Origin of the sequence: Hoeflea sp. BAL378, from assembly GCF_000759435.1 — a bacterium.
GTDB lineage: Bacteria > Pseudomonadota > Alphaproteobacteria > Rhizobiales > Rhizobiaceae > Hoeflea.
In genome coordinates, this window is the sequence record NZ_JRJG01000001.1 from 55,317 (window position 1) to 111,333 (window position 56,017).

The 56,017-nt window shown below is 64.1% G+C and carries 52 protein-coding genes, 2 tRNA genes and 1 pseudogene (1 of these 55 running past the window's edge); 44 read left to right on the forward strand and 11 right to left on the reverse strand.

Features of this window, described 5'->3' with window-relative positions:
- Positions 1 to 95: 95 nt before the first annotated feature.
- The 7 genes from LL06_RS00280 to LL06_RS00310 all read left to right on the forward strand — a co-directional run bounded on the left by LL06_RS00280 (position 96) and on the right by LL06_RS00310 (position 8,048).
- A complete protein-coding gene (locus LL06_RS00280) occupies positions 96 to 620 on the forward strand; it encodes a thiamine pyrophosphate-binding protein (protein WP_035520916.1) in 525 nt (174 codons plus the stop codon).
- 13 nt (positions 621 to 633) lie between these two features.
- Entirely contained in the window at positions 634 to 1,257 is a 624-nt protein-coding gene (locus LL06_RS00285; protein ID WP_052161047.1) for a thiamine pyrophosphate-dependent enzyme, read from the forward strand.
- On the forward strand, positions 1,257 to 2,669 hold the full coding sequence (locus LL06_RS00290; protein ID WP_035520917.1) for an aldehyde dehydrogenase family protein: 1,413 nt from the start codon (positions 1,257 to 1,259) through the stop codon (positions 2,667 to 2,669). The genes LL06_RS00285 and LL06_RS00290 overlap by 1 nt, the downstream gene beginning before the upstream one ends.
- Positions 2,670 to 2,712: 43 nt before the next feature.
- On the forward strand, positions 2,713 to 4,812 hold the full coding sequence (locus tag LL06_RS00295; protein ID WP_035520919.1) for a hydantoinase/oxoprolinase family protein: 2,100 nt from the start codon (positions 2,713 to 2,715) through the stop codon (positions 4,810 to 4,812).
- 1 nt (position 4,813) lies between these two features.
- Positions 4,814 to 6,406: a hydantoinase B/oxoprolinase family protein gene (locus LL06_RS00300; protein ID WP_035520920.1), complete on the forward strand. Its 1,593-nt coding sequence runs from the start codon at positions 4,814 to 4,816 to the stop codon at positions 6,404 to 6,406.
- Between the two features lie 30 nt (positions 6,407 to 6,436).
- Complete coding sequence (locus LL06_RS00305) at positions 6,437 to 6,793, forward strand: RidA family protein (RefSeq protein WP_035520921.1); 357 nt, start codon at positions 6,437 to 6,439, stop codon at positions 6,791 to 6,793.
- Between the two features lie 319 nt (positions 6,794 to 7,112).
- Positions 7,113 to 8,048 carry a LysR family transcriptional regulator gene (locus tag LL06_RS00310; protein WP_035520922.1) on the forward strand — a complete coding sequence of 312 codons (936 nt, stop codon included), beginning with the start codon at positions 7,113 to 7,115 and terminating at the stop codon, positions 8,046 to 8,048.
- Between the two features lie 64 nt (positions 8,049 to 8,112).
- On the opposite strand, the gene LL06_RS00315 is transcribed toward LL06_RS00310, so the two are convergent.
- Genes LL06_RS00315 through LL06_RS00335 form a run of 5 tightly spaced genes read right to left on the reverse strand, consistent with a single transcriptional unit; the run spans position 8,113 to position 13,481 of the window.
- Positions 8,113 to 8,709 (reverse strand): SRPBCC family protein, encoded by a 597-nt coding sequence (locus tag LL06_RS00315; RefSeq protein ID WP_052161050.1) that lies wholly within the window; start codon positions 8,707 to 8,709, stop codon positions 8,113 to 8,115.
- 27 nt (positions 8,710 to 8,736) lie between these two features.
- Positions 8,737 to 9,720: an ABC transporter substrate-binding protein gene (locus tag LL06_RS00320; protein ID WP_035520923.1), complete on the reverse strand. Its 984-nt coding sequence runs from the start codon at positions 9,718 to 9,720 to the stop codon at positions 8,737 to 8,739.
- A 10-nt stretch (positions 9,721 to 9,730) separates the two neighbouring features.
- Positions 9,731 to 12,118 (reverse strand): xanthine dehydrogenase family protein molybdopterin-binding subunit, encoded by a 2,388-nt coding sequence (locus LL06_RS00325; RefSeq protein ID WP_052161051.1) that lies wholly within the window; start codon positions 12,116 to 12,118, stop codon positions 9,731 to 9,733.
- Positions 12,118 to 12,603 carry a (2Fe-2S)-binding protein gene (locus tag LL06_RS00330; RefSeq protein ID WP_035520924.1) on the reverse strand — a complete coding sequence of 162 codons (486 nt, stop codon included), beginning with the start codon at positions 12,601 to 12,603 and terminating at the stop codon, positions 12,118 to 12,120. Before LL06_RS00330 ends, LL06_RS00325 begins: the two co-directional genes overlap by 1 nt.
- A complete protein-coding gene (locus LL06_RS00335) occupies positions 12,603 to 13,481 on the reverse strand; it encodes an FAD binding domain-containing protein (RefSeq protein WP_035520925.1) in 879 nt (292 codons plus the stop codon). Before LL06_RS00335 ends, LL06_RS00330 begins: the two co-directional genes overlap by 1 nt.
- A gap of 368 nt (positions 13,482 to 13,849) precedes the next feature.
- Here LL06_RS00335 and LL06_RS00340 point away from each other — a divergent pair, with 368 nt between their 5' ends.
- From LL06_RS00340 to LL06_RS00355, 4 genes are all read left to right on the forward strand, one after another.
- Complete coding sequence (locus LL06_RS00340) at positions 13,850 to 14,833, forward strand: zinc-binding dehydrogenase (protein ID WP_035520926.1); 984 nt, start codon at positions 13,850 to 13,852, stop codon at positions 14,831 to 14,833.
- Entirely contained in the window at positions 14,830 to 16,365 is a 1,536-nt protein-coding gene (locus LL06_RS00345; RefSeq protein WP_035520927.1) for a class I adenylate-forming enzyme family protein, read from the forward strand. Before LL06_RS00340 ends, LL06_RS00345 begins: the two co-directional genes overlap by 4 nt.
- Complete coding sequence (locus LL06_RS00350) at positions 16,362 to 16,790, forward strand: PaaI family thioesterase (RefSeq protein ID WP_035520928.1); 429 nt, start codon at positions 16,362 to 16,364, stop codon at positions 16,788 to 16,790. The genes LL06_RS00345 and LL06_RS00350 overlap by 4 nt, the downstream gene beginning before the upstream one ends.
- A gap of 117 nt (positions 16,791 to 16,907) precedes the next feature.
- The gene (locus tag LL06_RS00355; RefSeq protein WP_052161053.1) at positions 16,908 to 18,005 is read left to right on the forward strand and encodes an AbrB family transcriptional regulator; all 1,098 of its coding nucleotides are present in this window, start codon (positions 16,908 to 16,910) and stop codon (positions 18,003 to 18,005) included.
- Positions 18,006 to 18,189: 184 nt separating this feature from the next.
- Here the strand turns inward: LL06_RS00355 and tcuB are convergent, their stop codons facing one another.
- Together tcuB and tcuA are read right to left on the reverse strand one after the other, a co-directional pair.
- On the reverse strand, positions 18,190 to 19,305 hold the full coding sequence (gene tcuB / locus LL06_RS00360; RefSeq protein WP_035520930.1) for a tricarballylate utilization 4Fe-4S protein TcuB: 1,116 nt from the start codon (positions 19,303 to 19,305) through the stop codon (positions 18,190 to 18,192).
- Positions 19,292 to 20,689, reverse strand: a complete 1,398-nt coding sequence (tcuA, locus tag LL06_RS00365; RefSeq protein ID WP_035520931.1) for an FAD-dependent tricarballylate dehydrogenase TcuA — start codon at positions 20,687 to 20,689, stop codon at positions 19,292 to 19,294. The genes tcuB and tcuA overlap by 14 nt, the downstream gene beginning before the upstream one ends.
- Positions 20,690 to 20,839: 150 nt before the next feature.
- Between tcuA and LL06_RS00370 the strand changes: the two genes are divergently transcribed.
- Complete coding sequence (locus LL06_RS00370; RefSeq protein ID WP_035520932.1) at positions 20,840 to 21,520, forward strand: GntR family transcriptional regulator; 681 nt, start codon at positions 20,840 to 20,842, stop codon at positions 21,518 to 21,520.
- 307 nt (positions 21,521 to 21,827) lie between these two features.
- Here the strand turns inward: LL06_RS00370 and LL06_RS00375 are convergent.
- Positions 21,828 to 21,903 (reverse strand) — tRNA-Val (locus LL06_RS00375).
- A 247-nt stretch (positions 21,904 to 22,150) separates the two neighbouring features.
- Here LL06_RS00375 and LL06_RS00380 point away from each other — a divergent pair.
- The 24 genes from LL06_RS00380 (at position 22,151) to LL06_RS00495 (ending at position 46,399) form a co-directional block, all read left to right on the forward strand.
- A tRNA-Asp gene (locus LL06_RS00380) sits at positions 22,151 to 22,227 on the forward strand.
- A 529-nt stretch (positions 22,228 to 22,756) separates the two neighbouring features.
- Positions 22,757 to 23,122 carry an NADH-quinone oxidoreductase subunit A gene (locus LL06_RS00385; RefSeq protein WP_035520933.1) on the forward strand — a complete coding sequence of 122 codons (366 nt, stop codon included), beginning with the start codon at positions 22,757 to 22,759 and terminating at the stop codon, positions 23,120 to 23,122.
- Positions 23,113 to 23,688, forward strand: coding sequence for an NADH-quinone oxidoreductase subunit B (locus tag LL06_RS00390; protein WP_035520934.1), 576 nt, complete (start codon positions 23,113 to 23,115; stop codon positions 23,686 to 23,688). The genes LL06_RS00385 and LL06_RS00390 overlap by 10 nt, the downstream gene beginning before the upstream one ends.
- Positions 23,689 to 23,699: 11 nt before the next feature.
- Positions 23,700 to 24,302: an NADH-quinone oxidoreductase subunit C gene (locus tag LL06_RS00395; protein WP_035521020.1), complete on the forward strand. Its 603-nt coding sequence runs from the start codon at positions 23,700 to 23,702 to the stop codon at positions 24,300 to 24,302.
- A gap of 11 nt (positions 24,303 to 24,313) precedes the next feature.
- Positions 24,314 to 25,504: an NADH-quinone oxidoreductase subunit D gene (locus LL06_RS00400; RefSeq protein WP_035520935.1), complete on the forward strand. Its 1,191-nt coding sequence runs from the start codon at positions 24,314 to 24,316 to the stop codon at positions 25,502 to 25,504.
- Between the two features lie 107 nt (positions 25,505 to 25,611).
- The gene (locus LL06_RS00405) at positions 25,612 to 26,841 is read left to right on the forward strand and encodes an NADH-quinone oxidoreductase subunit E (protein ID WP_035520936.1); all 1,230 of its coding nucleotides are present in this window, start codon (positions 25,612 to 25,614) and stop codon (positions 26,839 to 26,841) included.
- Between the two features lie 9 nt (positions 26,842 to 26,850).
- On the forward strand, positions 26,851 to 28,158 hold the full coding sequence (nuoF, locus tag LL06_RS00410) for an NADH-quinone oxidoreductase subunit NuoF (RefSeq protein WP_035521022.1): 1,308 nt from the start codon (positions 26,851 to 26,853) through the stop codon (positions 28,156 to 28,158).
- Between the two features lie 132 nt (positions 28,159 to 28,290).
- Positions 28,291 to 29,085: a hypothetical protein gene (locus tag LL06_RS28030; RefSeq protein ID WP_035521024.1), complete on the forward strand. Its 795-nt coding sequence runs from the start codon at positions 28,291 to 28,293 to the stop codon at positions 29,083 to 29,085.
- 108 nt (positions 29,086 to 29,193) lie between these two features.
- A complete protein-coding gene (gene nuoG / locus LL06_RS00420) occupies positions 29,194 to 31,275 on the forward strand; it encodes an NADH-quinone oxidoreductase subunit NuoG (RefSeq protein ID WP_035520937.1) in 2,082 nt (693 codons plus the stop codon).
- 13 nt (positions 31,276 to 31,288) lie between these two features.
- Positions 31,289 to 32,335: an NADH-quinone oxidoreductase subunit NuoH gene (gene nuoH, locus LL06_RS00425; RefSeq protein WP_035520938.1), complete on the forward strand. Its 1,047-nt coding sequence runs from the start codon at positions 31,289 to 31,291 to the stop codon at positions 32,333 to 32,335.
- A gap of 61 nt (positions 32,336 to 32,396) precedes the next feature.
- Positions 32,397 to 32,885 (forward strand): NADH-quinone oxidoreductase subunit NuoI, encoded by a 489-nt coding sequence (gene nuoI / locus LL06_RS00430; RefSeq protein ID WP_035520939.1) that lies wholly within the window; start codon positions 32,397 to 32,399, stop codon positions 32,883 to 32,885.
- Between the two features lie 142 nt (positions 32,886 to 33,027).
- The gene (locus LL06_RS00435) at positions 33,028 to 33,642 is read left to right on the forward strand and encodes an NADH-quinone oxidoreductase subunit J (protein WP_035520940.1); all 615 of its coding nucleotides are present in this window, start codon (positions 33,028 to 33,030) and stop codon (positions 33,640 to 33,642) included.
- Between the two features lie 25 nt (positions 33,643 to 33,667).
- Positions 33,668 to 33,976: an NADH-quinone oxidoreductase subunit NuoK gene (nuoK, locus tag LL06_RS00440; protein ID WP_035520941.1), complete on the forward strand. Its 309-nt coding sequence runs from the start codon at positions 33,668 to 33,670 to the stop codon at positions 33,974 to 33,976.
- Positions 33,977 to 33,983: 7 nt separating this feature from the next.
- Positions 33,984 to 35,969: an NADH-quinone oxidoreductase subunit L gene (gene nuoL / locus LL06_RS00445; RefSeq protein WP_035520942.1), complete on the forward strand. Its 1,986-nt coding sequence runs from the start codon at positions 33,984 to 33,986 to the stop codon at positions 35,967 to 35,969.
- A complete protein-coding gene (locus LL06_RS00450) occupies positions 35,969 to 37,480 on the forward strand; it encodes an NADH-quinone oxidoreductase subunit M (protein ID WP_035520943.1) in 1,512 nt (503 codons plus the stop codon). The genes nuoL and LL06_RS00450 overlap by 1 nt, the downstream gene beginning before the upstream one ends.
- A gap of 20 nt (positions 37,481 to 37,500) precedes the next feature.
- Positions 37,501 to 38,943: an NADH-quinone oxidoreductase subunit NuoN gene (gene nuoN / locus LL06_RS00455; protein ID WP_035520944.1), complete on the forward strand. Its 1,443-nt coding sequence runs from the start codon at positions 37,501 to 37,503 to the stop codon at positions 38,941 to 38,943.
- Between the two features lie 18 nt (positions 38,944 to 38,961).
- The gene (locus LL06_RS00460) at positions 38,962 to 39,702 is read left to right on the forward strand and encodes a biotin--[acetyl-CoA-carboxylase] ligase (RefSeq protein ID WP_035520945.1); all 741 of its coding nucleotides are present in this window, start codon (positions 38,962 to 38,964) and stop codon (positions 39,700 to 39,702) included.
- Positions 39,703 to 39,833: 131 nt separating this feature from the next.
- Entirely contained in the window at positions 39,834 to 41,501 is a 1,668-nt protein-coding gene (locus LL06_RS00465) for a ribonuclease J (RefSeq protein WP_035520946.1), read from the forward strand.
- A 10-nt stretch (positions 41,502 to 41,511) separates the two neighbouring features.
- Positions 41,512 to 41,916: a methylmalonyl-CoA epimerase gene (mce, locus tag LL06_RS00470; protein WP_035520947.1), complete on the forward strand. Its 405-nt coding sequence runs from the start codon at positions 41,512 to 41,514 to the stop codon at positions 41,914 to 41,916.
- Between the two features lie 10 nt (positions 41,917 to 41,926).
- On the forward strand, positions 41,927 to 42,208 hold the full coding sequence (locus LL06_RS00475; RefSeq protein ID WP_035520948.1) for a DUF1467 family protein: 282 nt from the start codon (positions 41,927 to 41,929) through the stop codon (positions 42,206 to 42,208).
- Between the two features lie 99 nt (positions 42,209 to 42,307).
- Positions 42,308 to 42,541 (forward strand): hypothetical protein, encoded by a 234-nt coding sequence (locus LL06_RS00480; protein ID WP_035520949.1) that lies wholly within the window; start codon positions 42,308 to 42,310, stop codon positions 42,539 to 42,541.
- Between the two features lie 467 nt (positions 42,542 to 43,008).
- Positions 43,009 to 44,352, forward strand: a complete 1,344-nt coding sequence (proS, locus tag LL06_RS00485; protein WP_035520950.1) for a proline--tRNA ligase — start codon at positions 43,009 to 43,011, stop codon at positions 44,350 to 44,352.
- A 30-nt stretch (positions 44,353 to 44,382) separates the two neighbouring features.
- A complete protein-coding gene (locus LL06_RS00490) occupies positions 44,383 to 45,702 on the forward strand; it encodes a lipoprotein-releasing ABC transporter permease subunit (RefSeq protein WP_035520952.1) in 1,320 nt (439 codons plus the stop codon).
- Positions 45,695 to 46,399: an ABC transporter ATP-binding protein gene (locus tag LL06_RS00495; protein WP_035520954.1), complete on the forward strand. Its 705-nt coding sequence runs from the start codon at positions 45,695 to 45,697 to the stop codon at positions 46,397 to 46,399. Before LL06_RS00490 ends, LL06_RS00495 begins: the two co-directional genes overlap by 8 nt.
- An 84-nt stretch (positions 46,400 to 46,483) precedes the next feature.
- Here LL06_RS00495 and LL06_RS00500 read toward each other — a convergent pair whose 3' ends face one another.
- Positions 46,484 to 47,467 carry an aldo/keto reductase gene (locus tag LL06_RS00500; protein ID WP_035520956.1) on the reverse strand — a complete coding sequence of 328 codons (984 nt, stop codon included), beginning with the start codon at positions 47,465 to 47,467 and terminating at the stop codon, positions 46,484 to 46,486.
- Positions 47,468 to 47,536: 69 nt separating this feature from the next.
- Here LL06_RS00500 and LL06_RS00505 point away from each other — a divergent pair, with 69 nt between their 5' ends.
- Together LL06_RS00505 and LL06_RS00510 are read left to right on the forward strand one after the other, a co-directional pair.
- Entirely contained in the window at positions 47,537 to 47,932 is a 396-nt protein-coding gene (locus LL06_RS00505) for a MerR family transcriptional regulator (protein ID WP_035520958.1), read from the forward strand.
- Between the two features lie 92 nt (positions 47,933 to 48,024).
- Positions 48,025 to 48,268, forward strand: a pseudogene (locus LL06_RS00510) (ABC transporter); the annotation flags it as partial.
- Between the two features lie 69 nt (positions 48,269 to 48,337).
- Here the strand turns inward: LL06_RS00510 and LL06_RS00515 are convergent.
- Together LL06_RS00515 and LL06_RS00520 are read right to left on the reverse strand one after the other, a co-directional pair.
- Positions 48,338 to 50,533, reverse strand: coding sequence for a P-loop NTPase fold protein (locus LL06_RS00515; RefSeq protein ID WP_161784905.1), 2,196 nt, complete (start codon positions 50,531 to 50,533; stop codon positions 48,338 to 48,340).
- Positions 50,534 to 50,691: 158 nt separating this feature from the next.
- Positions 50,692 to 51,369: an alpha/beta hydrolase gene (locus LL06_RS00520; RefSeq protein WP_035520962.1), complete on the reverse strand. Its 678-nt coding sequence runs from the start codon at positions 51,367 to 51,369 to the stop codon at positions 50,692 to 50,694.
- A 249-nt stretch (positions 51,370 to 51,618) separates the two neighbouring features.
- Here LL06_RS00520 and LL06_RS00525 point away from each other — a divergent pair, with 249 nt between their 5' ends.
- The 6 genes from LL06_RS00525 to sufC all read left to right on the forward strand — a co-directional run.
- Positions 51,619 to 52,791, forward strand: coding sequence for a cysteine desulfurase family protein (locus LL06_RS00525; protein WP_035521026.1), 1,173 nt, complete (start codon positions 51,619 to 51,621; stop codon positions 52,789 to 52,791).
- 157 nt (positions 52,792 to 52,948) lie between these two features.
- Complete coding sequence (sufB, locus tag LL06_RS00530) at positions 52,949 to 54,418, forward strand: Fe-S cluster assembly protein SufB (protein ID WP_035520964.1); 1,470 nt, start codon at positions 52,949 to 52,951, stop codon at positions 54,416 to 54,418.
- Positions 54,419 to 54,683: 265 nt separating this feature from the next.
- Positions 54,684 to 55,025, forward strand: coding sequence for a GIY-YIG nuclease family protein (locus LL06_RS00535; RefSeq protein ID WP_035520966.1), 342 nt, complete (start codon positions 54,684 to 54,686; stop codon positions 55,023 to 55,025).
- Positions 55,026 to 55,279: 254 nt separating this feature from the next.
- The gene (locus tag LL06_RS00540) at positions 55,280 to 55,486 is read left to right on the forward strand and encodes a hypothetical protein (protein WP_035520967.1); all 207 of its coding nucleotides are present in this window, start codon (positions 55,280 to 55,282) and stop codon (positions 55,484 to 55,486) included.
- The gene (locus LL06_RS26205) at positions 55,479 to 55,940 is read left to right on the forward strand and encodes a DoxX family protein (protein ID WP_052161055.1); all 462 of its coding nucleotides are present in this window, start codon (positions 55,479 to 55,481) and stop codon (positions 55,938 to 55,940) included. The genes LL06_RS00540 and LL06_RS26205 overlap by 8 nt, the downstream gene beginning before the upstream one ends.
- Positions 55,933 to 56,017, forward strand: partial view of a Fe-S cluster assembly ATPase SufC gene (gene sufC, locus LL06_RS00550; RefSeq protein WP_035520969.1) — the beginning only. The gene runs 671 nt beyond the window's last position; only the first 85 of its 756 coding nucleotides appear in the window; the start codon lies at positions 55,933 to 55,935; the stop codon falls past the right edge of the window. The genes LL06_RS26205 and sufC overlap by 8 nt, the downstream gene beginning before the upstream one ends.

The window sequence follows — 56,017 nt, forward strand, 5'->3', positions numbered from 1 at the left end:
TTTGTGGACGGAAATCGAGGTGATTAAAACTGCACTGGAAACAACGATTTGATGTCTCATTCTCGACGCCAAATGGAACAAGGATCAGGAAGACCATGACGAGCAAAGATTATGATGAGCCATGGCATGAAACGGTGGTTCGGGTACTCAGGGCTAACGGCGTCGATCTCGTCACCTATATTCCCGACAACGTCCTGCGCGACCTGATCCAGGCCCTTCACGATGACCCTTACTTCACCGTCATCTGCCCGGCGCGCGAGGAAGAGGCCGTCGCCATCGTGGCGGGCGCCTACATGGCCGGCCGGCGCGGCGTCGTGCTGATGCAGACCAGCGGTTTCGCGACCCTGCCCAATGCGCTTGCCTCGATGATCGTGCCGTTCCAGATCCCGCTCGTCATGGTGATCTCCGAGCGCGGGGTGCTGGGTGAATTCCAGCTTGGGCAGGCCATCGTCTGCCGCACCATGCGCCCGGTGCTGGAGACGCTCGGCATCGAGCATCGCGCGATCGAGGAACGCAGTCATGTTGAATTCGTCGTCAACGGAATGATCCAGCAGGCGTTCGCGACCCAGAGCCCGGCCGCGATCATTCTGTCGCCGTTGTTGACCAAGCGGCAGCACTAGGAGGAGTGGCGACATGAGCACCATCAGCAATTTCAGCCGCGACGAAGCGCGGATCATGAACCGAAGCGACCTCACCCGCAGGCTTGTGGCCAAGCTCAAGTCGGAAGAGGCCGTCGTCGGCGGCATCGGCCACACCAACTGGGACCTGTGGGCGAGCGGCCAGCGGCCGCAGAATTTCTACATGCTGGGAAGCATGGGCCTGGCCGCGCCGATCGCGCTCGGCGTCGCCGTTGCCCAGCCCCACCGCAAGGTGTTCGCGCTGGAAGGCGACGGCTCCATTCTCATGCAGTTGGGAGCGTTTGGGACGATCGCCACGGTCGCGCCGAAGAACCTCTGCGTCGTCATCTGGGACAATGGCGCCTACCATATCACAGGCGCGCAGCAGACGCTGACGGCGACCACGGTCGACCTGGTGGCGATCGCGCGCGCCAGCGGCCTCAAGGCCAGCGAGTGGGCGGCCGACGAAGATCATTTCGAAGCCCTGGTGGACGCCGCGCTGAGCGAGGACGGACCGCAACTGATCGCCGCACGCGTCGATCACCACAAGCCCGCCGGCACGACCGACAGGGATCCGGGGAAGATCCGGTTGAACTTCATGCGCGGCCTCTCGGGCGCCGACGGGAAGGAGCGGACCTGATGTCCAAGCTTCTGATCAAAGGCGATTGGGTCGAGGGCGAAACCGTCGATGTGCTAGCCGACAAATATGCCGGCAAACCTTTCGGGGAAATGGCGGTGGCCACCGCCGCCCAGGTCGACCAGGCGGTTGCCGGCGCGGTCGAGGGACAGCGCCTCGACAAGCTGTCGCCCTATGAGCGCTACCAGATCCTGATGCGCGCCTCCGAGATCGTGCGCACCAGAAGCGCCGAGCTGATCGAGCTGATGCGCAACGAGGCGGGGTTCACAAACGCCGACGGCGAGAACGAGGTGCGCCGGTGCGCGCAGACGCTCGAACTCTCCGCCGAGCAGGCCAAGATGCTCCATGGCGAACTGGTGCCGATGCTCTCGGCCGAGGGCGCGCGCGACCGGATGGGCTACACGATCCGGGCGCCAAGGGGCGTCGTCTGCGCCATCACGCCGTTCAATTCGCCCCTCAACACGCTCGCCCACAAGGTGGGTCCGGCCCTGGCCGGCGGAAATTCCGTCGTCATCAAGCCCTCCAACTTCACGCCGCTTTCTGCCGTGGCCCTGTGCGAGGTCTTGCTCGAGGCGGGACTGCCGCCGAAGCTGATCGCGCTGGTGCATGGCCGCGGCCGGACGATCGGCCGGCAACTGCTCGAGGACCAGCGCATCGCTTATTACGCCTTCACCGGCAGCACCGAAGTGGGGCGCGAGATCCAGCAGGCCGCCGGCTTGCGCGGCGTTCAGCTCGAGCTCGGCAGCATCGCCAGCACCATCGTCTGCCATGACGCCGATATCGATCGCGCGATCCCGAAGATCCTCAACGCCGGCTTTCGCAAGGCGGGCCAGGTGTGCACCTCGGTGCAACGCCTGCATGTCGACAACCGCATCCTCGATGTGTTTCGCGAGAAGCTTGTCGAGGCGATCGGCAAGATCAAGGCGGGCGATCCCGCAGACCCCGAGACCCTGATCGGGCCGATGATCAGCCGCCATCACGCCGAGCGCGCCGAAAGCTGGATCGCCGAGGCGGTGGCGGCCGGGGCCCGCATTGTGACGGGCGGCAGCCGCGAGGGCAGCGTCATCCAGCCGACGGTTCTCGAGAACGTTTCGGACCAGATGAAGGTCGTGTGCGAGGAGATCTTCGCGCCCGTCGTCAGCCTCATGGGGTTCGATGATGTGGAGCAGGCGGTGGAGCGCGCCAATGCCTCGCCCTTCGGGCTGGCGGCGGGGCTGTTCACGTCGAACCTGCACACCGCGCTTCGTATTGCACCGCGCCTGCGCTTCGGCGGCGTTCACGTCAACGAGGCCTCCAGCGCCCGGATCGACGCGATGCCGTTCGGCGGGGTCAAGGCCAGCGGGTTCGGGCGGGAAGGTCCTGCCTATGCGGTGCGGGAAATGACCGAAGAACGTCTGATTACCATCGCCTACTGATCGGGACCCGGATCTTCAACAGAAAAGCAAGATTGGATGTATCGTGATTGACACTGAGCTGCGTGTCGCTGTTGACATTGGCGGAACATTTACCGACGGGGTCGCGACCCTGTCGCCGGAAGGCCGGATCTGGGTTGCCAAGTCGCCCACCACGCCGGATGACCCCGGCCAGGCTGTCTCCACGGTGATCATGGACCTGCTTTCGCAGGCAAGCCTGTCCCTGGGCGTCGCCCAGGTTCCGATGCGCGAGGTGGTGCACGGGACGACGTTGATCACCAACACGCTGATCGAGCGCAAGGGCGTCGAGACGGCGCTGGTGACGACCAAGGGCATGCGCGATGCGCTCGATATCGGACGCGAGTGGCGCTACGACATCTACGACCTCGACATTGAACTGCCCAAGCCGCTGATTTCGCCGGACCACAGGGTGGAACTCGACGAGCGTCTGAATGCGCGCGGCGAAGTGCTGACCGAGATCACCGACGAGAAGCTCGATGCGGTGGTGGAGGCCATCAGGGACCTGAAGGTCAGGTCCGTGGCAGTGTCGCTGCTGCATTCCTATGTCAATCCGGCGCACGAGCAGCGGGTCAAGGAGCATCTCGAGCGCGAGCTGCCGGGTGTGGCGATCTCGCTGTCTTCCGATCTCGCCCGCGAGATCAAGGAATACGAGCGCACCTCGACGGTGGCCGCCAACGCCTATGTGAAGCCAATCGTGGCCGAGTATCTCCAGGAACTTGACGCGCGCATCCTGAGCATCCAGGCGCATGTGCCGCTGCGGGTGATGGTGTCGAGCGGCGGCTTCAGTTCGGCGGAATCGGGCGCGCATTCGCCCATCCTGCTTCTGGAATCCGGTCCTGCGGCCGGCGTGCTGTCGGCGCTCAATACGGCGCGCCAGCATGGGATCGACCAGGTGCTGGCCTTCGACATGGGCGGCACCACCGCCAAGGCCTGCGTGGCGGTGGGCGGCGAGCCGCCGATCGCGCATCATTTCGAATGCGCGCGGGTCGAACGCTTCAAGCGCGGGTCGGGCCTGCCCATTCTCATTCCGAGCATCGAGCTGATCGAGATCGGCGCGGGCGGCGGTTCGATCGCCCATCGCAACCGGATCGGGCTTCTCAATATCGGGCCGGAATCGTCCGGATCCATGCCGGGGCCGGCCTGCTACGGGCGGGGCGGCAAGGATCCGACCGTGACCGACGCCGACCTGCTGCTGGGCTATCTCAATGCCGACCGGTTCCTGGGCGGCGAAATGCGGCTTGCCGTCGACGACGCGACCGCGGCGATGCAGCGGCTCGCCGATGAACTGGAAGTGTCGCTGGTCGACGCGGCCTTCGGCATCTGCAACATCGTCAACGAGAACATGGCGAGCGCCGCCCGCATCCACATCGCCGAGAACGGCTATGATCCGCGCGATTTCTCGATGGTGGCGACCGGCGGCGCCGGACCCGTGCACGCCGTCGAGGTGGCCCGCAAGCTGCGCATTCCGCGCGTGTTCGTCCCGATTGCCGCCGGCGCCGGATCCTGCCTGGGCATGCTGTCGGCGCCCGCGCGCATCGACCGCTCCTGGTCCAATCCCCAATTGATCGACGAAGTGAAGTGGGACGAGGTCGCCAGTAACCTGGCGTCGCTGCGCACCGAGGCGGAAGCCGAACTCAAGGCCGCCGGCGCGACCGACGTGGAATGGACCATCGGCGCGGAGATGCGCTATTACGGGCAGGGTGCCGAGCTTTCGATCCACATTCCCTACGAGACGATCTCTTCCTCGACGCGCGAGCGCCTGCTCGCCGAGTTCGAGCGGCAGTACAAGCTGCTCTACGGCCGGCTCGTGCCCGAGGCGGCGCCGCAGGTCATCACCTGGCGGCTGGTCGGACGCGCGCCAACAAAGGTGCACCACTTCCAGTGGGGCGACGATCGCGTCAAATCCTCGGTCACGCCGACGGAACGCCGCAGCATCTACCTGCCGCTGCGCAAGGCCTATGGCGAGGTCGATGTCTATGACCGCTATTCCCTGCCGGCCGGCACGGTGCTGAGCGGCCCTCTCATCCTGGAAGAGCGCGAATCCACCATCGTGGTCGGCGTTGCATCCGAAGTCTCCATCCTTCCAGACCTCACGGTTTCCATTACCATCAGGGAATTTGATTGATATGGGGCATACAGTTACCACGTCGCCGGATCGCGCGACCGACCGACCCAATGACACGGCTTCCCGGTTCGATCCCATCGAACTCGAGATCCTGTGGAAGCGCCTGATCAGCGTCGTGGACGAGGCGTCCGCCGCTTTCGTGCGCACCTGTTTTTCGACCCTTGTGCGCGACGGCAATGATTTCGCCATCGTCCTCACGGACGCCCAGGGCCGGTCCCTGGCGCAGTCGACCATGAGCCTGCCAGGATTCATCGGCTGTCTGCCGGCGACCGTGCGGCACTTCCTCGCCGCCTATCCGATCGAGACCATCAAGCCCGGCGACGTGTTCATCACCAACGATCCCTGGAAGGGCTCGGGGCATGTGCACGACGTGACGACGGCCACGCCGATCTTCTTCAAGGGCGAGCTCGTTGCGTTCGCCGCCGTTGTCTCGCACCTGCCGGATATCGGCGGCAAGCTGCGCAGCAATTCGAGCCGGGAGATCTACGAGGAAGGCCTGCAGATTCCGCTCATGAAGCTTCTCAACGCGGGCGAGCCGAACGAGGTGCTGATCGACATCATCAGGCAGAACATCCGCGTGCCGGAGCAGGGGCTGGGCGATATCTGGGCGCAGGTCTCGGGGTGCCGCACCATGGGTGAGCGGCTGCAGGGACTGCTCGAGGTCACCGATCTCGAACTGCTGGGCGCGGAAGTGCGGCGTCGGTCGGAGAACGCCATGCGCGAGGCGATCCGGCGGATTCCGGACGGCGTCTACCGGTCGACCGTTCAGCACGATGGCTTCGACGAGCCGATCCTGATCCAGTGCGAACTGACGGTCCGCGACGACACGATCTCGATCGACTACAAGGGCACGAGCAGCCAGTTGCCTTATGCGCTCAACGTCGTCCCGGTCTATGTCTTCGCCTACACCGTGTACGGGCTGAAGGCGCTCTTGTGTCCCGACATTCCCAACAATGAGGGCAGCTTCCTGCCGATCACCACCAGCGCTCCCGAGGGCTCGCTGCTCAATCCCACCTATCCTGCGGCGTCGGGCGGGCGAAGCGCCATCGGCCACCTGCTGCCCCTGGCCGTGTTCAAGGCGCTGGCCGACGTCCTTCCCGACAAGGTCTGGGCGGCGGGTTCGCCCAACTCCTCGATCACCATGTCCGGCGAACACAACGGCAGCCGCTTCGCGGTCGTCAACTTCCTCAACGCCGGGCAGGGCGCGACATCGCGACGGGATGGCTATTCCGCGCTCAGCTTCCCGGCAAACCTCGGAAACACGCCGGTGGAAATGATGGAAACCCTGGCGCCGATCAAGGTGCTGCGGCGTGAATTGCGCCGGGGCAGCGGCGGCCAAGGCCAGCACAGCGGCGGCCAGGGGATCTGCTTCGAATTCGAGGTCGCGCCCGGCGCCGGCGACGTGATGGCGTCCTTCCTCATGACCCAGATGAAATCGCCCACGGGCGGCCTGATGGGGGGTGGCGAAGGGCGGCCCGGGCGGCTCCTGCTCAATGGCGAGCCGAGCGACCCGACCATGCCGCGGGTGCTCAAGGCGGGCGACATCGTCTGCATGGAAACCGCCGGCGGCGGCGGCTACGGCAAGCCGAACTAGCCCGACATCACATCCAAAGGACACGACATCATGACCGACACCGACATCACCCGTATCGACCAGAACCACCGGCGCAGCCGCGCCGTCGTCCATGGCGGGCTGGTCTATACCGCCGGGCAGGTGCCCGCCGATTATTCGCTCGACATCACCGGTCAGGGCGGGCAGGTGCTGGCCAGGATCGACGAACTCCTCGAGGAAGCCGGGACCGACAAGAGCCGGGTCCTGTCGGCGCAGGTCTGGCTCAAGACGCGCGACGATCTGGCGGCCTTCAATGCCCTGTGGGACGCCTGGGTCGTGCCGGGGCACACGCCTGCGCGCATCTGCGGCTATGTCGCGATGAACAATCCGGACTGCCGGGTCGAAATCCAGGTGATTGCGGCTGTCTGATCGGCCGGCCCTCTCACGCCCGAGCCGGCGACCGGCTTGGGCGCTGCTTGACCCGCGGCGACGGTCCTCGCGCGTGATGCGCCTGCTGCCCTCCGGACGTGGCGGCGGTCCCGAAGTGATTGTTGCCTCTGCGCAAATTCTGTGCGAGCTTTCAGCACGGCCCACATCCCAGGTTCGGACCGGCGGCTCCGAGGACGCGGCCGTGCCTGTATGTGCCGGCAGCCAGTAAGCATACGGGATAGAGCGACGACGGTCCCGGGAACGAGACTTTGACACGGTTCGATCCTATTCTGCAGGCTGATTGACTACGAGGTCCCGAATGGGTGCACAAATATCGCTTCGACATCTGCGCTGCTTCGCGGCGGTCGCCGAGACACGGTCCTTCACCCTGGCTGCAAACCGGTTGTTCCAGACCCAGTCCTCGCTGACGGCGACGATCAAGCAGCTCGAGGATCTCGCCGGGCTCAGGCTCTTCGACCGCACCACCCGCCGCGTGGAGCTCACGCAGGATGCGATCTGGTTCAAGGGCGTGGCGGACAAGGTGCTGCGCGATTTCGACAATGCGATCGTCGACCTGCAGGCCGCGGCGCGAAGCCTGCGCGGGCATGTGCGCATCTCCGCCGCCTCGTCGATGATCACCCATGTGCTGACGCCGACGCTGCTCGCGTTCAGGGCCGCCTATCCCGACATCGCGATATCGGTCTACGACGAGGGGTCGGACAAGATCGAGCGCGCCGTGCTCGAAGGCAAGCGTGACTTCGGCCTGTCGAGCAGCCTGAACGCGTTCCCCGACCTCGATTACACCCCTGTGCTGGCCGATACGTTCGGCGTCGTTGTCCCCAAGGACCACCCTCTCGCCAAGTGCAGCGGCAAGCTCACCTGGAGCCAATTGTCGAAGTTCGAGTATATCGGACTGACCAGCGACACCGGGATCGGGGCAACGCTGGCGGCCCAGCGCGAACTCGGGCTTGCCCAGATCGCGGAGGAGGATTTCGACCATGCCTCCAGCACCAACTCGCTCTATGCGCTGTTGAAGTTGGGAGGCAAGTTCTCGGTGCTGCCGTCGCTCGCGGCGCATACCGATCCGCTGAGCGAGTTCGAATTCCGTGAGTTGAGCGAACCCAAGGTCGAGCGCGAGATCTGCCTGATCACGCGCCAGCTCCGGTCGCATTCGCCCACCACCATGCGCATGCTCGAAACCCTGATTTCCACGATCAAGAACGGGCTGCAGGTGAAAGGCGTCAGGATCATCTAGCCTGGCGGGCCGTGCCTTTGTCCTGTCGGGTGTATCTCCGGAAGCGTTTCCTGGGATCAGAGGGTCAGGACGAGCGCGAGAACAGGCCGCGGATCGCCGCCCAGAGAAGCGCGAAGCCGCTGATCGGCTTGGTGGCGGGGGCGGGAGCCGGCCGCGGCGCAGCGGCCGGCTGGGTGTCGGCGACCCCGGCCGTGGCCGGACCGGCCTTGCCGGCTTCGATCATGGCGCGCAGGTTCTCGGCGAACTGATTGGCGATCTGGGTGGCCACGGACTGGATCAGCCCGGTGCCTCGTCCATATTGCGCCACCAGTCCGGTCAGCGTCACATCGGTGACAATATCGGCGCGCGACCCGGTCTCCGTGGGCGATACGTTGAAGGAAATGTCGGCGCTGGCCGTGCCGCGGCCCTTGACGTCCTGGCCGCCGGCCGTGAGCTGCGCATGGCGCGCGGCATCGTCCTGGTGCACGATCTTCGCGGTGCCGCCGAATGACAGGGCGACCGGGCCAAGGCGCACCGACACCTTGCCCTCATAGCCGCCGTCGGCCGTCTGGCCGGTCAACTCGGCTCCGGGAACGCACGGGGCAATGCGCGGAAAATCCATCAGGATGCGCCAGGCTTCATCTGCGGGCAGCGGGACGTCGAAGCTGTTCTTGATCTGCATGGTCAGTCTCCATTTGGTCAGAGGATGCTAGGTGCGGAAGGTTCCGCGCTTGCGCCCTTGCGACACCGGCAAGAACAGCTCCTCAACCGGGATGTTGCGGCTGATCAGGCCTTGCTGATGCGAATAGCCGATCAGGGTTTCGAGGTTGTTGCGGTTGGACTCGCTCAAACCATATTCCCAGGGATCCTGACCCAGCAGTTTCTCCTGCTCTTCCCACGCCTCCTGGTACCACGCAAGCGGGACCAGACGCGGGTTGCGCATCTTCTTCATGGCGAAGTTCTTGGCCTCGTCGAAGGCCTGGTACAGGTTGGGCACGATCCAGGGATGCCGGTCGACCAGCTCCTGCTTGATGCCCAGCACATGCATGATCGGGAAGATGCCGTATTTGTCGTAGTAGGATTTTTCCTCGGTCTTGTAATCGGGAAAAAGCCGGCCGACGCGGGGATCCTTGTTGAGGATCGGCTCGATGATGTCCGGATGCAGCAGCGCATCCAGTTCGCCTTCGGCCAGCATCTTCTCGGCCGACTTGTTGTCCGGCAGGCGGTGCAGGGTCAGTCCCTCGGGCGGGGTGAAGGCGATGTCCTCATCGAGTTCGGCGAACCACTCGATCGACTTGTGCGGCACGCCGTAGACATTCTCGAGAATGCCGCGCAGCCAGAGCGTGGCGGTGGCGAGGTAGAACTTGACGCCCACGCGCTTTCCGATCAGGTCAGACGGCTTGGTGATGTTGGCGGCGGTGTTGGTGAAAATGAAGCCGTGGCGGAAGCGCCTGTGCGGATACACCGGCAGGGCGTTGAACGGCATGCCGCGGTCACGCGCCACGATGTAGGAGGAGCCGGAGCATTCTGCCATGTCGTACTGGCCGCGCAGGAAGCGCCAGTGGCGGGTGGCGGAGTCGGCGCCGGTCAGAATGTTCAACTCGATCCCGTCGGGCTTGACGATGCCGTCCTTGAGGGGGCGGATGATCTCGTAGTCTCCGCAGGCGAGGGTGAGTTGAAGCTTTGAGGTCATGCCGTGTTTCCTAGGATTGACTGTCAGGATTCTGCCGGGCCGCGTCGCGCGCGGATTTGATCAGTTTGAAGAGGATCTCCGGCGATACCGGGGTTTGCGAGATGCGCAGGCCGAACGGCGACAGGGCGTTCTCGACAGCCGAGATGATCGCCGCCGCCGCCGGAATGGTGCCGGTCTCGCCCACGCCCTTGGCGCCAATCGGATTGCCGGGCGCGAGTGTCTCTCGGTAGATGGTCTCGAGGTTCGGCACTTCCGTCGCCGTCACCATCAGATATTCCTGGAAGGTGGTGGTCAGCGGCTGGGCCTCGTCGTCATAGCCCATGAATTCGTAGAGCGCGTTGCCGATGCCGTGGACGATGCCGCCCTGGACCTGGCCCTCGACGATCATCGGATTGATCATCCGGCCGGAATCGTTGAGCGCCACATAGCGCGTGATCGTGACCTGGCCGAGGTCGGGATCGACCTCGACTTCCGCCACATGGCAGGCATTGGCGTAGGAGAGGGCATCGGTGCGCCAGCGGATGGTCGCTTCCAGCCCGGGCTCCAAGCCGTCGGGGAACGCATATCCGGGTGCGCCGCGCAGCACGCGCGCCAGTTCGCCCAGGCTGATGCTCTGGTTCCCGGTCTTTTCCCGCACATAGCCGTCGTCGAGTTCCAGGTCGCCTTCGGGAACCGACAGGATCTTGCTCGCCGCCTTGATCGCCTTCGCGGCGACCGCTTTCGCCGCGAGCTTCACGGACGAGCCCGCGGTCACCATCTGGCGGCTGGCAAATCCGCCCAGGCCGATTTCCGTGCGCGCCGTGTCGCCGGCGGTGACGCTGATGCTGTCCGGTCCGATCGCCAGCTCGTCGGCGCAGATCTGCGCCAGCGCGGTGGCGATGCCCTGGCCCATGGCGGTGGCGCCCGTGAAGATGCTGACCTTGCCGTCCTGGCTGATGCGCACCGCGCCGCTTTCAAACGGGCCCCTGCCTGTGCCCTTGACGGCATTGGCGAGGCCGATGCCGATATAGCGGCCCTGGTCCAGCGCCTTCTTCTGGCGTTCGGCGAAGTCGCTCCATCCCGCCGCGGCGAGCACCTGCGCCTGGGCTGCCGGATAGTCGCCGCTGTCATAGACCAGCGATGCGCCCGACCGCGCCTGCAGCTTCTTGGTATAGGGCATCTTGTCGGCCGGGATGAGGTTGCGGCGGCGGATTTCCGCCCGGTCGATGCCGAGCCTGACGGCCACCAGGTCGAGCATGCGCTCCATGGTGAAGGCGGCCTGCGGATAGCCCGCGCCGCGCACCGAGGACACCGGCACCTTGTTGGTGTGCACCACGTCCACGTCCATGCGGTAGGCGGGCAGGATGTAGGGCCCGGTGACCGCCGTCACCGCATTGTAGGGCAGGTTGACGGGCTTGGGGGCATAGGCGCCCTGGTCGTGGATCATCCGGCCGCGCAGGCCGAGCAGCAGGCCCTCGCTGTCGACGGCGACCTGCATCGACCAGTACTGGTCGCGTTCCTGGATCGAGGAGATGAAGGTCTCGCGGCGGTCCTCGACCCATTTGAGATTGCGGCGCAACAGGAGTGCGGCCGCGGGCAGGGCCGCCTCCTCCGGGTAGAAGCAGTATTTCGGCCCGAATCCGCCGCCGACGTCGGGGGTCACGACACGCAGCTTTTCCTGCTCGACCCTGAGCATACCGGCCAGCATGTAATAGACGTCATGCGGCATCTGCGTCGAGGACCAGACGCACAGCTCGCCGCCCGGGCGGACCTCGGCCACGACGCCGCGTCCCTCCATCGAGTGGCCGCATCCGCGATGCTGCCAGAGCTCGTCCTCGAAGACATGCGCGGCATTGGCGAAGGCCTCGTCGACGTCGCCATAGCCGACATGGAAATTGCTCATCCGGTTGCTGTCGAGCTCGGTGCGGCAGACGGGTGCGCCGTCGGCCAGCGCCTTGCGGGCGTCGCTGACCACGGGAAGCGAGGAAAAGGCGATGTTGACCAGGGCCGCGGCGTCCTCGGCGATATAGCGGGACTCCGCCACCACCAGCACCATCGGCTCGCCGACATAGGCGACTTCCTTGTCCGACAGCACGAAGGGCGTGCTCTTGTTCTGGCCGCCGACCGGGCTTGCGCCGAGCGGCATGCGGCCCGAGCGCAATTGCGGCATCAGGTCGTCGAGCGTGAGCACCGCATGCACGCCGGGCAGGGCGCGCGCCGCCTCGACGTCGATCGCATCGACCCTGGCATGGGCGAGCGGGCTGCGCACGAAGGCGCAATGCAGCAGATCGGGCAGGACGATATCGTCGAGAAATTCGCCGTGGCCGGTGAGAAGCGGCCCATCCTCGATCCGCGTGATGCGCTGGCCGACGGAGGGCGCGTGGGTGCGGCCGGAAGTCATGGCGTCGGTCCCGGCCATCAGAGGTCTCCCGCCGCGCCGACAGGCCGGCCGGTGACGCTCAGGACCGCCCGGACGATGCTCTGGTAGCCGGTGCAGCGGCACAGATTGCCGGAAATGGCCTCGCGCACCTCCGTTTCCGTGGGGGAGGGGTTTTCGCGCAGCAATTCGATCAGGGTCATCAGCATGCCGGGCGTGCAGAAGCCGCACTGAAGACCGTGCTCCTTGCTGAAGGCCTCCTGAAGTCGGTGCAGCGTGCCATCGTCGGCCGCCAGGCCCTCCACCGTCTCGACGATGGCGCCTTCGGCCTGGACCGCCAGCATCAGGCAGCCGCGGACGCTTGCGCCGTCGACAAGCACCGTGCAAGCGCCGCAGACGCCGTGCTCGCAGCCCAGATGGGTTCCCTTGAGGCCCAGGCTGTGCCTGAGGAAATCGGCCAGCGTGGTTCTGGCCTCGACGGTGCCGCTGTAGGGACGGTTGTTGACGAGCAGGGTGATCTCTTGCATCAGGCTGCAGCCTTGCCGGAACGGGTTTCATCGAGCGCGTCTGCCAGGCTTCGCCGCAGCATGGTGCGCGCCACGCTCAGGCGATAGTCCTCTCCGCCATGGAAGTCCGCGACATAGTCGAGCTGGCTGCATCGGTCGAGCGCCAGCGCAACCGCTGCTTCGTCGCCCTTGGTGCCCGTAAGCGCCTCTTCGCCGGCGACATGGCGCTGCGGGACCGAACCCACTCCGCCCACGCAGATGGCGACACGCTCAATGGTGCGGTCGGCGGCGCGTTCGACGAGGACGGCGGCGGAGGCGATGGCAAAATCTCCGTGCCGGCGGGCGAATTCGTGAAATCCGTAGCCGTGGCCCGGCGCCCAGGGCGCGAACTCGACGGCGGTGACGATTTCATCCGCGGCGATGCCGGGCGTCATGTAGCCGGTGATGAAGTCCGCCACCGCGATCCGGCGCGGGCCGTTCGGCCCGGTGGCTTCGATGGTGCAATCGTGCAGCAGCGCAAGCGTGGGCAATTCCGCCGCCGGGTCGAGGTGACAGAGGCTGCCGCCGATGGTGCCGCGATTGCGCGTCTGGCGATGCCCGACCAGATGCACGGCGGCTTGAAAGATCGGTGCGACGCCGGCCAGCGCCGGGCTTGTTTCAATGGCGCGCTGGCGCGTCATCGCGCCGATCCTGACCAGTTGCGGTGACGCCGAAATTCCGGCGAGCTCATGCAACTCGTTGATGTCGACCAGAATGCTCGGGAATATGTATCTCAGGTTCATCATTGCCATGAGCGACTGTCCGCCTGCCAGGATGCGCGCATCCTCGTTGTGCGAGAGGGTCGCGATCGCCTCCCCGAGGGTTGAGGCGCGGACATACTCAAAGGGCGGCGGCTTCATGAACGCTCCGGGGTCATAGTTGGCGTATGCCCATTAAATACCAAGACGAAACAAAGAGGTATCGGGTATCCATGTTGCAAGCCACCACCTTTGCGCCCGTCTGACCAGGGGAGTTCGCGGGCCAAGACCGCACGCGAAATTTGTCCGGAAGTTTTACCAGTGCCGGTCCATCGCTTCAAATAACAAATTCTGCATTATTGTTCGCTTGCAGCGATATATATCCGGCGGTCCGCAAGGGTCGGATATATCATTACAATCAATTAATAGGGTCAAATTAACTGTTTGTGTCGCAATCGATTTTTGTCCTAACTGGTCACCACTTGCGTTTTCACGATGGAGTTCAGCTTGATATGACAGGTAGTCCAAAAATGCGCGTGGTCGCGTTGAGGGCCCATGGCGGTCTTGAACAGCTCAAGCTCGAGGAGTGGCCGCGGCCGGAGCCGCAGGAAGGCCATGCGCTCCTGGAAATCAAGGCCTGCGGCATCAATTACATGGACGTTTTCGTCATGCAGGGCATGCCCGGCGTGCCGACGGAAATGCCGCGCATTCCCGGCGGCGATATCGCCGGGATCGTCCGCAGCGTCGGCGCCGGCGTACCGGAAGACTGGATCGGCAAGCGCGTGGTCCTGTTCCCGCGGTTTCCCACCGGCGGCGTGCTGGGCGAAAACGGCAATGGCGGCCTGTGCGAATACATCTCCGCCGATCAGCGCCAGCTCATCGAGATCCCGGACGGCGTGAGTTTCGAGGATGCGGCGGCGCTGCCCATCGCCTACGGCACATCGCACCGCATGCTGTTCACGCGCGGCCAGATCAAGGCCGGCGAGAAGATCCTGATTCTCGGCGCCAGCGGCGGCGTTGGCGTGTCGTGCATCCAGTTCGCCAAGATGGTCGGCTGCGAGGTCTTCGCCTGCACGTCCAGCGCCGAAAAGGGCGCGAAGCTCAAGGCGCTCGGCGCCGATCACATCATCAATTATGTCGAGACGCCCGAGTTTTCCCGGGCGGTCTGGACCGCGACCGGCAAGACCGGCGTGGATGTCGCGGTCAATTTCACCGGCGGCGACACCTGGATCCAGACCCAGCGGAGCATGGCCACCGGCGGCCGCATCCTGACCTGCGGATCCACCGCCGGGCACATGTGCGAGATCGACGTGCGGTTTCTCTGGCATCGCGAGACGGAAATCATCGGCAGCCGGGCCTATGTTCCCGACGACATCAAGGCCTGCCTGGATTTCGTCGCCTCCGGCAAGCTGTCTCCGGTGATCGAGACGCAGCTTCCGCTCGACCGGGCCGCGGAGGGCATCGGCCTGCTCGAGGACCGCAATGTGTTCGGCAAGGTGATCGTGACCCCATGAGCGCGGCTGTTCCCAATCTTGGGTGCCTCGGAAGCCGGTACACCGAGCCGGGGCACATCGCCGTCATCGACCTGTTCGATCCCGACAGTCCCCGCGAGATCGATTACCCGAGCTACAACGGCGCCTGCGACGCGGTGGCGCGCGGGCTTGTGGCGCGCGGCTTCAAGCCGGGCGACAAGGTTGGCGTCTACTGCTCCAACCGCCTGGAATTCCTCGAGGTGTTCTTCGGCTCCATGCGCGCGGGCGTCATCCCGGTGATGATGGGCATCCTGCAGCCGGCGGAGACCATTGCCTGGATCATCGACAATTCGGAGGTGAAACTGGTCTATTGCGAAAGCGACCTCAGGCCGAACCTGCCTGCGGACATGCCGGTGGTGGTGATCGACGGCGACGGCGAGGACGGCCTCTCCCGGTTCAAGGATTTCGGCCCGTTCGAGCCCTTCGTGCCGGACCACGATTCGATCGCCTTTCATGCCTACACGTCCGGATCGACCGGTCGGCCCAAGGCGGCGCAGCTTTCCCACCGCGCCCATAGCTGGGTGGCGAAGACCATCTCCGAGGACCGCGACTTCTCGACCGCCGACCGGATGATGGTGGCGGCGCCGCTCTATCACAAGCACGCCATGAACTCGATCAAATGCGTGCTCCACGGCGGCTCGGCGGTGGTGCTGCTGCGCAAGTTCGACGCGCGCCGCTATGTCGAGGCGGTGAACCGCTACCAAACGACGGTGGTGGCCGGCGTGCCGACCATTTTCGCGCTCATCCTGCAGCAGCGCGACCTGCTCCAGGGCAGGGACTATTCCTTCGTCCGGCTGGCGACGCTCGGCGGCGCGCCGGCGTCCGACGAGCTCATCGACCAGGTGGCGGACCTGTTTCCCAAGGCCGCCATCAATCTGGTCTTCGGCATCACCGAGACCAGCGCGGCGTTGTTCGGGCGCCATCCTGAGGGCAAGCCCCGCCCGCGTCATTCGATCGGCTTCCCGATCGAGGGCAACGAGTTCCGGCTCGTCGGCGGCGACAATCCCGATTTCGGCACGTTGCATGTGCGCGGTCCGGGCATGATGAACGGCTATGTCAAGAACCCGGGCGAGATGGCCCGGCGCTTCGATGCCGATGGCTGGTTCGATACGGGCGACATCCTGCGGCGCGATGGGGAGGGCTGGTACTTCTTTGTCGGCCGGTCCGACGACATGTTCACCTCGAGCGGGCACAATATCTATCCCGCCGAAGTCGAGCTCGTAATCGAGCGGCTCGAGGATGTCGACCAGGCCGTCGTCGTGCCTGCGCCGGACGAGATCAAGCACACCGTCCCCTATGCCTTCGTGGTCAAGCGGCCGGGCGCCGAGCTCAGCGAGCACGACATCCAGCAGCATGTTCTCAAGCATGCGCCGCCCTATCAGTATCCGCGCAAGGTGATCTTTCTCTCCCAGGTGCCGATGACCACTGTCGGCAAGATCGATCGCCGCAGCCTCGAGGCCGAGGCCAGGCGCCTGCGCAGCGAACAGGTCGAACAGAAGAAGGCACAGGCATGAGCGACACGGTCCCAGGCAAAACAGTCGCCGATGTCCAGGCGATCGTCGACAGAAGCGCCTATCTGACATGGCTCGGTCTGCGCATCGAGCGCGTCGAACCCGGCATCATCGATCTGACGGCGACCTGGCGTCCCGAATGGGTGGCCAATCCCGATATCGGCCAGACACAGGGCGGCATCCTGGCGTCCGTTCTTGATTTTGCGGCAAATTTCTCGTTGATCGATCATGCCGGCGGTCCGGTGCCGACCGTCGACCTGCGCATCGATTATCACCGCCTGGCCAAGCAGGGAGACCTGGTCGTCCAAGGCCGGGCGATGAAGACCGGCCGGCAGATCTCCTGGGCCGAGGCAGTGGTTTATGACCGGCAGGGCAATCTGCTGGCGAGCGGCCGCGGCACGTTCATGACGGTTCAGAAGCCAAAGTGATGGATCTTCTGCCGCGCTGCGGCTAGAGGGGCCTGCGGCCTGCAGATTGGCCGGACCTCGCAGGGCACTGGCGCCGAGGGTCGGGTTTCGGCGTGTCAACCGGAGGCGTGAGCGCAGATGCAGCAGACTGGCCAATCGATACCGCCTCAACCGTTGCCGCTGCCGCGATACCAGCAGTGGGTCCTGCTCATTCTCCTGTCGCTGGCGCTGGCCGGAGTGCTGGCCGTGCTCGATTTTCCCGCGTCCTGGCTGATCGGGCCGATGATCGCGGGCATCGTGGTCTCGGGCCTTGGCGGCACGCTGCGGATCACCAACGGCTGGGCGCTCGTCGGGCAGGGGATCCTCGGCTGCGTGATCGCCGACGCCATGCCGCTCGAGGTCTCAAGCTCGCTTCTCGCCGACTGGCCCCTGTTCATGGGCGTGGTGCTGATCCTGCTCGTCATCACCGCGGCGATCGGCTGGGCGCTGATGCTGGCCAGGATCCTGCCGGGAACGACGGTGGTCTGGGGCATCAGCCCGGGGGCGGCGACGATGATGACCTTCATGGCGGAAAACGCCGGCGCCGACGGGCAACTGGTGGCCTTCATGCAATTCTCCCGCATCGTGCTGATCGCCGCCATCGCATCGCTGGTCGCCAGGCTTTTCGGTCTCGACAGTTCCGGGGCCGCCGATGGGCCGGACTGGCTTGCGCCGGTCGACTGGGTGTCGATGCTGGAGACGCTGGCGCTCGGCCTGTCCGGGCCCATCCTGGCCCGGATCACCGGCATCAAGGCGGCGGCCCTGCTCGTGCCGCTCGCGGCCGGCATCTTCCTGGTGCATTATGGCTGGCTCGACATCCATCTGCCGATCTGGCTTCTGGTCCTCGTCTATGCGCTCCTGGGCTGGCGCATCGGCCTGCGCTTCACGCGCCCCTTGATCCGGCATGCCCTGAAGGCCTTGCCCGCGGTCATGATCAGTTCGATGGCGCTGATCGGCGGCTGTGCCGGAATTGCCTGGCTGCTGGTGGTCTTCGCCGACATCGATCCGCTGACGGCCTATCTCGCGACCAGCCCCGGCGGCGCCGACACGATCGCCGTGCTGGCGACCTCGAGCTCCGCGGACACCGCCTTCGTGATGACCATGCAGATCCTGCGGTTCCTGGTCGTGCTGGCTGTCGGGCCGCTTGTGGCGAAGCTGGTGGCCGGGCGCCTTGCCAAGAAGTCCGGCGGCGTCTGAGGCCACGGTCCGGCCACCCTCCTGAGAGGGGATGAATAGGGTCGCCAACCGTCATGAAGGATGGAAGGCAGGGGGAAACGCTTCAGGCGTTTCGGGTCTGTCGGGATCGCATCTCATCGAAACCGGGAGAGCGCCGCTGCCGCAAGCCGGCAGGGGCGTTGATCGACGGCGCCGCCAACTGCCGTCAGGATTTCCCGGCAGTGGTGGCGGGGCGTTCGGCCTTGCGTTCGGCGGCATAGAGCGCCAGCGCGCCGAAGCGGTAGAACCCATGCATGAACTTGCCGTAGGGCATCGTCGCGAAAAGCGCGAAGACGACGCCGAGATGGATGGCGAGCGTGACGCCCATGGCCGGCGTCTCGCGGACGACCATCAGGGCCAGGCCAGTCAATCCGGTCATGAACATCATCGCGAGGAAGGCAGTGTCCATGCCGAACCGGGCGGGATCGAGCATGTCCTTGTGCCGCTTCAGCTTCGCGTGCATCAGTCCCGCCGGTCCGACCACCAGCCCGATGCCGCCCGGGATACCGAACAGCTTGGGCAATTCCGTCCAGCCGTAAGGGGCGGGCCAGTCAAGGAAGTAGTGGTAGATCGTGCCGGTCGTGGTCGCGGCGAAGCACAGCATGAACCCGTAGAAGGTCAGGTGATGGAAAAGCCGCCGGTTGTCCGTCGGTTTCTCGTCCTCATTGTAGCAGCCGACGCCGCCGCCATCGAGATAGCGCAGGCCTGCCGCGTCCTTGGTCGCCTGCCAGAGGGTCAGGCCGGAGCCGGCCGAGACGCTTCCCGCCCCGATGTCCTTCCAGAACGCCCGGAACCCCATCACGATCGCCAGCAAGGCGTAAAGCGAGATGGCGCCGAAGAGGCCGGCCATCGCGTTGTGCGGCATCAGACGGTAGAACTGTCCGGAGTCCGAGGTCAGCACCGCCGGATCATGCCAGAGCGCAAAGCCGAGAATGAACGCCGCGACGCTTACGGCCGTGACCACGGCGATCGCCGTGCCGTTGCGGTCGAACATCGGCTGGAAAGCCTTCGGCCAGGCATAGGTCCGGTAGGAGTCGGCGCGCACCTTAGCGAGCGTCTGCGGCACATTGACATTGAATTCATGCGGCGGCGAGAACTGGCAGTCTGCGTAGCAGGCGCCGCAGCCGTGGCACAGATTGGCGAGATAGTTGAGGTCGGCGTCGGCGAAGTCGCGCCGCAGTTCCATGGCCGGGAAGACCGCGCACAATCCCTCGCAATAGCGGCAGGAATTGCAGACCGTCATCAGCCGCTCGGCTTCCTTGAGATTGTCAATCATGTGCATTCTGGGCCGCTCTTTCTCCGGCGATGCGTCCGAAGACGCTGCCGATCGTCATTCCGATACCGGCCGCATAGCCACGGCCGAGCACATTGCCCGCCATGATCTCTCCGGCTGCGAACATGTTTGCGGCCTTGCCGCCATCGGCCATCTGCATCCGTGCATCGCGGTCGACGCGGGTGCCGAGATAGGTGAAGGTGATCCCCGGCCGCACCGGATAGGCATAGAAGGGGGCCTGGTCGATGCGCCGCGCCCAATGGCTCTTCTGCAGGGCGAGACCTTCGGTGCGGCAATCATCGAGTTCGGTGTGGTCGAACGTCCCCGGTCGGACCGCGTCGTTGAACTCGGTCAGTGTCTTCACGAAGGGGTCGACCGGCAGGTCGAGCTTCGCGGCGAGTTCCTCCAGGCTGTTCGCCTCAACCGGCGGGAACAACGACGGCATGAACATCCTGAGCGATTTGGCGTCGAAGACGATATAGGCGATCTGGTCGGGCTGGGCCGCGACCAGCCGGCCCCAGATGGCGTAGCGCTTGGGCCAGAAATCCTCGCCCTCGTCGTAGAAGCGTTCGGCATTGCGGTTGACGACGATGCCGAAGACGACGCAGTCCAGGCGGGTGATGATGCCGCCGTCGAATTTGGGCGCGCGCGCGTCGATGGCGACGGCGTGGCACTGGGTCGGGTCGCCGATCGGCAGCACTCCGTTGTCGAGCAGCATCTTCAGCACGTCGCCGCGATTGTAGGGGGTGCCGCGGATCAGGAAATTGTCGGCGGGCTCGCCCCAACCCTGCTTCAGCCACTCGATATTGGCCTCGAACCCTCCGGCGGCGGCCACCAGCGATTTGGCGCGAATGACATGGTCGGCGCCGTCGATGCGGACAGTCGCGGAGCGGAACGCGTCCTTGACGATATCGAGATGGACGGCGGGCGCATCGTAGATCACCTGCACCCCGAGTTTCTCCGCCGTGAGGTAGAGGGCATTGAGCATGGCCCGCCCGCCGCCCAGGAAGAAGGAATTGGTTCGCCCGAGGCTGAGCGTGCCGCCCAGCGACGGCTGGAAACGCACGCCCTGCTCGGCGATCCATGGCAGGATGTCCTTGGATTGGGCGATCATGTAGCGCGCCAGATCCTCGTCCGTGTGGCCTTCGGTCACCCGGTACAGGTCCTCCCAGAACTCGTCTTCGCCATAGGGCCCGGTCAGATGGTCGGTGGCGGCGTCGTGGGCGCAGCGCATGTTGCGGGTGTGGCGGGTGTTGCCGCCCCGGTAGAATTTCGGCGCCGCCTCGACGACCAGCACTGAGGCGCCCAGCCGTCGTGCCGCGATCGCCGCGCACAGGGCCGCGTTTCCGCCGCCTAGTACCAGAACATCCACCTGTTTCGGCGGGATCTGCATGGGTGTCTCCCCGGATGCGTTGGGTTGGAACATTGATAATTGTATACAAGTGTACGCAGACGTATACAAGATCGTTCCAAGTGTCATTGCCGGAAAAATTTGGTAGGGCTTCGATCGAGGGGCCGGGTGTCGCCAGGAAGGAAGCGGATTATGGGTGATCAGCAGCAGACGCGCGGCAGCGGCGGCGGCTCGCGCGGCAGCAAGGTCTACCGCGCCCTGGCCGACAGGATCCGGTCCGGCGAGCTCGAGTCCGGCGTGCGCGTGCGCGAGCAGGACATTGCCGCCTCCCTGGGGGTCAGCCGCACGCCCGTGCGCGAGGCCTTTGCGCGGCTGCAGGAGAGGGGGCTGCTGGAGACCACAAGCGAAGGCCTGGCGGTGGCCAAGCTCAGTCGTACGCAAGTCATGGAGCTCTACGCCCTGAGGGCCAAACTTGAAGGCGCGGCGGCCGCGTTTGCCGCCGAGAACGCGTCTCCGAGCGACGTTGCCAGCATCCGCCACGCCGCACTCGCCTTCGCGGCCCAGAGCAGGGCCCCGGACATCGCGCGCGCCAACACCCTGTTTCACGAAGCCATCTACGAGGCCGCGCACAATCGCTATCTGATGCGCATGCTCGAGGATCTCAACGACTCTCTCGCGCTTCTGCCCGACACCACGTTTTCTGTTCCGGGCCGCGCCGACGCGGCGAAAACGGAGCACGAGGCCATCATTTCCGCCATAGAGAACCGCGACCCTGTCGGGGCCGAGCAGGCCGCCTGCCTGCACATCCAGCATGCCCTCGAAGGCCGTCTCACGCTCTTGTACTCCGTCAAGACCTCCGGCCAGGGGAGATAGCCAGGATCTTTGTGGGGGAGGCCTGTGCGGCTTCGCTCAAGGACGACCTGCCGATCCTCCGCGGCGTCAGGGAGGGGCGCACGGCGCTATCGACCCTCTTTATGTTCCAGCGATCGTTGGAGCCGGTCGACACTTCCGCAAACTGGGCCATCATGGTGAACGAGGTCGGCCGCGCCCGGGAAAAGGATCTCGGCGCCGCGTGCGACGTTGCCCGGCGCCCGATCCAAGACCTGGCCAACCGCCCGGCGCCGGATCGATCCGATCGCTTTGCCAGTGTATGGGTCTCAATGATTTCAAGGGGAAGCGATGGTGGGCGATGAGAGACTCGAACTCCCGACATCCTCGGTGTAAACGAGGCGCTCTACCAACTGAGCTAATCGCCCTCAGATCGGTGGCGCCTGCTTTAGGGGGTTCGCGGCGGATCCGCAAGACAAAAACCGCCTTGTCCGCGATCAAAACGCGGCCGGGCGCCGCCGCGCCGAGTCCGCCGGGCGGCGGGCGAGGGCGGGTTTGCGCCGAAGTTGGAACATTGTCGTTTTTCCTTCGCAAACTTGCTTGACACCCACCGGCGAACGCCGTAATCAGCCGCTCACGGAACGGCGGTCACACACTGTTCCGTCTGAAAAATGCGCGGGTGTAGCTCAGTTGGTTAGAGTGCCGGCCTGTCACGCCGGAGGTCGCGGGTTCGAGCCCCGTCACTCGCGCCATTTTTCAACTTCCCGGCTCCCGGGCCAGCCCTTCCGGGCCGTGGCCGATAGGGAACCGGCTTTCCAACCTCTCCAATAGTTTTCACGCACGAATGATCGCGTCGACGCCTGGCCGTTGCGTCCGGGCGATCCAAGCTGCGTGCCCGAAACCCCGATCGCGGCGATGCTGCGGCAGCGGCGGACTCACCGGTTCCCGGCGCGCGCGCCACCCGTCGGATCCGGTGCCCGCGCGTCCCCGCCGGGCGGCCCGGATCGCAGGTCGAAGTGATTCCCGCAATTTTGCGCCGGAGTCGCGGCACAAAATCGCAAGTGGTTGAAAAAGCTCGCACCATATTTCGCGCGCGGCGCGACACGGCGCGCCGAAAGCTGGTACTAATGTCTCAAATCCTTCGCGCGCTCTTGCGCAGGGTGGCAGGCTGCGCTAACCACGCCGCGTTGCAACAAGATTAACCGCGCAAGGTGAGGGACCGGCTCCAGATCTTGGACCAAGGCTGGGGCTTCGATTGCAGCGGGTACAGGAACGGACGCCATGACGGAACTTCTGGGCGCATATGTACCGATCGCGATCTTTATCGGACTGGCATTGGTCATCGGACTTGCTCTGCTGATCGCGCCCTTCGCGATCGCCTACAAGAATCCCGATCCGGAAAAACTCTCCGCCTATGAATGCGGCTTCAACGCATTCGACGACGCGCGCATGAAGTTCGACGTGCGGTTCTACCTGGTGTCGATCCTGTTCATCATCTTTGACCTCGAAGTGGCTTTCCTGTTTCCCTGGGCGGTGTCGTTCGGCGACATCGGCTGGATGGGGTTCTGGTCGATGATGGCGTTTCTGGGCGTGCTGACGATCGGTTTTGTCTATGAATGGAAAAAGGGAGCTCTCGAATGGGAGTGAACAACGCACCGATGGTGGCGCCTCAGCCCAAGGGGATCATTGACCCCAACACCGGCAAGCCGGTGGGCAGCAACGACCCGTTTTTCGGCGAGATCAACAACGAGCTTGCGGACAAGGGGTTCCTGGTCACCTCGACGGACGAACTGATCAACTGGTCGCGCACCGGCTCGCTGATGTGGATGACCTTCGGTCTCGCCTGCTGCGCGGTCGAGATGATGCAGATGTCAATGCCGCGCTATGACGCCGAGCGCTTCGGCTTCGCGCCGCGGGCCTCACCGCGCCAGTCCGACGTGATGATCGTCGCGGGCACGCTCACCAACAAGATGGCGCCGGCGCTCCGCAAGGTCTACGACCAGATGCCCGAGCCGCGCTACGTCATCTCGATGGGCTCCTGCGCCAATGGCGGCGGCTACTACCATTATTCCTACTCCGTGGTGCGCGGCTGCGACCGGATCGTGCCGGTGGACATCTATGTTCCCGGGTGTCCGCCGACGGCCGAGGCGCTGCTCTACGGCGTGCTGCTTCTGCAGAAGAAGATGCGCCGCACCGGCACGATCGAGCGCTAGGAGAGACGATGATGAGCCAGGCCCTCAAGGAACTTTCGGACTATCTGCGCGAGGCCAAGGGACGGCTGTTCGACGGCGTGGAGATCGCCCATGGCGAGCTCACGCTGCTGACGCAGCCGGCCAAGCTGATCGAGCTGATGACCTTCCTGCGCGACGACGCGCAATGCCAGTTCGTGAGCTTCATCGACTGCTGCGGCGTCGACTGGCCGGGCCGGCCCGAGCGCTTCGACGTGGTCTATCACCTGTTGTCGCCGCGCCAGAATCTCAGGATCCGGGTCAAGGTGATGACCGCCGAGGACGCGCCGGTCCCGTCGCTGACCGGGGTCTATCCGGGCGCCGACTGGTTCGAGCGCGAGGCCTACGATCTCTACGGCATCCTGTTCACCGGCCATCCGGACCTGCGCCGCATCCTGACCGACTACGGCTTCGAGGGGCATCCGCTGCGCAAGGATTTCCCGCTCACCGGCTTTGTCGAGGTGCGCTACGACGACGAGGTCAAGCGGGTGGTCTACGAGCCGGTGGTGCTGAGGCAGGAATTCCGCGATTTCGACTTTCTCTCCCCCTGGGAAGGCACCGACTACGTGCTGCCGGGCGATGAAAAAGCGAAGGCGTGAGGACCGGAACCATGAACGAACACAACGTCCGCAACTTCAACATCAATTTCGGTCCCCAGCACCCGGCGGCGCATGGCGTGCTGCGCCTGGTGCTCGAACTCGACGGCGAGATCGTCGAGCGCGTCGACCCGCATATCGGGCTGCTGCACCGCGGCACCGAGAAGCTGATCGAAGCCAAGACCTATCTGCAGGCCGTGCCCTATTTCGACCGGCTCGACTATGTCGCGCCGATGAACCAGGAACATGCCTTCGCACTGGCGGTGGAAAAGCTCGCCGGCGTCAGCGTCCCCAAGCGCGGGCAATTGATCCGGGTGCTCTATTCGGAAATCGGCCGCATCCTGTCGCATCTCTTGAACGTCACCACGCAGGCGCTCGACGTCGGCGCGCTGACCCCGCCGCTGTGGGGCTTCGAGGAACGCGAAAAGCTGATGGTGTTTTACGAGCGCGCCTCGGGCTCGCGCATGCATGCGGCCTATTTCCGGCCCGGCGGCGTTCACCAGGACCTGCCGCACGACCTGGTCGAGGACATCGGCAAGTGGTGCGATCCGTTCCTCAAGACCTGCGACGACATCGAGGGCCTGCTCACCGACAACCGCATCTTCAAGCAGCGCAATGTCGACATCGCCATCGTCAAGCTCGACGACGCCTGGGCCTGGGGCTTTTCGGGCGTGATGGTGCGCGGCTCGGGCGCTGCCTGGGACCTGCGCCGCTCGCAGCCCTATGAATGCTATTCCGAGCTCGATTTCGACATTCCGATCGGCAAGAACGGCGATTGCTACGACCGCTACCTGATCCGCATGCAGGAAATGCGCGAATCGGTGAAGATCATGAAGCAGTGCGTGAACATGCTGCTGGGCGCGGAGAAGACCGGGCCGGTTTCGTCCACCGACGGCAAGATCGTGCCGCCCAAGCGCGGCGAGATGAAGCGGTCGATGGAAGCGCTGATCCACCATTTCAAGCTCTACACCGAAGGCTACCGGGTGCCCGAAGGCGCGGTCTACGCCGCGGTCGAGGCGCCCAAGGGCGAGTTCGGCGTCTATCTCGTGTCGGACGGCTCCAACAAGCCCTACCGCTGCAAGATCCGCGCGCCCGGCTACGCGCATCTCCAGGCGATGGATTTCATCTGCCGCGGCCACCAGCTCGCCGACGTCTCGGCGGCGCTGGGCTCGCTCGACATCGTGTTCGGGGAGGTCGACCGGTGAGCCATCGGACCGATTTCATGACCGCGAACCGCCATCGCATCGACCCCACGACCGGGTCGCCCCGCGGCGACACCAAATAGGCCGGAAGAAAGACAAAAGAGCACACCATGTCCGTTCGTCGACTTGCCGAAGATACCGTCCAGCCCGCGCAATTCGCCTTCAACCGCGAATTCGCCGCCCAGGCGAAGGTATGGATCAAGAAATATCCCAAGGGCCGCGAACAGTCGGCGGTGATTCCGCTGTTGATGCTGGCGCAGGAACAGGACGGCTGGGTCACCAAGCGGGCGATCGAAACGATCGCCGACATGCTCGGCATGCCCTATATCCGCGCGCTGGAAGTGGCGACCTTCTACACCCAGTTCCAATTGAAGCCGGTGGGCACCCGCGCCCATGTGCAGGTCTGCGGCACCACGCCGTGCATGCTGCGCGGCTCGGAGGCGCTGATGGAGGTGTGCCGCACCAAGATCCATCCCGAGCCGTTCCATCTCAACGAGGACGGAACCCTGTCGTGGGAGGAAGTCGAGTGCCAGGGCGCCTGCGTCAACGCGCCGATGGTGATGATCTTCAAGGATTCCTACGAGGACCTGACGCCCGAGCGGCTGGCCTACATCATCGACCGTTTCGAGGCCGGACGCCCCGAGGACATCACGCCCGGACCGCAGATCGCCCGGATCCATTCGGCGCCGGCGAGCGGGCTGACCAGCCTCAAGACCGAGATCAAGCCCGGCGGCAAGACCGGCGCGAAACCCGCGTCGGGCGACGCAAGATCGCCTTCGGCGACGAAAGCCGGCCGGCCGGACCGGCCGTCCACCGAGACCGAGACCGACTCGCCCGCAAAGGCCAAGGAAAATGTCGACGCGCGGACGAAGACAGCCGCGACTTCCTCGGACGCACCGGAGCTGAAGGAATCGCGCGCGGAATCAGCCAGCTCCCGCGACCGGTCGACGCCGGCGCCGCAGGCCACGGCAAAGCCTGTCTCGCGCCTGGCTGATCCGGGACCGGCCGAGGCGGCGAGGGGCGGCGCCAAGGCGAAGGCCGCGGAAGCGCCGTCGCTCGACGACAAGGCCCGCCCGGCGGGAATCGACAGGCCCGCAAACCCCGACGACCTCAAGCTGATTTCGGGCGTCGGTCCGAAGATCGAGGGCATCCTGCATTCGCTCGGGATCTATACCTATGCCCAGGTCTCGTCCTGGAAGAAGGCCGAGCGCGACTGGGTCGACGGGTATCTCAAATTCAAGGGCCGGATCGAGCGCGAAGACTGGGTCAAGCAGGCCAAGGCGCTGGCCAAGGGCGGCGAGGCCGAGTACATCAGGGTCTTCGGCAAGAAGCCGCGATAGAGGTGAATGATGCTAGCTGACAAAGACCGGATTTTCACCAATATCTACGGCACCTACGACAAGTCGCTGAAGGGTGCGATGGCGCGCGGCCATTGGGACGGGACCAAGGAGATCCTGGAAAAGGGCCGCGACTGGATCATCAACGAGATGAAGGCCTCGGGCTTGCGCGGCCGCGGCGGGGCAGGATTCCCGACCGGGCTCAAATGGTCGTTCATGCCCAAGGAAAGCGACGGTCGCCCGCATTACCTGGTGATCAACGCCGACGAGTCGGAGCCGGGCACCTGCAAGGACCGCGACATCATGCGCCACGATCCGCATACGCTGATCGAAGGCTGCGTCATCGCCGGCTTCTCGATGGGCGCGCATGCGACCTATATCTATGTTCGCGGCGAATACATGCGCGAGCGCGAGGCGCTGCAGGCGGCGATCGACGAGTGCTACGATGCGGGCCTGCTGGGCCGGAATTCCAAGCTCGGCTACGACATGGACATCTATGTGCACCATGGCGCCGGCGCTTATATCTGCGGCGAGGAGACGGCTCTGCTCGAAAGTCTCGAGGGCAAGAAGGGCCAGCCGCGGCTGAAGCCACCGTTCCCGGCGAACATGGGCCTCTACGGCTGCCCGACGACCGTCAACAACGTCGAATCGATCGCGGTCGCGCCGACCATCCTCAGGCGCGGCGGGGCCTGGTTCTCGGCCATCGGCCGGCCCAACAACACCGGCACCAAGCTGTTCTGCGTGTCGGGCCACGTGAAGACGCCGTGCACGGTGGAAGAGGCGATGTCGATCCCGTTCCGCGAGCTGATCGAACGCCATTGCGGCGGCATTCGCGGCGGCTGGGACAATCTGCTGGCCGTCATTCCGGGCGGATCCTCGGTGCCGATGGTGCCGGGCGCCGACATCATCGACACGCCGATGGATTTCGACAGCCTGCGCGACCTGCGCTCGGGCCTGGGCACCGCCGCGGTCATCGTCATGGACAAGTCGACCGACGTGGTCAAAGCCATCTGGCGGCTGGCGGCCTTCTACAAGCACGAGAGCTGCGGCCAGTGCACGCCGTGCCGCGAGGGCACCGGCTGGATGATGCGGGTGATGGAGCGCATGGTCAAAGGCAACGCGCAGAAGCGCGAGATCGACATGCTGTTCGACGTCACCAAGCAGATCGAAGGCCACACCATCTGTGCGCTCGGCGACGCCGCGGCCTGGCCGATCCAGGGCCTGATCCGTCATTTCCGTCCCGAGATGGAAGCGCGGATCGATCAGTACACACGCAATGCCGTGCAAAGCCGCAACGAGCGGCTGGAAGCGGCCGAATAAGAGGCCCGCAACGCCGGGCCCGGCAAGACAGGAAACGTCACGAGGGACGAGAGCCAACAGACGACTAAGGAGAGACTGATGTCGATGTTTTCTTTTCCCGCAGACTTGACTACGAACGAGATGATGAAATCGATGACCGCCATAACCGACTGGACCAAAACGGCAGACTTCCCCGTCTCGCCGCTGATGGTCTATCCGATGGGTGCGGCTGCCGCGGCCACCGCGATCGGTTTCGGCATGGCCGGCCAGATGACCGGACTGATGATCGGCGCCATGCAGGGCGCCATGCAAAGCCAGGCGCAGCTTTTGGGCCGGCATCCCGATCTGAGCTGGATCGTGCCGACTCTTGCCGAGGACCTGGCTCCCGACGAAGCCGAGGCCCAGGTATTGGCCCCGGTGGCGGCCGCGGCCACAGCTTCGGCGGATGTCGTGGCGTTCAAGCCCGTGGACGAGGCAAAGCCGGCCGAACCGGTGAAGGCCAGGGCCAAGCCGGCCCCGGCAAAGGCCGCGCCCGCCACGGCACGGAAGGCCGAAGCGCCCGCCGCGCCGGAAAAGAATGCGGCCGTGCTCGAGAAACTGAAGTCGGACGCGGAAGTGGCCGCGGCCGGGGCGAGCGAACCGGCGCCGGCGGCCCGGAAGGCCAAGGTGCGGTCCGGCACGGCGCTGGAGCCCGAGGATTATCGCCGCCCGGCGGAGATGGAGAAGCCGGAAAGCCCGGATGATCTCAAGCTGATCTCGGGCATCGGGCCGAAGCTCGAACAGGTGCTCAACGGGCTCGGCGTCTTCACCTTCGCGCAGATCGCCGCCTGGCAGCCGGAGGAAGTGGCCTGGGTTGATGATTACCTGCAGTTCAGCGGCAGGATCGACCGGGACGACTGGATTTCCCAGGCCGGCGCGCTGGCAAAGGGCGCACCGGACGCCGGTTAGTACGAACAAGGCCGGGCGGCTTCGCCGCCGCCCGCCGCATCACACTCAGGTCCCGTTCAGGGATGGTACGCGGTCGTTACGACCGTTCGCAAAGGTAGGACTGCTTGCATGGCCAGGATCAAGGTTGATGGAAACGAGATCGATGTGCCGGATCACTACACGCTGTTGCAGGCGTGCGAGGAGGCCGGCGCGGAAGTGCCGCGGTTCTGTTTTCACGAGCGGCTGTCGATCGCCGGCAACTGCCGGATGTGCCTGGTCGAGGTGAAGGGCGGACCGCCCAAGCCGGCCGCGTCCTGCGCCATGGGCGTGCGCGACATGCGGCCCGGCCCCAATGGCGAGCCGCCGGAAGTGTTCACCAACACACCGATGGTCAAGAAGGCGCGCGAAGGGGTGATGGAGTTCCTGCTCATCAACCACCCGCTCGATTGCCCGATCTGCGACCAGGGCGGCGAATGCGACCTGCAGGACCAGGCCATGGCCTTCGGCATGGACAATTCGCGCTACCAGGAAAACAAGCGCGCGGTCGAAGACAAATATATCGGCCCGCTGGTCAAGACGATCATGAACCGCTGCATCCACTGCACGCGGTGCGTCCGCTTCACCACCGAAGTGGCGGGCATTTCCGAGCTCGGCCTGATCGGCCGCGGCGAGGATGCCGAGATCACCACCTATCTCGAGCACGCCATGAGTTCCGAGCTGCAGGGCAACGTGATCGACCTCTGCCCGGTGGGCGCGCTCACCTCGCGGCCCTACGCCTTCCAGGCGCGGCCCTGGGAACTCGGCAAGACCGAATCGATCGACGTGATGGACGCCTGCGGCTCTGCGATCCGGGTCGACACCCGCGGACGCGAGGTGATGCGAGTGATGCCGCGCGTCAACGAGGCGATCAACGAGGAATGGATTTCCGACAAGACCCGCTTCATCTGGGATGGCCTGCGCACCCAGCGGCTCGACCGGCCCTATGTCCGCCGCAACGGACGGCTGGAAGCGGCCTCGTGGAGCGACGCCTTCGCGGCCATCGCCAAGGCTGTCTCCGCGACCAAGCCGGAACGCATCGGCGCGATCGCCGGCGACCTGGCAGCGGTCGAGGAAATGTTCGCGCTCAAGGCGCTGATGGCGGCGCTCGGCTCGGCCAATATCGATTGCCGCCAGGATGGCGCAGCACTCGATCCGGCGCTCGGACGCGCCAGCTACATCTTCAATCCGACCATCGACGGCATCGAAGACGCCGACGCGATCCTGATCATCGGCTCCAATCCGCGCCGCGAGGCCGCGATCCTGAACGCCCGCATCCGCAAGCGCTGGCGGATGGGCGAACTGCCGATCGGCGTGATCGGCGAGCAGGCCGACCTGCGCTATGCCCACGAATATCTGGGCGCAGGCCCCGAGACGCTGATGGAGTTGATCGGCGGGACGGCCAAGTTCGCGGCCAAGCTCAAGCGGGCCAAGAAGCCGATGATCATCATCGGCCAGGGCGCGCTGGCGCGGGCCGACGGCGCCAGCGTTCTCGCCAATGCCGCCAAGCTCGCCGCAGCCGTGGGCGCGGTCACCAGCGACTGGAACGGGTTCGCGGTGCTGCACACGGCGGCCGCGCGTGTCGGCGGCCTCGATCTCGGCCTGGTGCCGGGCGAGGGCGGGATGACCGCGGCCGAGATGCTCACGGGCACGGACGTGCTGTTCCTGCTCGGCGCGGACGAGCTCGATTTCAAGAAGAAGACCGCGGGCTTCACCGTCTATATCGGCACCCACGGCGACAACGGCGCCCACCACGCCGACGTGATCCTGCCGGCGGCCACCTACACCGAAAAGTCCGGCACCTATGTCAACACCGAGGGCCGGGTGCAGATGGCCAGCCGCGCCGCCTTCGCGCCGGGCGAGGCCAAGGAAGACTGGGCCGTGCTCCGGGCGCTGTCGGACGTGCTGGGCAAGAAGCTGCCCTATGATTCGCTCCCGGCGCTGCGCGCGGCGCTCTACGCCGAGCATCCGCATTTCGCCGATCTCGACACGATTTTCGTGGCTGACGGTGGCGCAATCGCCGAAATCGGCGGGAAAGCGGGCAAGATGGGCAAATCGCCGTTTGCTTCGACGGTCAAAGACTTCTATTTGACCAACCCGATCGCACGCGCTTCGGCGGTGATGGCCGAATGCTCGGCGCTGGCCAAGACGGCCAGGCCGGTGGCGGCGGAATAGGGCGGGAAACATCATGGACGGTTTCATCTCAGCTTATGTCTGGCCCGCGGCCATCATTCTCGGGCAGTCGCTGCTGGTGCTGACGGCGCTGCTGATCTTCATCGCCTATATCCTCTATGCCGACCGCAAGATCTGGGCCGCCGTCCAGCTCCGCCGCGGCCCGAACGTGGTCGGCCCCTGGGGGCTGTTCCAGTCCTTCGCCGACCTTCTGAAGTTCGTCTTCAAGGAGCCGGTGATTCCCTCGGGCGCCAACAAGGGCGTGTTCCTGCTGGCGCCGTTGCTCGCCGTGACGCTGGCGCTCGCCACCTGGGCGGTCATACCGTTCGATGCCGGATGGGTGATCGCCGACATCAATGTCGGCATCCTGTTCGTCTTCGCGATCTCCTCGCTCGAGATCTACGGCATCATCATGGGCGGCTGGGCCTCGAACTCGAAATATCCGTTCCTCGGCGCGCTGCGCTCGGCGGCGCAGATGGTGTCCTATGAGGTCTCGATCGGCTTCGTCATCGTCTCGGTGCTGCTGTGCGTGGGCTCGCTCAATCTCACCGACATCGTCATGGCCCAGGCCAATGGCGTGGGCACGCGGATCGGCCTGCCGAACTCGCTCCTGGACTGGCACTGGTTCGCGCTGTTCCCGCTGTTCGTGATCTTCTTCATCTCGGCGCTGGCCGAGACCAACCGCCCGCCCTTCGACCTGCCCGAGGCGGAATCGGAGCTGGTCGCGGGCTTCATGGTCGAATACGGCTCGACGCCCTACATGATGTTCATGCTCGGCGAATACGCGGCCATCGTCCTGATGTGCGCGCTGACCACGATCCTGTTCCTGGGCGGGTGGCTGCCGCCGCTCGACGTGTGGTTCCTCAACTGGGTGCCGGGCATCATCTGGTTCGTGCTCAAGGCCTGCATGGTGTTCTTCATGTTCGCCATGGTCAAAGCCTTCGTGCCGCGCTACCGCTACGACCAGCTCATGCGGCTGGGCTGGAAGGTGTTCCTGCCGATCTCGCTCGCCATGCTGGTGATCGTGGCCTTCGTGCTCAAGCTGACGGGGACCGCCCCGTGATCGCGACCCTCATTCACACACCCATCCGGCCATCACGGCCGGGCAAGCGCGGAGACTGACCATGTCACTGGCTCAAGCCGCAAAATCGCTGTTCCTGAAGGAATTCGTCAGCGCCTTCTTCATGTCGATGCGCTATTTCTTCGCACCGAAGGCGACGCTGAACTATCCGTTCGAAAAGGGGCCGGTGAGCCCGCGCTTCCGCGGCGAACATGCGCTCCGGCGCTATCCGAACGGCGAGGAACGCTGCATCGCCTGCAAGCTGTGCGAGGCGATCTGCCCGGCGCAGGCGATCACGATCGAAGCCGGACCGCGCCGCAACGACGGCACGCGCCGTACGGTGCGCTACGACATCGACATGGTCAAATGCATCTATTGCGGCTTCTGCCAGGAAGCCTGCCCGGTCGACGCCATCGTCGAGGGGCCGAACTTCGAATTCGCGACGGAAACGCGCGAGGAACTCTATTACGACAAGGACCGGCTGCTCGCCAATGGCGACCGCTGGGAACGCGAACTCGCGCGCAACATCGCGATCGATTCGCCCTACAGGTAAGACACCGGAACGGCGACCCGTAGGGGGCGCGCCGTTTCCACATCAGACGCGGGGAAGGGATGGTGTTTCACCACTCCCTCCCTCAATCGGGGCAGGGACAAGGCTTCCTGTTGCTCGGGGGAAAGACGAAAAGGCGCCGATCATGGGTCTGCAGGCTCTGTTTTTCTATTTGTTTGCCTTCGTGGCAGTGGCTTCCGCGTTCATGGTGATCGCGGCGCGCAATCCGGTGCATTCGGTTTTGTTCCTGATCCTCACCTTCTTCAACGCGGCCGGGCTGTTCCTGCTCACGGGCGCCGAGTTCCTGGCGATGATCCTCTTGGTGGTCTACATCGGCGCCGTGGCGGTCTTGTTCCTGTTCGTGGTGATGATGCTCGACGTCGACTTCGCCGAGATGAAGTCCGGCGCGCTCGAATACGCGCCGATCGGCGCCCTGGTCGGGCTCATCCTGGCGGCGGAACTGATCGTGGTGCTGGGGGGCAATGCGTTTCATCCCGCCGTCGCCGGCAGCGGCGCGAGCCCGATCCCGGCGCTGACTGAGCGCACCAACACCGAGGCGCTCGGCGACGTGCTCTATACCGATTTCATCTTCTACTTCCAGATCGCGGGTCTCGTGCTTCTGGTCGCCATGATCGGGGCCATCGTGCTGACGCTCAGGCATCGCGAAAACATCAAGCGGCAGGACATCTCCCGTCAGGTCGCCCGGACGCCGGAGACCGCCATCGAGGTGGTCAAGGTCAAGCCGGGGCAGGGCATTTGAACGCAGGGATGTGAAGGATAACAGAATGGAAATCGGACTCTCCCATTACCTGACGGTCAGCGCGATCCTGTTCACGATCGGCATTTTCGGGATCTTCCTGAACCGCAAGAACGTGATCGTCATCCTGATGTCGGTCGAACTCATCCTGCTCGCGGTCAACATCAACATGGTGGCCTTCTCGATGCATCTCAACGACATCGTCGGCCAGGTGTTCGCGCTCCTGATCCTGACGGTCGCTGCGGCGGAAGCGGCGATCGGGCTCGCCATTCTCGTCGTCTTCTACCGAAACCGCGGCTCGATCGCCGTGGAAGACGTCAACATGATGAAGGGCTGAGACAGCCATGTACCACGCTATCGTCTTTCTTCCTCTCATCGGCGCGCTGATCGCGGGCCTCGGCGGCCGCGCCATCGGCGCCAAGGCGTCGGAATATGTCACGACGCTGTTCCTGATCGTCGCGGCGCTGCTGTCGTGGGTGGCCTTCTTCTCCGTCGCCATCGGCGACGGCGAGACGGTGCGCGTGCCAGTGATGCGCTGGATCGAGTCGGGCTCGTTCAATGTCGAATGGGCGCTGCGAATCGACGCGCTGACGGCGGTGATGCTGGTGGTGGTCAACACCGTCTCCTGCCTGGTCCATGTCTATTCGATCGGCTACATGCATCATGACCCGCACCGGCCGCGGTTCTTCGCCTATCTGTCGTTCTTCACCTTCGCCATGCTGATGTTGGTGACGTCGGACAATCTCTTGCAGATGTTCTTCGGCTGGGAAGGCGTGGGCGTGGCCTCCTACCTGCTGATCGGCTTCTGGTACAAGAAGCCGTCCGCCAATGCGGCGGCGATGAAGGCCTTCATCGTCAACCGCGTCGGCGACTTCGGCTTCCTGCTCGGCATCTTCGGCCTGTTCGTGCTGTTCGGCTCGGCTTCGTTCGAGACCATCTTCGCCGCCGCCGCCGACTATCTTCCTGCCGAGGGCGCGGAAACGGGCGAGGCGGTGATCCGGCTGTTCGGCATGGAGCTCGACAAGGCGCATGCGCTGACCGGCGTCTGCCTGCTGCTGTTCATGGGCGCGATGGGCAAGTCGGCGCAGTTCCTGCTGCACACCTGGCTTCCCGACGCGATGGAAGGCCCGACCCCGGTCTCGGCCCTCATTCATGCCGCCACCATGGTGACGGCGGGCGTCTTCCTGGTGGCGCGCATGTCGCCGGTGTTCGAACTCTCCCCCGACGCGCTCACCGTCGTCGTCGTCATCGGCGCGATCACCGCCTTCTTCGCCGCCACCGTCGGCCTGGTGCAGAACGACATCAAGCGGGTGATCGCCTATTCGACCTGTTCGCAGCTCGGCTACATGTTCGTGGCGCTCGGCATCGGCGCCTATGGCGGGGCGATCTTCCATCTGTTCACGCACGCCTTCTTCAAGGCGCTGCTGTTCCTCGGCGCGGGCTCTGTGATCCACGCCGTCTCCGACGAGCAGGACATGCGGCGCATGGGCGGGCTCAAGAAGAAGATCCCGATGACCTACTGGATGATGATCATCGGCACGATCGCGCTCACCGGCGTCGGCATTCCCGGCACCATGATCGGCACCGCCGGCTTCTTCTCCAAGGACATCATCATCGAATCCGCCTATGTCGCGCACAATTCCGCGGCCGGCATTGCCTTCGGCCTGCTGGTGATCGCGGCGCTGTTCACGAGCTTCTATTCCTGGCGGCTGATCTTCATGACCTTCCACGGCAAGCCGCGCGCATCGGCCGACGTGATGCATCATGCCCATGAATCGCCGATGGTGATGCTGGTGCCGCTGTTCATCCTGGCCGCCGGCGCCCTGTTCGCAGGCGTGCTGTTCGAAGGCTATTTCTTCGGCGAACATTACACCCAGTTCTGGAAGGGCGCGCTGTTCACCGGACCGGAAAACGAAATCCTCGAAGAATTCCACCACGTGCCGCTGTGGGTGAAGTGGAGCCCGTTCATGGCCATGCTGATCGGCCTCATGACGGCTTGGTACTTTTACATCCGCTCGCCCGAAACGCCCCGGCAACTGGCCGAGGATCACCAGATCCTCTACCGGTTCCTGCTCAACAAGTGGTATTTCGACGAGCTCTACGACTTCATCTTCGTCCGCCCGGCGAAATGGATCGGCAGGTTCCTGTGGAAGCAGGGTGACGTGCGGGTCATCGACGGCTACGGCCCGAACGGCTTCGCCGCGCGGACCCAGGACATCACCGGCTGGGTTGTCAGGCTGCAGACCGGTTATCTTTACCACTACGCCTTCGTGATGCTGATCGGAATTGCAGCGCTTGTCACATGGATGATGCTCGGGAGTGCATTCTGATGACCGATTGGCCCATTTTGTCAGTTGTCACCTTCATACCGCTGATCTGTGTGCTGTTCCTGCTGCCGATCAAGGACGACACCGAGATCGGACGGCGCAACATCCGCCAGGTGGCGCTGCTCGGCACCACCGCGACCTTCATCATGTCGCTCCTGATCTGGGCGAATTTCGATGCGGGCGACCCCGGCTTCCAGATGGTGGAAACCATCGAGCTCGCCGGCTCGGGCTTCTCCTATGCGATGGGCGTGGACGGCATCTCGATGCTGTTCGTGATCCTGACCACCTTCCTTATGCCGCTGTGCATTCTCGCGAGCTGGAACTCGGTGCAGACCCGCGTGCGGGAATACATGATCGCCTTCCTGGTGCTCGAGACGCTGATGATCGGCGTGTTCTGCGCGCTCGACATCGTGCTGTTCTACGTCTTCTTCGAGGCGGGCCTGATCCCGATGTTCATCATCATCGGCGTGTGGGGCGGCAAGCGGCGCGTCTATGCGAGCTTCAAGTTCTTCCTCTACACGCTGGCAGGCTCCGTGCTGATGCTGCTGGCGATCATGGCGATGTACTGGGACGCGGGCACCACCGACATCCGCCTGCTGCTGGCGCATGATTTCCCGGCGGGGATGCAGACCTGGCTGTGGCTGGCGTTCTTCATGTCGTTCGCGGTCAAGATGCCGATGTGGCCGGTGCACACCTGGCTGCCCGACGCGCACGTGGAAGCGCCGACGGCAGGCTCGGTCATCCTGGCGGGCATTCTGCTGAAGCTCGGCGGCTACGGCTTCCTGCGCTTCTCCCTGCCGATGTTCCCGCTGGCGTCGGACTATTTCGCGCCGTTCATCTTCACCCTCTCGGTGGTCGCCATCATCTACACCTCGCTGGTGGCGCTGGTGCAGGACGACATCAAGAAGCTGATAGCCTATTCCTCGGTGGCCCACATGGGCTTCGTCACCATGGGCATCTTCGCCGCCAACCAGCAGGGCGTGCAGGGGGCGATCTTCCAGATGCTGAGCCACGGGCTGGTCTCGGGCGCCTTGTTCCTCTGCGTCGGCGTCGTCTACGACCGGATGCACACCCGCGAGATCTCGGCCTATGGCGGGCTCGTCAACAACATGCCCAAATACGCGGTGGCGTTCATGATCTTCACCATGGCCAATGTCGGGCTGCCCGGCACCTCGGGCTTTGTCGGCGAGTTCCTGACGCTGATGGGCGTGTTCCAGGTCAACACCTGGGTGGCGGCCTTCGCCGCGACCGGCGTGATCCTGTCGGCCGCCTATGCGCTGTGGCTTTACCGCCGGGTCGTCTTCGGCGCGCTGGAGAAGGAAAGCCTCAAGGCGATGCTCGACCTGTCGAACCGCGAGAAAGTGATCCTCTATCCGCTCATCGCGCTGACAATCCTCTTCGGTGTCTATCCGGCGCCGATCTTTGATGTGACGGCAGCTTCGGTTGACGCGCTGATCAACAACTACTCAGCTTCGCTGCAGGCAGCGCGCGATCTCGCGCTGTCGGTCAACTGAGCTACGGAGACTGCGGGACCATGACGCCAGAAATACTCACTTCCAGTCTACAGCTTTCCGTGCCCGAACTCATGCTGGCCGTTGGCGCCATGGCGCTTCTGATGGTCGGCGTGTTTTCCGGCGAGAAGTCGGTGACGCTCGTCAACGGCCTTGCGGTGGCTCTGCTGATCGCGGCCGGCCTCGTGCTGGTGCTGGTCACCGACAATGGCGAGGCCTTCAACGGCGCGTTCCTGTCCGATCCCTTCGCCCGCTTCATGAAGGTGTTGACCCTGATCGGATCGATCACGGCGATGGTCATGACCGTGGGCCATGCCAAGGCCGAGCGGATCGACAAGTTCGAGTTCCCGGTGCTCATCGTGCTGGCGACGCTCGGCATGATGCTGATGATCTCGGCCAATGACATCATGGCGCTCTACATGGGCATCGAGCTGCAGTCGCTGGCGCTCTATGTGATCGCGGCGATCAACCGCGACAGCCTTCGCTCGACGGAAGCTGGCCTCAAATATTTCGTGCTGGGCGCGCTGTCGTCGGGGATGCTGCTCTACGGCATGTCGCTGGTCTACGGCTATACCGGCCATACCGGCTTTGATGAGATCGCAGCGGCGATCGGCGGCGGCGAGCGCTCGCTGGGCCTGATCTTCGGCCTGGTGTTCCTGCTCGCGGGCGTCGCCTTCAAGATCTCCGCCGTGCCGTTCCACATGTGGACGCCCGACGTCTACGAAGGCGCGCCGACGCCGGTGACGGCGTTCTTCTCCGCCGCGCCGAAGGTTGCCGCCATGGCGCTGTTCGTGCGGATTGTCATCGTCGCCTTCGAGCCGGTGACGCTCGACTGGCAGCAGATCATCGTCTTCATCTCGATCGCCTCGATGGTGCTCGGCGGCTTCGCGGCCATCGGCCAGAAGAACATCAAGCGGCTGATGGCCTATTCGTCGATCGCCCATATGGGCTTCGCGCTGGTGGGCCTGGCGGCGGGCAGCCAGGCCGGCGTGCGCGGCGTGATCCTCTACATGCTGATCTACATGGTGATGACGCTCGGCACCTTCGCCTGCATCCTCGCCATGCGCCGCAAGGAAGACGGCAATGTCGAGCAGATCGACGATCTGGCCGGCCTGTCCTCGACCAATCCGTTCATGGCGCTGATGCTGACGATCCTGATGTTTTCGCTCGCGGGCATTCCGCCGCTGGCAGGCTTCTTCGCCAAATACATGGTCTTCGTGGCGGCGATCGAGGCCAAGCTCTACGCGCTCGCCATCATTGGCGTGCTGGCCTCGGTGGTCGGCGCCTATTATTATCTTCGGATCATCAAGATCATGTGGTTTGACGAAGCTGCGGGCTCGTTCGTGCCGGTGGCGGGCGAACTCAAGCTGGTGTTCGGCATTTCCGGCCTGTTCATGCTGTTCTACGTCGTCGTCTCCAATCCGCTCGGTCTGGCCGCCGACGTCGCCGCCAAGACATTCTTCTAAGATGTCGCGGCGGGTCGCATGACCGGACCGGATTTCCGGCACATCGAACTGGGGGACGTCTCCTCCACCAATGTCGAGTGCATGGAACGCGCCCGGGCGGGGGATGCGGGCGGCCTGTGGATCACCGCGTCGCGGCAGACCGGCGGCCGCGGCCGCAGGGGCCGCACTTGGATATCGGAGCCGGGCAACCTATATGCATCACTTCTGCTGATCGATCCGGCGCCGTGGGAAGGCATGGCCAGCCTGCCGCTCGCGGTGACGCTGGCGGTCCACGACGCGGTCGCGGCGCTGTTGCCGGACGGTTCGGGGCAGCTCCGGATCAAGTGGCCCAACGATCTGCTGATCGACGGGCGCAAGACGGCGGGCATCCTGATCGAGGCCGAGCCGCTGGGCGACGGTCGCAGGGCAGTGGTGATCGGCTGCGGCGTCAATGTCGCGCACAGGCCCGAAGCCGGGGCCTATCCGGCGACCTGCCTGGTCGAGCAGGGCAGTTCCGCCACCCCGCAGGACCTGTTCGCGCGCCTGGTGGTGAGCATGGAGCGGGTGCTGGCGGAATGGGACCGGGGCCGCGGCCTTGCCGCGATCCGCGACGCCTGGATCGCGCGCGCCCACGGCATCGGCAGCCCGGTGACGGTGAATTTGCCTGACCGGCAGATCCATGGTCTGTTTGACGGCATAGACGGCGACGGCAGGCTGATGCTCGCCTTGCCGGATGGAGAAAGACAGCTTATCGCCGCCGGCGACGTGTTTTTCGCCTGATGCCGCATGGTTTTCACCTTGGACCCGGTCTGGTCCGAGGTGAAAATCATGCGACATGAAGACTGAAGAGGTGGCCCCGACGCATTGGATCCAATGCGCGGCGCCGCCATGACCCAATGACAGGACACTTGATGACCAAAGACAATGACCTCGCATTCCTTCCGCTTGGCGGCGTCGGCGAAATCGGCATGAACCTCGCGCTCTACGGCTACGGCTCGCCCAAGAAGCGCGACTGGATCATGGTCGATTGCGGCGTGACGTTCCCCGGGCCGGACCTGCCGGGGGTCGATCTCGTCCTTCCCGACATCGACTTCGTGAAAAGCCTCGGGGCCAGTCTCAAGGCGATCATCATCACCCACGCCCATGAGGACCATTACGGCGGCCTGGCGCAGCTCTGGCCGCACCTCAACGTGCCGGTCTATGCCTCGGCCTTCACCGCGGGCATGCTCGAGGCCAAGCGCGCCTATGAGAGGACCCGCGCGGAGGTGCCGGTCAATCTGTTCAAGGCCGGGCAGCGCTTCACCGTCGGTCCGTTCGAGATCGAGCCGATCGCGGTCAATCACTCGATCCCCGAGCCGTTCTCGCTGGCAATCGGCACGCCGCTCGGCAAGCTCATTCACACCGGCGACTGGAAGATCGACATGACGCCGTCGCTCGGGCCGCTGACCGACGAGAACCGCTTCCGGCAACTGGGCGAGGAGGGGATCCTCGCCATGATGTGCGATTCCACCAACGCCATGCGCGAGGGAATTTCACCGTCCGAGAAGGAAATCAGCGCCGGCCTGCGCGAGGTCATCGAAAAGGCCGAGGGACGGGTGGCGATCACCACGTTCTCGTCCAATGTCGGCCGCATCCGTTCGATCGCGGAAGCCGCGCGCGAGGCCGGCCGCGAAGTGTTGCTGCTCGGCAGCTCGATCAAGCGCGTGGTCAATGTCGCCCGGGACTTGGGCATGATGGACGGCATCCCCGAATTCCTGGCCGAGGACGAATTCGGCTATATCCCGCGCGATAAGGTGGTGATCATCCTCACCGGCAGCCAGGGCGAGCCGCGCGCGGCTCTCGCCAAGCTGTCGCGCGACGAGATGCGCAATGTCGCGCTCGCGTCCGGCGACACCGTGGTGTTCTCCTCGCGCGCCATCCCCGGCAACGAGAAGGGCATCATCGACATCAAGAACGGCCTGATCGAACAGGGCGTGAAGATCGTTACCGATCAGGACGCTCTGGTGCATGTCTCGGGGCATCCGCGGCGCTCCGAACTGGTGCAGATGTATGAATGGGTCAAGCCGCAGATCCTGGTGCCGGTGCATGGCGAAGCCGCGCATCTGGTGGCCCAGGCCGAACTGGCGCAGGCGTCCGGCATCGCGCTCACGCCCAAGGTGCGCAACGGATCGATCCTGCGGCTTGCGCCGGGAGCGCCGGAAGTGATTGGCGAAGCCCATCACGGCCGCATCTACAAGGACGGCAACCTGCTGGGCGATTTCGACGAGATGGGCATTTCCGAGCGGCGCAAGCTGTCGTTCGCGGGTCACGTCGCCGTCAATGTCGTGCTCGACCAGCGCTTCGAGTTCCAGCGCGATCCGGTGGTGACCGCGATCGGCCTGCCGGCATTCGACGGCGAGGGTGACGACATGGAAGACATTCTCTATGACTCAGTGCTCGGAGCGGTCGAAAGCATTCCGCGCGGACGCCGCAAGGACACCGACGGCGTGCGCGAGGCGATCCGCCGCTCTGTGCGGGCGGCGGCGAACGAGGTCTGGGGCAAGAAGCCGGTCGTTACGGTTTTTGTCATCAAGGTGTAAGAGGACGATCATGCTTGGACGCCTGAACCATGTCGCCATCGCGGTGCCGGACCTTGCCGCGGCGACCGCCCAGTACCGGACCATGCTCGGCGCCGAGGTGACCGAGCCGCAGGCGCTGCCCGAGCACGGGGTGACGGTGGTCTTCGTCCTGGTGCCCAACACCAAGATCGAGCTGCTCGAGCCCCTGGGCGAGGGCTCGCCGATCGCGGCCTATCTCGCCAAGAACCCCTCGGGCGGCATGCATCATGTCTGCTATGAGGTCGACGACATCCTGGCGGCGCGCGACCATCTCAGGGGCGCGGGCGCCCGGGTGCTGGGCGACGGCGAGCCGAAGATCGGGGCGCATGGCAAGCCGGTGCTGTTCCTGCATCCCAAGGACTTCAACGGCACGCTGATCGAACTCGAACAGGTCTAGGAGCGCAATCATGGGATTCGGCACGGGGTTCGCGATCTTTTTCATCATCTGGTGGGTGGTGCTGTTCACGGTGCTGCCGTTCTCGGCGCGCAGCCAGGCCGACGAGGGCGAGGTGACGCTCGGGACCACGCACAGCGCGCCGGCCGACTTCCGCTTCTGGCCGGTCTTCCTGCGCACGACGCTGATCTCGGCGGCGGTCTTCGCCGCCTATTTCCTCGTCACCGTGGTGGGCGGCTATTCGCTCGACGACCTGATCGCGCTCGCGCCCGATTTCAAGCCCAAGGCCGACTGAGCCGAAGGCGGAGCCGGTGCCCGCCGGGCCCTGCATCATGGAACATAAGCTCATGCGTCGCGTTTTATCGGGACCAGCAATGATCCACGGAGATGCACCATGTCCAAGAGCCCGAACACGTCGACGCGCCCGACCGAGGCGGACCTCGCGCAGGACAAGATGGGCGCCAATTCGCTGCAGGGCGACGACCAGGGCAATGTCCACACCCAGCGCCAGGCGCAGGCGGGCGTGAAGAAGACGCCCGACGGCAGCGTGGTGGAAAGCCTCAAGAAGATGGACAAGGACATCCGGGCCGAGAAAGACCTCGGCAAGGGCGCGGGCGAGCCGGACTGACCGGGCGCTGAATGCCGCAGGGAGTTCCGGTCCTATCCGAGGCAGGCCGGAGCGTCCCGCCGGGCGGCGGCCGCGCCAGCAACGCACCAGGTTCAAGCCAAAAAAAAACAAGGCACATGGCCTTGTTGTTCAGGTGTCGCGTGATCTGTTTCCCGGTTGCCCGGGGGCTGCGAACAAAGCGCGCCTGAGATCCTATCCTCCCAAGACTTTGACCGCGAAATGAGCACTATCCCGTGGGAAGTGCCTCTTTAGTAAGCTTTATTTAGCTCAAACAAAGCGGCTTGTCACGCGTTTTATGACGCTGTTGTGGCAATCCCGAAGACAAAAGAACCAAAGTCAAATCCGCGCGCGGGGAGCGCCGCCGTGACGGGTTTTCTTTGACCGGCGAAGCGGATATGAACGCGGGGCACGCCGTCCCTCATTTCGCCTGATTCAGCCTGCAAGGCTCGAGCAAACCGGATACTCCCATGCGCCTGTCCAAGTATTTTCTGCCGATTCTCAAGGAAAACCCCAAGGACGCGGAAATCGTCTCGCACCGCCTGATGGCGCGCGCCGGCATGATCAAGCAGCAGTCGGCGGGGATCTACTCCTGGCTGCCGCTCGGCAAGCGGGTGCTCGACAAGGTCTGCGACATCGTCCGCGAGGAGCAGAACCGGGCCGGCGCCATCGAGATCCTGATGCCGACGGTCCAGCCCGCCGATCTGTGGATCGAAAGCGGCCGCTACAACGACTATGGCGACGAGATGCTGCGCATCAAGGACCGGCAGGACCGGGCCATGCTCTATGGACCCACCAACGAGGAGATGGTCACCGACATCTTCCGCTCCTACGTCAAGTCCTACAAGGACCTGCCGCTCAATCTCTATCACATCCAGTGGAAGTTCCGCGACGAGCGCCGTCCCCGCTTCGGCGTGATGCGCGGCCGCGAGTTCCTGATGAAGGACGCCTATTCCTTCGATCTCGACTACGAGGCCTCGAAGGCGGCCTACAACCGGATGTTCGTCTCCTATCTCCGCACCTTCGAGCGCTGCGGGCTGAAATCGATCCCGATGCGCGCCGACACCGGCCCGATCGGCGGCAAGCTCTCCCATGAATTCATCGTGCTGGCGGACACCGGGGAATCCCAGGTGTTCTGCCACCGCGATTTCGAAGGCTTCGCCGTGCCCGGCGCCGACATGAACTACGACGACAGTGCCGCCGTGGCGGCGATCGTCGACAAGTGGACGACGCCGTTCGCCGCCACCGACGAGATAATGGAGAAGGAAGACTGGGCGCGCGAGGCCTGGGACAAGCTCGGCGAGGAGTCCCGCGTCTCCGCCCGCGGCATCGAGGTCGGCCATATCTTCCATTTCGGCACCAAATATTCCGAGCCGATGAACGCCTATGTCCAGGGCCCCGACGGCAAGCAGCATTTCGTCTCCATGGGCTCCTACGGCATCGGCCCGTCGCGGCTCTTGGGCGCCATCATCGAGGCGTCGCATGACGACGCCGGCATCATCTGGCCCAAGGGCGTGGCGCCGTTCGACATCGGGCTCATCAACATGAAGCCGGGCGACGCCGCCTGCGACGCGGCCTGCGAGAAGATCGAGACCGCGCTCGAGAATGCCGGGCTCGAGGTGCTTTACGACGACACCGACGAGCGCGCCGGCGCGAAGTTCGCCACCGCCGACCTGATCGGCCTGCCGCTGCAGGTGATCGCCGGGCCGCGCGCGGTCGCCGAAGGCAATGTCGAGATCAAGGTCCGCGCCACCGGCGAACGCGAAACGCTCTCGATCGACGACGCCATCAACCGCCTCGCGCAAGCAAGCTAGGCGAGTGTCCGGTTTGAAGGGAATTCTTGCATGACCGACACGGACGCCGCCACGCCAGCCCCAGAGCGCTCGGACTCGCCCACGGCATCGCCGTCGGCGCGGCCGTTCTCGGCGTTCGAGCGGATGGTGGCCTGGCGCTATCTGAAGGCGCGGCGCAAGGAGGCGTTCATCTCGGTGATCGCCGGCTTCTCCTTCGTCGGCATCATGCTCGGCGTCGCCACGCTGATCATCGTCATGGCGGTGATGAACGGGTTCCGCGGCGAGCTGATCACCCGCATCCTCGGCATCAACGGCCATGTCGTGGTGCAGCCGATCGACCGGCCGCTCGACGATTACGATGCGCTGGCGACCCGCTTCAAGGGCGTCGAGGGCGTGAAGATGGCGATCCCTCTGGTCGAGGGCCAGACGCTGGCCTCGGGTGTCGGCGGGGCCGGCACGGGCGCGCTCGTGCGCGGCATCCGCGCCGAGGACCTGCAGGCGATGAAAATCGTTTCCGACAACATCCGCTCGGGCGACATGGTGGGGTTCCTCGCGGGCGAGGGTGTGGCGATCGGCTCGCGCATGGCGCAATCGCTGGGGCTCTCCGCCGGCGACCTGATCACGCTGGTGGCGCCGGAAGGCGACGTGACGCCCTTCGGCATGACGCCCCGGGTCAAGGCCTATCCGGTGTCGGCGATCTTCGAGGTCGGCATGTCGGAATATGATTCGTCGATCATCTACATGCCGCTCACCGAGGCGCAGCTCTATTTCAACGCCGAAGGCCTGGTGCAGTCGATCGAGATCTTCGTCGATGATCCCGACGACATCGACGCGATGCGGCCGAAGATCGAGGCGGCGGCGGAACGGCAGATCTTCATCACCGACTGGCGGCAGCGCAACCAGACCTTCTTCTCGGCGCTGCAGGTGGAGCGCAACGTGATGTTCATGATCCTGACGCTGATCATCCTGGTGGCGGCGCTCAACATCATTTCGGGGCTGATCATGCTGGTCAAGGACAAGGGCCACGACATCGCCATCCTCAGGACCATGGGGGCCACCTCGGGCGCGGTGATGCGGATCTTCTTCATGACCGGGGCGGCGATCGGGGTGACCGGCACCATCGCCGGTTTCCTGCTCGGCGTCGTGGTGTGCCTCAATGTCGAGAGCATCCGCCAGTTCTTCTCCTGGATCTCGGGGACGACGCTGTTCAACCCGGAGCTCTATTTCCTGAGCCAGCTCCCGGCCGACATGGATTCGGGCGAGACCATCGTCGTCGTCGTGGTGGCGCTGGTGCTGTCCTTCATCGCCACGCTGATCCCCTCCTGGCGGGCCTCGAAACTCGATCCGGTGCAGGCGCTGCGCTATGAGTGATCCGGCAGGCAGAAGCGGGCAGCCGGTGCTGCAACTGGTCAATGTCGGCCGGCATTTCGTCCAGGGCGAGAACCAGATCTCGATCCTCGACGGCGCCAATTTCACCCTCCAGGCGGGCGAGACCGTGGCGCTGGTGGCGCCTTCGGGCACCGGCAAGTCGACGCTGCTGCACTTGGCGGGCCTGCTCGAGCGCCCCGACGAGGGCGACGTGATCGTCGACGGCGAGAATTGCGGCCAGCTCTCCGACGACCGCCGCACCGCGATCCGCCGCTCCGAGATCGGCTTCGTCTACCAGTTCCATCATCTGCTGCCCGAGTTCTCGGCGCTCGAGAACATCATGATGCCGCAGCTCATCACCGGCCTCAACAAGGCCGACGCCAAGGAACGCGCGGCGCAACTGCTCGACTACATGCGCATCGGCCACCGCGCCGAGCACCGGCCGTCGGAACTCTCGGGCGGCGAACAGCAGCGCGTGGCGATCGCCCGCGCGGTCGCCAACGCGCCGCTGATCCTGCTTGCCGACGAACCCACCGGCAACCTCGACCCCGAAACCGCCGGCTACGTGTTCGAAGCGCTCGACGCACTCGTGCGCCAGTCGGGCCTGTCGGCGGTGATCGCCACCCACAACCACGATCTCGCGAGCCTGATGGATCGGCGGGTGACGCTGGTGGATGGCAAGGTCGTCGAGATGGAGTGAGGGGGCGGGACGGCTGGCCGAGCCGGCCGCCGCCCTTCGCAAGGCGTGCGGCGCCGCCACCGGCGACGCCGGGCGCGAGCTCCCCTAGACGGTGATCCCCCGGACTGCGGAGGCAAGCGGCGCCAGCGCCTCCATCTCCGGCTCGGTGAGCAGGATGGAGGCCGCCGCGACGTTTTCCATGAGACGGCTGCGCTTCCGCGTTCCCGGTATCGGCACGGTTTTCACCTTGAGCCTGCGGCTCTGGGCATAGAGCCAGGCCAGCGCGATCTGCGCCGCCGAAACGCCGCGCGCCGCGGCGATCTCCTCGATCCGTGCCACCAGCCGCATGTTGGCTGCCCGGTTCTCGGCCGAGAACCGCGGGAAATTTTGGCGCGCGTCGGTGTCGGTGAGCGTTGTCGCGAAGGCCCGGCCGGTCAGCATGCCGCGCCCGAGCGGTGAGTAGGGAACCACCGTCACCCCGAGTTCGGCCGCGGCGGGGACCACGTCGTCTTCGATATCGCGGGTGAAGATCGACCATTCCGACTGCAGCGCCGCGATCGGATGAACGGCATGCGCGGCGCGCAGCTCTGCCGCGCTGACGGCGGACAGGCCAAGCCACTTCACCTTGCCCGCTTTGACCAGATCGGCCATGGCGCCGATGGAGTCTTCGAGCGGCACGCTGTCGCTCCGGCGATGCATGTAATAGAGGTCGATGACATCGACGCCGAGGCGCTGGAGCGACCGGTCGATGGCCGCCCGGATGAACTCCGGACGATTGTCAATGCTCCAGTCGTCGGGGCTTTCCGGCGTCCGGCGGAAGCCGAATTTCGTCGCGATCGTCACACGGTCGCGGTTGGCCGCAACGAAGGGCGCCAGAAACTCCTCGTTGGCGCCGACGCCGTACATGTCGGCGGTGTCAAACAGGGTAACGCCGAGGTCGAGCGCGCGCTCGAGCGTCAATCGTGACTCGGCCTGGTCGGTTTCTCCGTAGAATTCGCTCATGCCCATGCAGCCCAGGCCCTGGGCGCCGATCATGGGGCCATCCTGGCCGAGTTGAACCTGGGGCAGGGATTTGTTTTCGCTTGTCATGTTGGGTCTCCACATTTCGACAAGCACCGTCTATAAGTGTGGAGTGTACTCCATGGTAAAGGGTTTAAAATGCTCATTTCGGAATTTGCAAAGGCGACGGGACTCCCGGTCGACACGATCCGGTTCTATATCGCCAAGGGTCTGCTCAAGCCTGACCGCGGCCTCAAGGGCGGCTCGAATCCGTTTCAGTTGTTCACGCCCGAAGAGGTGACCGTCGCGCGGATGATCCGGCTTCAGCAGACCCTCGGCTATACGTTGGGAGAGATCCGGGCTCTCAACGACGAGTACCGCGCGGGCGCGCACTCCCCGGAACGGACACTTGAAGTTCTCCAGTTGCAGATCGAAAGGTTGCAGCACCGCAAAGCGGCGCTGGATGCAGCCCTGACCTTTCTCCACGGCAAGGTCGAGTGGATCAGGTCCGGCCGAACGGGTCCCGCGCCGCAGATGGAAGACGACCAGCGCTGACCCGGGGCACCGGCAAACCGGCCGCACGGGATTGACGGAGAGGGCGCCTGCGCTGGACTCCGTGCTTCACGGCAGCATCGAAGAGGGGCAGGGGCGAGCATAAAGGCGTGGCCATCGCCCGCGCGGTCGCCAACGTGCCGCTGATCCTGCTCGCCGAACCCACCGGCACCCTCGACCGCGAACCCGCCGGCTACGTGTTCGAGGCGCTCGACGCGCTGGTGCGGCAATCGGGGCTGTCGGCGGTGATCGCGACGCACAAATCATGATCTGGCGAGCATGATGAACCGGCGGGTGACGCTGGTGGATGGGAAGGTTGTGGAGGTTGTGGAGGTTTAGGGGGGGGGCGGTAGGTGCGTTTCAAGAGCCTAGTGTCTGTGCTTCGTTAAGAACCGCTTTTCCCCTAGGTCATTCGCCCTCTGCCTCCAGGTCTGCTGCCTCTGGTGAACGTCCTTGCTTAAATTGCTTTGAACCGCGGACAATTGCGCTTAAAATGCTGCGTTGGTCATCTGTCAGATCACTAGATTTCAAGTGTTTTTGGCCCGCATCCACGAGTATATTCAGATCATAGAGGTCCGCATCAGGGTAATCGCGCATGGTGTATCTCCGAGTTTTCGTGCCGATGCTATAGCTCACCAAGCCCCGTGCAGCCTTAGCCATGAACGTACCACTTCTAAGCATTCCCTCGGTTAGCCATTTTTTTGGTTGATCATTGCCTGCCAGATACGACCACACCCGGACAATGTTGAAATAGTACGTAGCCTCGCTGAGCGTGCCCGCAGTCAATGCTTCGTAAAGCTTGGACAAAAACACCTCTCCCAGCTTGTTGAAGGCGTCCAGGGTTATTGTCGGTTCCTCGCTCGATGCCGACTTAAAGACCCTAAGTTCGCGGCCGCGGTCGGTCAATTCCTCAGCCATGAACATTACCGATGTGGATTTCTGGAACGCCTCCAACATATGGTAGCCAGCTTCCTCAGAACCCCATTGCTCTAGCATATTTCTAATTAGGAACCTCAGTTGCGCGCTGTGTGATAGTTCGAACGTACCAGCATCGTGATCGATTGAGATGATTTCCTCGCCAACCCTGTACAGCGCATCCAGGAGTCCTTGCTTGGGTTCGGCTGGCTGAGGTGCTCGGAACCTGATGCGGAGTTCATCGAGGAGCTTTGCGATCATCAATTCGCCGCGGCTATTAGTCCTCCCGAGGTAGCTACGTATAATGCGCTCGAGATCGTCAGCATTCTCCAACTTGCCCATTAGATCGTTGATGACCGCTCTGGGGATCGCATCGGTGGAAGGATATAGGCCAAAGTAGGTGTCGTACCCGTCGGCACTAGCTACACCTCTTCTTCGCACAGTTTCGACATGCGCTTCCTCAACAAAAGAATCCCGACCCTCAAACCACTTCCCTGCCTGTGGAAAGAGAACGGCAAGAACGCGTAGAACCTGAGACTTAATGTCGGCTGATAACCGCTTTTTCAGACCATCGACAGCGTCTTGTTTCACTTCGTCGCTCGACAACACAAAGCGTCCCTCGTTGAACAGGAAGTCCCGATTGTCTCTTATCCAAGAAAATGCACCGGCATCGAATAAGCGCAGACCCTCCATGGCTAGTAGATCCTGTGGGTCAATTTCGCCTTCCATGGCTGGCCACGAAAACTTGACGGCGTTCGCGAGACGGATCACGTCACGCGGCGACCTAATCCACCTGCCTACTCCGTCTCGAACGAGGTACTGCCAACGTGTACTGTTTGGCGCGTCTGCGGTAAGGAAAAAAATCTCCTCGTCGAGAATCGCGAGGAGTGCATTCCGAGACGGCCTCGGCAGCTCTATTTCTTGCTGAACGATCTTCTCCGCGAAACGTGGCCCTGCCCGCATCGCTCCCTGGTCCAAGGCGTTCCAAACGATGTCGCGGTCGTATGAAAGAAGGTAAACCACGTTGGGCAACTGACCGATACTTTTGACCATCTGCATAATAGAGCGAACGTGTTCGTCTTCTAGGCGATCGATGTCGTCAATTGTCACTAGGAATCGTTTGCCGCTCCGGCCGAGTTGCTCTCTCAAGCTCTGATACGCTGCCTGAAGCGACGGGTCTTCGAGAAACTGCCCCAAAAGAGCGTTCACAGATTTCTTGGTTAGATTCGCGCCGAAGCCCGCCGCTGCGCCGGTCGGGTCGACACTCAATGCGACGGTTGCGGCGGCATCAACCAGATTGTCCGTCGTTCCATGGAGAAAATTAAAGGTCCGGCGCCGCATTCGCTCCCATTTGCTATCTTTCGGACCAAGTCGCTCCGACATGATCTTGAAGAACGCCATGATAAGGTCCTGATGGCCGGACACAATCCACGGGCGAAAGTCGATATTTATTACCTGATCTTTTTCGTTCTCAGCATTATGCTTATTGATGTGCGCGAGTATGAAATTGATAACCGTTGACTTGCCGCTCCCCCAATGGCCATGAAGTCCGATTACATAGCCATTAGGGGCTCTTAGTGAGATGATCACTTTGGCAATCCGCGCTGCAAACGGGGCGTGATTAAGCCGATCATGCTGCCAAGGATTATCTTTTGGCAGGTCATCGCCGAGAACAATTTTTTTGGTCAACGCTCCTCCAACAAAATCCGCTCGTTCGTTATTTCTGTGATCCCCTATTTAAAGTATATGACCCAAAAAGTTGTACAACTGTTTTCAGTATAACGGTGTAAAAAAAGGCACGGCAAGTTCCCTCGCCATGCCTCCTTCATTCAGCCTTAATCGCAGCCTCAGCGCAGCCGCTTGGCCGCCGTCTCCGGCACCAGTTCGCCGGCCAGCCGCCGGTCGAGGTAGTCCTCGCACTCGGTCATCAGCTCGTCGACCTTGCCGGTGAAGAAGTGGTTGGCGCCGGGCAGGGTCTTCTGGGTGATGAGGATGCCCTTCTGCAGCTTCAGTTTCTCGACCAGGCCGTTGACGTCCTTTTCCGGCGCCACGCGGTCGGCGTCGCCGTGGATGATCAGGCCCGAGGAGGGGCAGGGAGCGAGGAAGGAGAAATCATAGGTGTTGGGCTGCGGCGCGATCGAGAAGAAGCCCTCGATCTCGGGGCGGCGCATCAAGAGCTGCATGCCGATCCAGGCGCCGAAGGAATAGCCCGCCACCCAGCAGCTCTTTGAATCCGGATGCAGGCTCTGCACCCAGTCGAGGGCGCCTGCGGCATCGGAGAGCTCGCCTGCGCCATGGTCGAACTCGCCCTGGCTGCGGCCGATCGAGCGGAAGTTGAAGCGGAGCGTGGTGAAGCCGCGCTGCTGGAACATGTAGAAAAGCTGGTAGACGATCTGGTTGTTCATCGTGCCGCCGAATTGCGGGTGCGGGTGCAGCACGATGGCGATCGGCGCGTTCTTTTCCTTGCCCGGCTGGTAGCGGCCTTCGAGGCGTCCGGCGGGACCGTTGAAAATGACTTCAGGCATTGATACTCCATACATGGGCTGGGTTCTCGCCGCCTCCAGCTCAGTGTCGCGAGGCCGGCCGGCGAGGGGGATATCGCGTCCGCGCCCTTGACGGCGGCGAGGAGGCTCCCTAGAACCTAGTTTAGAATCGTTCGAAACTGCAGCGGGTTCGCTGAAAGTGTGTGTGTCTTACGGCATCGGACACGGAAAATTCAAGAAAAATGCGTGCTGCCCCGCAAAAGGCGGCGCGATTGGCGGGTAAAGGTCAGCATGGCGAAGGAGCGCCTCTATCTCGACTACAACGCGACGGCTCCGCTTCTTGACGAAGCGCGGGCGGCGATGCTTGACGCGATGGAGCTGCCGGGCAATCCCTCGTCCGTGCATGAGGAAGGCCGGCGGGCGCGGGCGGTGATCGGACGGGCGCGCGAGGCGGTCGGCCGGCTCTGTCAGGTTCCTTCGGCGCAGGTCACCTTCTCGTCGGGCGCCACCGAGGCCGCCAATCATCTGCTCACCCCCGACTACCGCATGGGCCGCGCGGCCCTCCGGATCTCGAGACTGTTCGTGAGCGCGGTCGAGCATCCGGCGATCCTGTCGGGCGGCCGGTTTTCGCCCGACCAGGTGACCGTGCTGCCGGTCGACGCCGAGGGCCGGCTTGATCTTCTTGCACTCGAGCAGGCGTTTGCCGGGCACGATGCCTCTTCAGGGCAGGCAATGCTCGCGCTGCAGCTTGCCAACAACGAGACCGGCGTGATCCAGCCGGTGCGCGCGGCGGCCGACATCGTCAAAACCCATCACGGGCTGATGGTGGTGGACGCGGTGCAGGGCGCAGGAAGGCTCGACCTGTCGCTTGAAGGTCTCGGCGCTGATTTCCTCATCCTGTCGGCCCACAAGATGGGCGGACCCAAGGGAATCGGCGCGCTGGTCAGCGCCGGCGAGACCCTGATGCCCGCTTCCCTGCTGCGCGGCGGCGGCCAGGAGAAGGGCCATCGCGGCGGCACCGAGAACCTCATCGGCATCGCCGGTTTCGGGGCTGCGACTGAGGTGGCTGCGGCAGCTCTCGCCGGCATCACGGCGACCGGGGCCTTGCGCGACCGCCTGGAAGCGGGCCTGCGCGACCTGGCGCCCGACGTGATCATCCATGGCGCCGGCGCGGACAGGCTCGCCAACACCAGTTTCTTCTCGCTGCCGGGGCTCAAGGCCGAGACCGCGCAGATCGCCTTCGACATGGAGGGCATGGCGGTGTCGGCCGGCTCGGCCTGCTCGTCGGGCAAGATCGGGCTCAGCCACGTGCTCGCGGCCATGGGCGCGGACGCCGACCTCGGCGCCATCCGGGTCAGTCTCGGCCGCGGACACACGACCGACGACGTCGCCCGGTTTCTGGCTGCGTTCGGGACCATCAACGCCCGGCGGATCGCCCGCAGGGCAAATCAGGCCGCGGCATGAGGCCGCGACCGTAAAACTCTTCGCGAAAATGTGGAATTTTCGTGATTGACATGGCGTGAACCGTCTTCACGTCCTACATAGTGAGGCAACTCCCATCGGGTGTTCCACACGACGTTAACAAGCTGCCGGCCTTGACCCGGCGAGATTGGAGAGCGCCATGCCTGCTGTGCAGGAGACCATCGATCAGGTCCGTCAGATCGACGTTGACCAATACAAATACGGCTTCGAGACCGTCATCGAAAGCGATACGGCGCCGAAGGGTCTCACCGAAGACACGATCCGGATGATTTCGGCCAAGAAGAACGAGCCCGGCTGGATGCTCGAATGGCGGCTCGACGCGTTCAAGCGCTGGCTGCAGATGGAAGAACCCACCTGGGCGCGCGTCGACTATCCGAAGATCGACTTCCAGGACATCCATTATTATTCCGCGCCGAAGAGCAGCGCCGGACCGAAGTCGATCGACGAGGTCGACCCGGAACTGCTGCGCGTCTACGAGAAGCTCGGCATTCCGCTGCGCGAGCAGGAGATCCTGGCCGGCGTGCAGACCTCCAAGATCGCCGTCGACGCGGTGTTCGATTCGGTCTCTGTCGTCACCACCTTCAAGAAGGAACTGGCCCAGGCCGGCGTGATCTTCATGTCGATCTCGGAAGCCATGCGCGAGCATCCGGAACTGGTGCAGAAATATCTGGGCACCGTGGTGCCGGTCACCGACAATTACTACGCCACGCTCAACGCCGCCGTGTTCACCGACGGCTCCTTCGTCTACGTGCCCAAGGGCGTGCGCTGCCCGATGGAGCTGTCGACCTATTTCCGCATCAACGAGAAGAACACCGGCCAGTTCGAACGCACGTTGATCATCGCCGAGGAAGGCGCCTACGTCTCCTATCTCGAGGGCTGCACCGCGCCGCAGCGCGACGAGAACCAGCTTCACGCCGCCGTGGTCGAGCTGATCGCCATGGACGACGCCGAGATCAAGTATTCGACGGTGCAGAACTGGTATCCGGGCGACAAGGACGGCAAGGGCGGGATCTACAATTTCGTCACCAAGCGCGGCGACTGCCGCGGCGACCGCTCGAAGATTTCCTGGACCCAGGTCGAGACCGGCTCGGCGATCACCTGGAAATACCCGTCCTGCATCCTGCGCGGCGACGACAGCCGCGGCGAGTTCTACTCGATCGCGGTGTCGAACGGCTACCAGCAGATCGATTCCGGCACCAAGATGATCCATCTCGGCAAGAACACCTCGAGCCGGATCATCTCCAAGGGCATTTCCGCCGGCCATTCGTCCAACACCTATCGCGGCCAGGTCTCGGCCCACCGCAAGGCCACGAATGCGCGCAACTTCACCCAGTGCGACTCGCTCCTGATCGGCAACGAATGCGGCGCGCACACGGTGCCCTATATCGAGGCCAAGAACTCGACCGCGCAGTTCGAGCACGAGGCGACCACGTCGAAGATCTCCGAGGACCAGCTTTTCTACTGTCTCGCCCGCGGCATCCCCGAGGAAGAGGCGATCGCGCTGATCGTCAACGGTTTCGTCAAGGACGTGATCCAGCAACTGCCGATGGAATTCGCCGTCGAGGCGCAGAAGCTGATCGGCATCTCGCTCGAAGGCAGCGTGGGGTGATGGCTATGGCTGGCTCGGATCTCGCCCCGCGTCATCCTCGGGCTTGTCCCGAGGATCTGCCGAAGGTGGCGGATCGGGCATTGGTGAATAGATGATGGAAGGCTTTCTCTTGGGACGGTGACGATTGAGGGGCCAGTAGATCCTCGGGACAAGCCCTAGGATGACGAACTGGAGAGGTTCGAAGATGACAAGGGACGCGCAAATCCCTCGCGATGTGATCCCCGGGCTCGTCCCGAGGATCTGCCGCAGGTGAGGGACGACAGGAATGACCGGCTTCGTCTACATGATGTCGGACAAGCCGCGCGGAGTGATTTACATCGGCGTTACCAGCGATCTGCATGGTCGCGCATGGGAGCACCGGACCGAAGTTCAGAAAGGGTTTTCGTCCAGATACCATCTTAGGCAGTTGGTCTGGTTTGAACGACACCCCAATATCGTTCTGGCCATCCAGAGAGAAAAGGCGCTGAAACGGTACAGAAGAGAGTGGAAAATCAATCTCATCGAGGCTTTCAATCCGACCTGGTTGGACCTTTATGAGCGGATAGACGAAATGGACAATGAGTACCGGCCGCATCCGGGGACACGATTGTGGAGCGATTACAACTGAGGCAGAGGGCGCCTTGGGGCATCGAAAGTGGAGAGGCCGAGATCCCTCCCCACGTCATCCTCGGGTCTGTCCCGAGGATCTACATAAGGCGGCGGATCGGGCGTTGGTGATGAAATGACGCAGGGGTTGCCCTTTCGAGGGTGTTGACAAACGAGGGGCCAGTAGATCCTCGGGACAGGCCCGAGGATGACGGCGGTGGGCCCGAGAATGGACGAAGCGAGACAACAAACGCGCGCAAAGAAGGAACGGTCGTGATGGTTGGCAAGGAAACCAAGGCTGAGATCGACAAGCTGAAGAAGCGGTACAAGGATCTGGGCGGGTCGATCGACGATCTCCTGGAGGCGATTTCGCGCGGCTCGACCACGAGCGACGCGGTGCTGAGCCGGGAACTGACCAAGGCGCGCATGGAACTGGCCTCGATCGCGCGGCGGCTGCAGGGCCTGCAGAACGACGATGACTGACACGGCCTCCAGCGCTGCGCCCGGATTTGCCGGGACGGTGGCCCGGGATGCCGCCGGCGCGGGCATGCTGGCGGTGGCGCGGATCGGCTTCGGCGTGTTCTTCGCCGGCTCCGCGGTGCTGAAGCTGACGGCGACCGCGACGATGGTCGAGATGCTGGGCGCCGCCGGCTTTGCCCGGCCGCTGCCGTGGATCTGGTTTGCGGCGCTGTGCCAGTTGCTGGGCGGCCTGGCGCTCATTGCCAACCGCCTGGTGCGGTGGGCGGCCCTTGGCCTGATCGCCTATGTGGCGGTGGTCAACGGCATCCTGCATGGGTTCTGGAGCCTCGACGGCGACGCCGCGTCGATCCAGTTCCAGTTGTTTTCGAAGAATCTCGGCATCATCGCCGGCCTTCTGGCCATTGGCGGCGCTGCCGGAACCTGGGGCATGTCCCGCAAAGAGGTATATTATGCTTGAGATCAAGAACCTTCACGCCCGCATCGCCGAGGACGGCACGGAAATCATCCGCGGGCTCAACCTGACCGTCAAGGCCG

What these genes read in the sequence shown, in the direction of transcription:
- LL06_RS00280 (WP_035520916.1), top strand. Translation starts at nt 96, where the DNA reads ATGACGAGCAAAGATTATGATGAGCCATGGCATGAAACGGTGGTTCGG.
- LL06_RS00285 (WP_052161047.1), top strand. Translation starts at nt 634, where the DNA reads ATGAGCACCATCAGCAATTTCAGCCGCGACGAAGCGCGGATCATGAAC.
- LL06_RS00290 (WP_035520917.1), top strand. Translation starts at nt 1,257, where the DNA reads ATGTCCAAGCTTCTGATCAAAGGCGATTGGGTCGAGGGCGAAACCGTC.
- LL06_RS00300 (WP_035520920.1), top strand. Translation starts at nt 4,814, where the DNA reads ATGGGGCATACAGTTACCACGTCGCCGGATCGCGCGACCGACCGACCC.
- LL06_RS00305 (WP_035520921.1), top strand. Translation starts at nt 6,437, where the DNA reads ATGACCGACACCGACATCACCCGTATCGACCAGAACCACCGGCGCAGC.
- LL06_RS00310 (WP_035520922.1), top strand. Translation starts at nt 7,113, where the DNA reads ATGGGTGCACAAATATCGCTTCGACATCTGCGCTGCTTCGCGGCGGTC.
- LL06_RS00315 (WP_052161050.1), bottom strand. Translation starts at nt 8,709, where the DNA reads ATGCAGATCAAGAACAGCTTCGACGTCCCGCTGCCCGCAGATGAAGCC.
- LL06_RS00320 (WP_035520923.1), bottom strand. Translation starts at nt 9,720, where the DNA reads ATGACCTCAAAGCTTCAACTCACCCTCGCCTGCGGAGACTACGAGATC.
- LL06_RS00325 (WP_052161051.1), bottom strand. Translation starts at nt 12,118, where the DNA reads ATGGCCGGGACCGACGCCATGACTTCCGGCCGCACCCACGCGCCCTCC.
- LL06_RS00330 (WP_035520924.1), bottom strand. Translation starts at nt 12,603, where the DNA reads ATGCAAGAGATCACCCTGCTCGTCAACAACCGTCCCTACAGCGGCACC.
- LL06_RS00335 (WP_035520925.1), bottom strand. Translation starts at nt 13,481, where the DNA reads ATGAAGCCGCCGCCCTTTGAGTATGTCCGCGCCTCAACCCTCGGGGAG.
- LL06_RS00340 (WP_035520926.1), top strand. Translation starts at nt 13,850, where the DNA reads ATGCGCGTGGTCGCGTTGAGGGCCCATGGCGGTCTTGAACAGCTCAAG.
- LL06_RS00345 (WP_035520927.1), top strand. Translation starts at nt 14,830, where the DNA reads ATGAGCGCGGCTGTTCCCAATCTTGGGTGCCTCGGAAGCCGGTACACC.
- LL06_RS00350 (WP_035520928.1), top strand. Translation starts at nt 16,362, where the DNA reads ATGAGCGACACGGTCCCAGGCAAAACAGTCGCCGATGTCCAGGCGATC.
- LL06_RS00355 (WP_052161053.1), top strand. Translation starts at nt 16,908, where the DNA reads ATGCAGCAGACTGGCCAATCGATACCGCCTCAACCGTTGCCGCTGCCG.
- tcuB (WP_035520930.1), bottom strand. Translation starts at nt 19,305, where the DNA reads ATGCACATGATTGACAATCTCAAGGAAGCCGAGCGGCTGATGACGGTC.
- tcuA (WP_035520931.1), bottom strand. Translation starts at nt 20,689, where the DNA reads ATGCAGATCCCGCCGAAACAGGTGGATGTTCTGGTACTAGGCGGCGGA.
- LL06_RS00370 (WP_035520932.1), top strand. Translation starts at nt 20,840, where the DNA reads ATGGGTGATCAGCAGCAGACGCGCGGCAGCGGCGGCGGCTCGCGCGGC.
- LL06_RS00385 (WP_035520933.1), top strand. Translation starts at nt 22,757, where the DNA reads ATGACGGAACTTCTGGGCGCATATGTACCGATCGCGATCTTTATCGGA.
- LL06_RS00390 (WP_035520934.1), top strand. Translation starts at nt 23,113, where the DNA reads ATGGGAGTGAACAACGCACCGATGGTGGCGCCTCAGCCCAAGGGGATC.
- LL06_RS00395 (WP_035521020.1), top strand. Translation starts at nt 23,700, where the DNA reads ATGAGCCAGGCCCTCAAGGAACTTTCGGACTATCTGCGCGAGGCCAAG.
- LL06_RS00400 (WP_035520935.1), top strand. Translation starts at nt 24,314, where the DNA reads ATGAACGAACACAACGTCCGCAACTTCAACATCAATTTCGGTCCCCAG.
- LL06_RS00405 (WP_035520936.1), top strand. Translation starts at nt 25,612, where the DNA reads ATGTCCGTTCGTCGACTTGCCGAAGATACCGTCCAGCCCGCGCAATTC.
- nuoF (WP_035521022.1), top strand. Translation starts at nt 26,851, where the DNA reads ATGCTAGCTGACAAAGACCGGATTTTCACCAATATCTACGGCACCTAC.
- LL06_RS28030 (WP_035521024.1), top strand. Translation starts at nt 28,291, where the DNA reads ATGACCGCCATAACCGACTGGACCAAAACGGCAGACTTCCCCGTCTCG.
- nuoG (WP_035520937.1), top strand. Translation starts at nt 29,194, where the DNA reads ATGGCCAGGATCAAGGTTGATGGAAACGAGATCGATGTGCCGGATCAC.
- nuoH (WP_035520938.1), top strand. Translation starts at nt 31,289, where the DNA reads ATGGACGGTTTCATCTCAGCTTATGTCTGGCCCGCGGCCATCATTCTC.
- nuoI (WP_035520939.1), top strand. Translation starts at nt 32,397, where the DNA reads ATGTCACTGGCTCAAGCCGCAAAATCGCTGTTCCTGAAGGAATTCGTC.
- LL06_RS00435 (WP_035520940.1), top strand. Translation starts at nt 33,028, where the DNA reads ATGGGTCTGCAGGCTCTGTTTTTCTATTTGTTTGCCTTCGTGGCAGTG.
- nuoK (WP_035520941.1), top strand. Translation starts at nt 33,668, where the DNA reads ATGGAAATCGGACTCTCCCATTACCTGACGGTCAGCGCGATCCTGTTC.
- nuoL (WP_035520942.1), top strand. Translation starts at nt 33,984, where the DNA reads ATGTACCACGCTATCGTCTTTCTTCCTCTCATCGGCGCGCTGATCGCG.
- LL06_RS00450 (WP_035520943.1), top strand. Translation starts at nt 35,969, where the DNA reads ATGACCGATTGGCCCATTTTGTCAGTTGTCACCTTCATACCGCTGATC.
- nuoN (WP_035520944.1), top strand. Translation starts at nt 37,501, where the DNA reads ATGACGCCAGAAATACTCACTTCCAGTCTACAGCTTTCCGTGCCCGAA.
- LL06_RS00460 (WP_035520945.1), top strand. Translation starts at nt 38,962, where the DNA reads ATGACCGGACCGGATTTCCGGCACATCGAACTGGGGGACGTCTCCTCC.
- LL06_RS00465 (WP_035520946.1), top strand. Translation starts at nt 39,834, where the DNA reads ATGACCAAAGACAATGACCTCGCATTCCTTCCGCTTGGCGGCGTCGGC.
- mce (WP_035520947.1), top strand. Translation starts at nt 41,512, where the DNA reads ATGCTTGGACGCCTGAACCATGTCGCCATCGCGGTGCCGGACCTTGCC.
- LL06_RS00475 (WP_035520948.1), top strand. Translation starts at nt 41,927, where the DNA reads ATGGGATTCGGCACGGGGTTCGCGATCTTTTTCATCATCTGGTGGGTG.
- LL06_RS00480 (WP_035520949.1), top strand. Translation starts at nt 42,308, where the DNA reads ATGTCCAAGAGCCCGAACACGTCGACGCGCCCGACCGAGGCGGACCTC.
- proS (WP_035520950.1), top strand. Translation starts at nt 43,009, where the DNA reads ATGCGCCTGTCCAAGTATTTTCTGCCGATTCTCAAGGAAAACCCCAAG.
- LL06_RS00490 (WP_035520952.1), top strand. Translation starts at nt 44,383, where the DNA reads ATGACCGACACGGACGCCGCCACGCCAGCCCCAGAGCGCTCGGACTCG.
- LL06_RS00495 (WP_035520954.1), top strand. Translation starts at nt 45,695, where the DNA reads ATGAGTGATCCGGCAGGCAGAAGCGGGCAGCCGGTGCTGCAACTGGTC.
- LL06_RS00500 (WP_035520956.1), bottom strand. Translation starts at nt 47,467, where the DNA reads ATGACAAGCGAAAACAAATCCCTGCCCCAGGTTCAACTCGGCCAGGAT.
- LL06_RS00505 (WP_035520958.1), top strand. Translation starts at nt 47,537, where the DNA reads ATGCTCATTTCGGAATTTGCAAAGGCGACGGGACTCCCGGTCGACACG.
- LL06_RS00520 (WP_035520962.1), bottom strand. Translation starts at nt 51,369, where the DNA reads ATGCCTGAAGTCATTTTCAACGGTCCCGCCGGACGCCTCGAAGGCCGC.
- LL06_RS00525 (WP_035521026.1), top strand. Translation starts at nt 51,619, where the DNA reads ATGGCGAAGGAGCGCCTCTATCTCGACTACAACGCGACGGCTCCGCTT.
- sufB (WP_035520964.1), top strand. Translation starts at nt 52,949, where the DNA reads ATGCCTGCTGTGCAGGAGACCATCGATCAGGTCCGTCAGATCGACGTT.
- LL06_RS00535 (WP_035520966.1), top strand. Translation starts at nt 54,684, where the DNA reads ATGACCGGCTTCGTCTACATGATGTCGGACAAGCCGCGCGGAGTGATT.
- LL06_RS00540 (WP_035520967.1), top strand. Translation starts at nt 55,280, where the DNA reads ATGGTTGGCAAGGAAACCAAGGCTGAGATCGACAAGCTGAAGAAGCGG.
- LL06_RS26205 (WP_052161055.1), top strand. Translation starts at nt 55,479, where the DNA reads ATGACTGACACGGCCTCCAGCGCTGCGCCCGGATTTGCCGGGACGGTG.